This is a genomic window from Burkholderia sp. JKS000303, assembly GCF_002563755.1.
GTDB classification, from domain to species: Bacteria; Pseudomonadota; Gammaproteobacteria; order Burkholderiales; family Burkholderiaceae; genus Burkholderia; species Burkholderia anthina_B.
Map to the genome: position 1 here is coordinate 3,763,261 of NZ_PDBZ01000001.1, position 56,519 is coordinate 3,819,779.

Annotated in this window: 57 protein-coding genes and 1 pseudogene (2 of these 58 only partly in view); 46 read left to right on the plus strand and 12 right to left on the minus strand. The window is 68.1% G+C overall.

Features of this window, described 5'->3' with window-relative positions; genetic code table 11:
* From BX604_RS17775 to BX604_RS17790, 4 genes are all read left to right on the plus strand, one after another.
* On the plus strand, positions 1-347 hold the end of the coding sequence (locus BX604_RS17775; protein ID WP_098551939.1) for a DUF1800 domain-containing protein. It extends 1,048 nt beyond the left edge of the window; 347 of the gene's 1,395 nt are visible here — the last part of the coding sequence; its start codon lies off the left edge, out of view; the stop codon is at positions 345-347.
* 2 nt (positions 348-349) lie between these two features.
* Entirely contained in the window at positions 350-1,513 is a 1,164-nt protein-coding gene (locus tag BX604_RS17780) for a DUF1501 domain-containing protein (protein WP_098551940.1), read from the plus strand.
* Between the two features lie 65 nt (positions 1,514-1,578).
* Positions 1,579-1,797, plus strand: a complete 219-nt coding sequence (locus tag BX604_RS17785; RefSeq protein ID WP_098551941.1) for a YXWGXW repeat-containing protein — start codon at positions 1,579-1,581, stop codon at positions 1,795-1,797.
* Positions 1,798-1,992: 195 nt separating this feature from the next.
* Complete coding sequence (locus tag BX604_RS17790) at positions 1,993-2,391, plus strand: lysozyme inhibitor LprI family protein (protein WP_098551942.1); 399 nt, start codon at positions 1,993-1,995, stop codon at positions 2,389-2,391.
* Between the two features lie 48 nt (positions 2,392-2,439).
* On the opposite strand, the gene BX604_RS17795 is transcribed toward BX604_RS17790, so the two are convergent.
* Positions 2,440-3,633: a tyrosine-type recombinase/integrase gene (locus tag BX604_RS17795; protein WP_098551943.1), complete on the minus strand. Its 1,194-nt coding sequence runs from the start codon at positions 3,631-3,633 to the stop codon at positions 2,440-2,442.
* Between the two features lie 156 nt (positions 3,634-3,789).
* On the opposite strand from BX604_RS17795, the gene BX604_RS38440 reads away from it, so the two are divergent.
* Positions 3,790-4,008, plus strand: a complete 219-nt coding sequence (locus tag BX604_RS38440) for a hypothetical protein (RefSeq protein ID WP_143748058.1) — start codon at positions 3,790-3,792, stop codon at positions 4,006-4,008.
* A gap of 21 nt (positions 4,009-4,029) precedes the next feature.
* Here BX604_RS38440 and BX604_RS17805 read toward each other — a convergent pair whose 3' ends face one another.
* Positions 4,030-5,205 (minus strand): helix-turn-helix transcriptional regulator, encoded by a 1,176-nt coding sequence (locus BX604_RS17805; RefSeq protein WP_098551945.1) that lies wholly within the window; start codon positions 5,203-5,205, stop codon positions 4,030-4,032.
* Between the two features lie 245 nt (positions 5,206-5,450).
* Between BX604_RS17805 and BX604_RS17810 the strand changes: the two genes are divergently transcribed.
* Positions 5,451-5,831: a DUF4377 domain-containing protein gene (locus BX604_RS17810; RefSeq protein ID WP_098551946.1), complete on the plus strand. Its 381-nt coding sequence runs from the start codon at positions 5,451-5,453 to the stop codon at positions 5,829-5,831.
* Positions 5,832-5,864: 33 nt separating this feature from the next.
* Here BX604_RS17810 and BX604_RS17815 read toward each other — a convergent pair whose 3' ends face one another.
* Positions 5,865-7,253 (minus strand): DHA2 family efflux MFS transporter permease subunit, encoded by a 1,389-nt coding sequence (locus tag BX604_RS17815; protein ID WP_098551947.1) that lies wholly within the window; start codon positions 7,251-7,253, stop codon positions 5,865-5,867.
* 202 nt (positions 7,254-7,455) lie between these two features.
* Here BX604_RS17815 and BX604_RS17820 point away from each other — a divergent pair, with 202 nt between their 5' ends.
* Positions 7,456-8,316 (plus strand): LysR family transcriptional regulator, encoded by an 861-nt coding sequence (locus BX604_RS17820; protein WP_014899165.1) that lies wholly within the window; start codon positions 7,456-7,458, stop codon positions 8,314-8,316.
* A gap of 117 nt (positions 8,317-8,433) precedes the next feature.
* Here BX604_RS17820 and BX604_RS17825 read toward each other — a convergent pair whose 3' ends face one another.
* Positions 8,434-8,784, minus strand: coding sequence for a VOC family protein (locus tag BX604_RS17825; protein WP_011355015.1), 351 nt, complete (start codon positions 8,782-8,784; stop codon positions 8,434-8,436).
* A gap of 259 nt (positions 8,785-9,043) precedes the next feature.
* Here BX604_RS17825 and BX604_RS17830 point away from each other — a divergent pair, with 259 nt between their 5' ends.
* The 11 genes from BX604_RS17830 (at position 9,044) to BX604_RS17880 (ending at position 19,551) form a co-directional block, all read left to right on the plus strand.
* Positions 9,044-10,183 carry an LLM class flavin-dependent oxidoreductase gene (locus BX604_RS17830; RefSeq protein WP_098551948.1) on the plus strand — a complete coding sequence of 380 codons (1,140 nt, stop codon included), beginning with the start codon at positions 9,044-9,046 and terminating at the stop codon, positions 10,181-10,183.
* A gap of 162 nt (positions 10,184-10,345) precedes the next feature.
* Positions 10,346-11,539 carry an acyl-CoA dehydrogenase family protein gene (locus tag BX604_RS17835; protein WP_098551949.1) on the plus strand — a complete coding sequence of 398 codons (1,194 nt, stop codon included), beginning with the start codon at positions 10,346-10,348 and terminating at the stop codon, positions 11,537-11,539.
* Positions 11,540-11,549: 10 nt separating this feature from the next.
* Positions 11,550-13,307: an FAD-dependent oxidoreductase gene (locus BX604_RS17840; RefSeq protein WP_098551950.1), complete on the plus strand. Its 1,758-nt coding sequence runs from the start codon at positions 11,550-11,552 to the stop codon at positions 13,305-13,307.
* Positions 13,307-13,825 carry a flavin reductase family protein gene (locus tag BX604_RS17845; RefSeq protein WP_098551951.1) on the plus strand — a complete coding sequence of 173 codons (519 nt, stop codon included), beginning with the start codon at positions 13,307-13,309 and terminating at the stop codon, positions 13,823-13,825. Before BX604_RS17840 ends, BX604_RS17845 begins: the two co-directional genes overlap by 1 nt.
* Before the next feature lie 51 nt (positions 13,826-13,876).
* A complete protein-coding gene (locus BX604_RS17850) occupies positions 13,877-14,056 on the plus strand; it encodes a hypothetical protein (protein ID WP_098551952.1) in 180 nt (59 codons plus the stop codon).
* Positions 14,057-14,066: 10 nt separating this feature from the next.
* The gene (locus tag BX604_RS17855) at positions 14,067-15,122 is read left to right on the plus strand and encodes a ferredoxin--NADP reductase (protein WP_098552947.1); all 1,056 of its coding nucleotides are present in this window, start codon (positions 14,067-14,069) and stop codon (positions 15,120-15,122) included.
* Between the two features lie 44 nt (positions 15,123-15,166).
* Positions 15,167-16,753, plus strand: coding sequence for a FadD3 family acyl-CoA ligase (locus BX604_RS17860; protein ID WP_098551953.1), 1,587 nt, complete (start codon positions 15,167-15,169; stop codon positions 16,751-16,753).
* A 32-nt stretch (positions 16,754-16,785) separates the two neighbouring features.
* Complete coding sequence (locus BX604_RS17865; protein WP_098551954.1) at positions 16,786-17,559, plus strand: SDR family NAD(P)-dependent oxidoreductase; 774 nt, start codon at positions 16,786-16,788, stop codon at positions 17,557-17,559.
* 63 nt (positions 17,560-17,622) lie between these two features.
* A complete protein-coding gene (locus BX604_RS17870; RefSeq protein WP_098551955.1) occupies positions 17,623-18,366 on the plus strand; it encodes a GntR family transcriptional regulator in 744 nt (247 codons plus the stop codon).
* A gap of 13 nt (positions 18,367-18,379) precedes the next feature.
* A complete protein-coding gene (locus BX604_RS17875; protein WP_098551956.1) occupies positions 18,380-19,231 on the plus strand; it encodes a sulfite exporter TauE/SafE family protein in 852 nt (283 codons plus the stop codon).
* On the plus strand, positions 19,228-19,551 hold the full coding sequence (locus tag BX604_RS17880) for a DUF1634 domain-containing protein (protein WP_098551957.1): 324 nt from the start codon (positions 19,228-19,230) through the stop codon (positions 19,549-19,551). Before BX604_RS17875 ends, BX604_RS17880 begins: the two co-directional genes overlap by 4 nt.
* A 181-nt stretch (positions 19,552-19,732) precedes the next feature.
* On the opposite strand, the gene BX604_RS17885 is transcribed toward BX604_RS17880, so the two are convergent.
* The gene (locus tag BX604_RS17885) at positions 19,733-20,455 is read right to left on the minus strand and encodes a lysozyme inhibitor LprI family protein (RefSeq protein ID WP_179894823.1); all 723 of its coding nucleotides are present in this window, start codon (positions 20,453-20,455) and stop codon (positions 19,733-19,735) included.
* A 1,116-nt stretch (positions 20,456-21,571) separates the two neighbouring features.
* On the opposite strand from BX604_RS17885, the gene BX604_RS17890 reads away from it, so the two are divergent.
* Complete coding sequence (locus BX604_RS17890) at positions 21,572-22,225, plus strand: hypothetical protein (RefSeq protein ID WP_098552948.1); 654 nt, start codon at positions 21,572-21,574, stop codon at positions 22,223-22,225.
* Between the two features lie 13 nt (positions 22,226-22,238).
* On the opposite strand, the pseudogene BX604_RS39900 reads toward BX604_RS17890, so the two are convergent.
* Positions 22,239-23,490, minus strand: a pseudogene (locus BX604_RS39900) (acyltransferase family protein).
* Positions 23,491-23,642: 152 nt separating this feature from the next.
* On the opposite strand from BX604_RS39900, the gene BX604_RS17900 reads away from it, so the two are divergent.
* The 23 genes from BX604_RS17900 (at position 23,643) to infA (ending at position 47,192) form a co-directional block, all read left to right on the plus strand.
* Complete coding sequence (locus BX604_RS17900) at positions 23,643-24,932, plus strand: glycosyltransferase family 87 protein (protein WP_257146352.1); 1,290 nt, start codon at positions 23,643-23,645, stop codon at positions 24,930-24,932.
* A 323-nt stretch (positions 24,933-25,255) separates the two neighbouring features.
* Positions 25,256-25,492 (plus strand): FitA-like ribbon-helix-helix domain-containing protein, encoded by a 237-nt coding sequence (locus tag BX604_RS17905; RefSeq protein WP_014899176.1) that lies wholly within the window; start codon positions 25,256-25,258, stop codon positions 25,490-25,492.
* Positions 25,479-25,895, plus strand: coding sequence for a type II toxin-antitoxin system VapC family toxin (locus tag BX604_RS17910; protein ID WP_257146353.1), 417 nt, complete (start codon positions 25,479-25,481; stop codon positions 25,893-25,895). Before BX604_RS17905 ends, BX604_RS17910 begins: the two co-directional genes overlap by 14 nt.
* A gap of 199 nt (positions 25,896-26,094) precedes the next feature.
* Positions 26,095-26,991: a VOC family protein gene (locus tag BX604_RS17915; protein ID WP_098551961.1), complete on the plus strand. Its 897-nt coding sequence runs from the start codon at positions 26,095-26,097 to the stop codon at positions 26,989-26,991.
* A gap of 9 nt (positions 26,992-27,000) precedes the next feature.
* A complete protein-coding gene (locus tag BX604_RS17920; protein ID WP_098551962.1) occupies positions 27,001-27,894 on the plus strand; it encodes a CoA transferase subunit A in 894 nt (297 codons plus the stop codon).
* A 10-nt stretch (positions 27,895-27,904) separates the two neighbouring features.
* Positions 27,905-28,702 carry a CoA-transferase subunit beta gene (locus tag BX604_RS17925; protein WP_098551963.1) on the plus strand — a complete coding sequence of 266 codons (798 nt, stop codon included), beginning with the start codon at positions 27,905-27,907 and terminating at the stop codon, positions 28,700-28,702.
* 8 nt (positions 28,703-28,710) lie between these two features.
* Positions 28,711-29,628 (plus strand): enoyl-CoA hydratase, encoded by a 918-nt coding sequence (locus tag BX604_RS17930; RefSeq protein WP_098551964.1) that lies wholly within the window; start codon positions 28,711-28,713, stop codon positions 29,626-29,628.
* A complete protein-coding gene (locus BX604_RS17935; protein WP_098551965.1) occupies positions 29,625-30,725 on the plus strand; it encodes an NAD(P)H-dependent flavin oxidoreductase in 1,101 nt (366 codons plus the stop codon). Before BX604_RS17930 ends, BX604_RS17935 begins: the two co-directional genes overlap by 4 nt.
* Before the next feature lie 25 nt (positions 30,726-30,750).
* Positions 30,751-31,554, plus strand: coding sequence for an enoyl-CoA hydratase family protein (locus BX604_RS17940; protein ID WP_098551966.1), 804 nt, complete (start codon positions 30,751-30,753; stop codon positions 31,552-31,554).
* Positions 31,551-32,720: an acyl-CoA dehydrogenase family protein gene (locus tag BX604_RS17945; protein ID WP_098551967.1), complete on the plus strand. Its 1,170-nt coding sequence runs from the start codon at positions 31,551-31,553 to the stop codon at positions 32,718-32,720. The genes BX604_RS17940 and BX604_RS17945 overlap by 4 nt, the downstream gene beginning before the upstream one ends.
* A gap of 33 nt (positions 32,721-32,753) precedes the next feature.
* Positions 32,754-33,821: an acyl-CoA dehydrogenase family protein gene (locus tag BX604_RS17950; protein ID WP_098551968.1), complete on the plus strand. Its 1,068-nt coding sequence runs from the start codon at positions 32,754-32,756 to the stop codon at positions 33,819-33,821.
* Positions 33,821-34,972 (plus strand): acetyl-CoA C-acetyltransferase, encoded by a 1,152-nt coding sequence (locus tag BX604_RS17955; RefSeq protein WP_098551969.1) that lies wholly within the window; start codon positions 33,821-33,823, stop codon positions 34,970-34,972. Before BX604_RS17950 ends, BX604_RS17955 begins: the two co-directional genes overlap by 1 nt.
* Before the next feature lie 33 nt (positions 34,973-35,005).
* On the plus strand, positions 35,006-35,884 hold the full coding sequence (locus BX604_RS17960) for an SDR family oxidoreductase (RefSeq protein WP_098552949.1): 879 nt from the start codon (positions 35,006-35,008) through the stop codon (positions 35,882-35,884).
* A 3-nt stretch (positions 35,885-35,887) separates the two neighbouring features.
* The gene (locus BX604_RS17965) at positions 35,888-37,129 is read left to right on the plus strand and encodes an acyl-CoA dehydrogenase family protein (protein ID WP_098551970.1); all 1,242 of its coding nucleotides are present in this window, start codon (positions 35,888-35,890) and stop codon (positions 37,127-37,129) included.
* Positions 37,126-38,331: an acyl-CoA dehydrogenase family protein gene (locus BX604_RS17970; protein ID WP_098551971.1), complete on the plus strand. Its 1,206-nt coding sequence runs from the start codon at positions 37,126-37,128 to the stop codon at positions 38,329-38,331. Before BX604_RS17965 ends, BX604_RS17970 begins: the two co-directional genes overlap by 4 nt.
* A gap of 282 nt (positions 38,332-38,613) precedes the next feature.
* Complete coding sequence (locus BX604_RS17975) at positions 38,614-39,414, plus strand: SDR family oxidoreductase (protein WP_098551972.1); 801 nt, start codon at positions 38,614-38,616, stop codon at positions 39,412-39,414.
* Positions 39,414-39,899, plus strand: coding sequence for a MaoC family dehydratase (locus tag BX604_RS17980; RefSeq protein WP_098551973.1), 486 nt, complete (start codon positions 39,414-39,416; stop codon positions 39,897-39,899). Before BX604_RS17975 ends, BX604_RS17980 begins: the two co-directional genes overlap by 1 nt.
* Positions 39,900-39,922: 23 nt before the next feature.
* Positions 39,923-41,134, plus strand: a complete 1,212-nt coding sequence (locus BX604_RS17985) for an acetyl-CoA C-acyltransferase (RefSeq protein WP_098551974.1) — start codon at positions 39,923-39,925, stop codon at positions 41,132-41,134.
* A gap of 152 nt (positions 41,135-41,286) precedes the next feature.
* A complete protein-coding gene (locus BX604_RS17990) occupies positions 41,287-42,246 on the plus strand; it encodes a WD40/YVTN/BNR-like repeat-containing protein (RefSeq protein ID WP_098551975.1) in 960 nt (319 codons plus the stop codon).
* Positions 42,247-42,342: 96 nt separating this feature from the next.
* On the plus strand, positions 42,343-44,826 hold the full coding sequence (locus BX604_RS17995) for an efflux RND transporter permease subunit (protein WP_098551976.1): 2,484 nt from the start codon (positions 42,343-42,345) through the stop codon (positions 44,824-44,826).
* 69 nt (positions 44,827-44,895) lie between these two features.
* Positions 44,896-45,975, plus strand: coding sequence for a Rieske 2Fe-2S domain-containing protein (locus BX604_RS18000; RefSeq protein WP_098551977.1), 1,080 nt, complete (start codon positions 44,896-44,898; stop codon positions 45,973-45,975).
* Positions 45,976-46,259: 284 nt separating this feature from the next.
* Positions 46,260-46,463 (plus strand): cold-shock protein, encoded by a 204-nt coding sequence (locus BX604_RS18005; protein ID WP_006751843.1) that lies wholly within the window; start codon positions 46,260-46,262, stop codon positions 46,461-46,463.
* A gap of 465 nt (positions 46,464-46,928) precedes the next feature.
* Positions 46,929-47,192 carry a translation initiation factor IF-1 gene (gene infA, locus BX604_RS18010; RefSeq protein ID WP_011355053.1) on the plus strand — a complete coding sequence of 88 codons (264 nt, stop codon included), beginning with the start codon at positions 46,929-46,931 and terminating at the stop codon, positions 47,190-47,192.
* Positions 47,193-47,364: 172 nt separating this feature from the next.
* On the opposite strand, the gene BX604_RS18015 is transcribed toward infA, so the two are convergent.
* On the minus strand, positions 47,365-48,156 hold the full coding sequence (locus tag BX604_RS18015) for an alpha/beta fold hydrolase (RefSeq protein WP_098551978.1): 792 nt from the start codon (positions 48,154-48,156) through the stop codon (positions 47,365-47,367).
* Between the two features lie 287 nt (positions 48,157-48,443).
* Between BX604_RS18015 and BX604_RS18020 the strand changes: the two genes are divergently transcribed.
* The gene (locus tag BX604_RS18020) at positions 48,444-49,709 is read left to right on the plus strand and encodes an alkaline phosphatase family protein (RefSeq protein WP_098551979.1); all 1,266 of its coding nucleotides are present in this window, start codon (positions 48,444-48,446) and stop codon (positions 49,707-49,709) included.
* Positions 49,706-49,954: a hypothetical protein gene (locus tag BX604_RS18025; protein WP_098551980.1), complete on the plus strand. Its 249-nt coding sequence runs from the start codon at positions 49,706-49,708 to the stop codon at positions 49,952-49,954. Before BX604_RS18020 ends, BX604_RS18025 begins: the two co-directional genes overlap by 4 nt.
* A gap of 121 nt (positions 49,955-50,075) precedes the next feature.
* On the opposite strand, the gene BX604_RS18030 is transcribed toward BX604_RS18025, so the two are convergent.
* The gene (locus BX604_RS18030) at positions 50,076-51,464 is read right to left on the minus strand and encodes an MFS transporter (RefSeq protein WP_098551981.1); all 1,389 of its coding nucleotides are present in this window, start codon (positions 51,462-51,464) and stop codon (positions 50,076-50,078) included.
* Positions 51,465-51,912: 448 nt separating this feature from the next.
* On the opposite strand from BX604_RS18030, the gene BX604_RS18035 reads away from it, so the two are divergent.
* Positions 51,913-52,077 (plus strand): hypothetical protein, encoded by a 165-nt coding sequence (locus BX604_RS18035; protein WP_257146354.1) that lies wholly within the window; start codon positions 51,913-51,915, stop codon positions 52,075-52,077.
* A gap of 110 nt (positions 52,078-52,187) precedes the next feature.
* On the opposite strand, the gene BX604_RS18040 is transcribed toward BX604_RS18035, so the two are convergent.
* Complete coding sequence (locus BX604_RS18040) at positions 52,188-53,264, minus strand: porin (protein WP_098551982.1); 1,077 nt, start codon at positions 53,262-53,264, stop codon at positions 52,188-52,190.
* A gap of 535 nt (positions 53,265-53,799) precedes the next feature.
* Here BX604_RS18040 and BX604_RS18045 point away from each other — a divergent pair.
* The gene (locus tag BX604_RS18045) at positions 53,800-54,084 is read left to right on the plus strand and encodes an HU family DNA-binding protein (RefSeq protein WP_098551983.1); all 285 of its coding nucleotides are present in this window, start codon (positions 53,800-53,802) and stop codon (positions 54,082-54,084) included.
* Positions 54,085-54,223: 139 nt separating this feature from the next.
* Here the strand turns inward: BX604_RS18045 and dmpG are convergent, their stop codons facing one another.
* The 3 genes in view from dmpG to dmpE are tightly spaced (at most 16 nt apart) and all read right to left on the minus strand, a layout consistent with a single transcriptional unit that may run on beyond the window.
* Positions 54,224-55,255: a 4-hydroxy-2-oxovalerate aldolase gene (dmpG, locus tag BX604_RS18050; protein ID WP_098551984.1), complete on the minus strand. Its 1,032-nt coding sequence runs from the start codon at positions 55,253-55,255 to the stop codon at positions 54,224-54,226.
* A gap of 16 nt (positions 55,256-55,271) precedes the next feature.
* Positions 55,272-56,171, minus strand: coding sequence for an acetaldehyde dehydrogenase (acetylating) (locus BX604_RS18055; RefSeq protein WP_044845651.1), 900 nt, complete (start codon positions 56,169-56,171; stop codon positions 55,272-55,274).
* 13 nt (positions 56,172-56,184) lie between these two features.
* Positions 56,185-56,519, minus strand: partial view of a 2-oxopent-4-enoate hydratase gene (gene dmpE, locus BX604_RS18060; RefSeq protein WP_098551985.1) — the 3' end only. 448 nt of this gene lie beyond the right edge of the window; only the last 335 of its 783 coding nucleotides appear in the window; the start codon falls outside the window, past its right edge — the gene reads right to left on this strand; it ends in the stop codon at positions 56,185-56,187.

Here is a 56,519-nt window from a genome sequence, read left to right on the forward strand (position 1 = left end):
AGTGGGCCGTGTCGTCGCTGCGCGGGCTCGGCTGGCGCGATACGGGCGACCTGAAGGCCGCGCCGCTGCTCGCGCAACTCGGCCAGCCCGTGTGGCGGCCCGGGTCGCCGGCCGGCTACGACGACGTGGCCGCGAGCTGGGCCGCGCCCGATTCGCTGGTGCGCCGCGTCGAAATTGCGCAGCGGCTCGCCGCGCGCACCGGCGACCGGCTCGATCCGCGCACGCTCGGCAATACGTTGCTGGCGGGCTCGCTGAGCGCGCCGACGGCGACCGCGCTGTCGCGTGCCGAAAGCGCGACCACGTCGCTCGCGCTTCTGCTGGTGTCGCCCGATTTTCAACGGAGATGAACATGGCCCGATCCTTTACCCGTCGTCATTTTCTGAGCGTTGCGGCCGCCGGCACCGGCGCGTTCCTCGTCGCGCCGCGCATCGTGTTCGCGAACGTCGAAACCGACCGGCGCTTCGTGTTCGTGATCCAGCGCGGCGCGGCCGACGGGCTGAACATCGTCGTGCCGTATGCGGAACCCGCGTATGCGTCGCTGCGCGGCCCGCTCGCGATCGACACGTCGGCTGCGATACGTGTCGACGGCACCTTCGCGCTGCATCCGTCGCTGGTCCGGACCGCGCAGATGATGCGCGACAGGCAGGCGCTGTTCGTCCACGCGATCGCATCGCCGTATCGCGACCGCTCGCACTTCGACGGACAGAACGTGCTCGAGACGGGCGGGCGCGCGCCGTACCAGGTGAAAGACGGCTGGTTGAACCGGCTGGCCGCGCTGTTGCCGAGGACGCGCGACAGCGCGATCGCGTTCGCGCCGACCGTGCCGCTCGCGTTGCGCGGCAGCGTGCAGGCCGCGTCGTATGCGGCGTCCGGGCTGCCGGCCGCGCCGGACGATCTGCTCGCGCGCGTGTCGGCGCTCTACGCGGCCGACGCGCAGCTCGGCCCGCTGTGGCAATCGGCGATGGCCGCGCGCGGCCTCGCGGGGGATGCGCACGCGCGTCAGGACCCGGCCGGCGTCGGCAAGCTCGCCGCGACGTTCCTCGCGCGCGACGACGGCCCGCGGATCGCGATGATCGAGACGGGCGGGTGGGACACGCACAGCGCGCAGAACCCGCGGCTCGCGAATCAGCTGAAGGCGCTCGACACGATGCTCGCCGCGTTGCGCGACGGCCTCGGCCCGGCGTGGCAGCAGACGACGGTGCTGGTGGCGACCGAGTTCGGCCGCACGGCCGCCGTGAACGGCACGGGCGGCACCGATCACGGGCAGGCGTCTGTCGCGATGCTGGCGGGCGGCGCGGTCGCGGGCGGCCGCGTGATCGCCGACTGGCCCGGCTTGCGGCCGGCCGACCTGTACGAAGGGCGCGACCTGAAGCCGACCGCGTCGCTCGACGCGCTGATCGCGGGCGCGGCCGCCGAAAGCCTGCGGCTCGACCCCGACCGTACCGCCGCTGCGTTGTTCGCCGAAAGCGGCACGACGCGGCCGATGACGGGCCTCGTTCACGCCGCGGCGTGACGCGCGGCATCCGGGAGGCCGGTGTTTGCCTCCCCCCACCGATGACACGACAGGGAGAATCGAAGATGAAGATCCGATCCATATCGCTTGCCGTCCTGGTGACCACGAGCGCGGCGCTGATGTCCGCATGCGTGGTCGAACCGGTGCGGCCGCCGCAACCCGCGCCGGTCGCCGAGGTGGCGCCGCCGCCGCCGGCGCCCGGCTATCGCTGGGCGAAGGGGCATTACCGCTGGGCCGGCAATCGCTGGGCGTGGGTGCCCGGGCATTGGGTGGCCGTGTATTGAGCGCATGCAACATGCCGTGCGCGTGACGGCACGGAAGAACGGAAGCGGGCCCGCGTATTGAACTGCGCCGCGCGTTGCCCTAAGCTGCGCGATCCGGCGGCGGGCATTCCCGTTCGCCCGTCACGGCGAGCCGTCGCCCGATGCGCGATCGCGTTCGGGTGGTGCGGCCGCCGTTTTCTTCCGGACGATACTTCCATGAAGGCATGGCTTCTTGCGCTGGCCCTCGCGGCCGGCATGACCGGCGCACGGGCCGCGTCGTTCGATTGCGCGAAAGCGACCACGTTCGTCGAACGTGAAATCTGCGGCAATCCGGCGTTGTCGCGGCTCGACGATGCGCTCGCCAAGGATTATCAGGACGTCGTGTACGACTTCGGCAACTGGCCGACCGAGGATCCGCCCGAGTATCGCCAGTTCATCGCGAGCCAGAAGGCATGGCTGAAAGCGCGCAACCGCTGCACGACCACGCAGTGTCTGGTCGACAGCTACCGGAAACGCATCGACGTGCTGTGCGGGACGATCGACGTGCCGACGGAACGCGATCGCGCGACGTGCCGCAGCAACGGCGGGCTGGGCGGGCTCGAACTGCAGCACTGAGCGCCGCCGGGCCGCACCGTGCACGGCCAATGATCGGGCGCCGATCGGCTACCAGTCGATCCGGTGCTTCTCCTCGGTTTCGCTGTGCCGCCAGTCGTCGTCCGCATGCAGATACTGGCTGGTCGTCGTCAGCGACACGTGCCCGAGGTTGTCGCGCACGAGCCGCAGGTCGACGCGGCCGTCGGCCATGTGCGAGCCCGCGTTGTGGCGCAGCCAGTGCGCGGACGCCTGTTCGAGCACGCGCGCCTGTTCTTCGCCGGTTTCGCCCTGCGCGCGCAGCCGGTCGGCGGCGAAGCGGAATACCTGCTTCACGATCCGGTGCAGCGCTGCGCGCGTGAGCGGCTTGCGCGTGTGACCGACCGGCAGCACGAGCGGCGTGAGTTCGCCGTCGGCGGGCTGTGCCGGCAGGCCGTGTGCGCGCCGGTAGCGCGCGAGCTCGGCCATCATCTCGGCCGTGGCCGGCACGAGCCGCTGCCGGCCGCCTTTGCCGGTCACGTCGAGCCACCAGCGCTCGCGTCCGTTTGCGTCGCGGCGCGCGAAGAAATGCCCCATCGTCGTGTCGGCCGCTTCGGTGATGCGCAGCCCGCCGAGATACAGCAGCGTGAACACCCAGCGCGCGCGATCCGCATGAAACGATGCGCGCGCATCGTCGCGTGGCATCGCGGCGATCGCATCCTTGACCGCCTGCCACAGCGGCGCACCGAGATGACGCGTGACGCGCGGCGCGGGCCGTCGTTGCCGCTGCCGCGACAGCGCGAGCGGATTGCCGGCCAGGTAGCCGGCCTGCACGAGCCACGAGAACATGACGTTCAGGATCACCATCGCCTGCCGCTGGCTGGCCGCCGACAGCGGCCCGTAGAACGGCCGCCAGCGCGGGTCGCCGCGCGGATGCTTGCGGCCGCCGTTCGCGCACCACACGTCGGCGGGCGCCGGCGCGAGCAGGAACTGCCGGTACACGACGAGATCCTCGTGCGTGAGCGACGACAGCGGTTTGCCGCACGCGATCACGGCCCACAGCAGCAGGCGCTCGGCTTCCTTGCGATAGTTCTGGAACGTGGTGGGCGTATCGACGAAGCGCGCGAGCCACGCGCGCACCGCGTCGAGATCGTGGGTCGCCGCGATCTGCGGATGGGCGCTCGTCGAGCGGTTCGTGCCCGCGCGTCCGTCGAGCGCGGCCGGCACGGTCAGCGTATCGATGGGCAGCGGCCGCAGCGCGGCGTCGGACGGAACGGGTGAGGTCATGCGAAGCGAGGCGTGGCGTGTTGCTCGCCCGCCAGTGGCCGGGCGGGCGCGGGCGGTGCAAGGAAGCGGTCGAGAAAGCGCCGATGGTAATACACGATCCCCACACGGTGAAGCCGCCGTCGATCCGGGTGGTGAGCGACGTAAATGAGGACGCCGATGACTGTCTGGCACGACGAGCAGAACACGACAAACAGTGCCAGCCATGCGCCGAGTGTCGAATTGGGAATCTTGTCGGAAAACGCAGGGATTCTCATTTTCCAATCGCTCGTCTTCGTCACCCGGGCAGGTTCGTCTGCGGAGTCAGCTGCCCTCGCGATTATCGCGCCGGCGAGAAACGGAACGCAGCGCATGCCGCTGCATGACAAACCCGGGTGAGTGCCCCGCGTTTCGCGCGCGTTACCCGAGCGACAACACACTGTTCAGCAACGTCCGCACGAGCGTCGCCTGTCGCGTGACGCCCGTCTTCGAAAAGATCGCCCGCAGGTGCGAGCGCGCGGTGTTCTTGCTGATGGCGAGCTCGTCGGCGGCTTCCTCGAGCGTCGAGCCGTTGACGAGCGCGAGCGCCAGCGTGGTCTCGGCCGGCGTCAGGTCGAACAGCTTGCGCACGATGTCGTGCGACGCCTGCGACTTGCGCTCCGCATCGCGGATGAAGATCGCGCACGCGGGCCGGCGCGGATTGTCCTCCGACCATTCGCTGAGCGGCACCGTGCGGATCAGCACGCCGAGCGGCGGCTTGCCGGACGGGCGCGGCACCGCGATCGCCTGCGCGACCGTCGGCACGCCGCCCGCGCGCTCGGCGAGCACTTGCCGGATCAGCTTCTGCAGCTTGCGGTCTTCCAGCGGATACGACGCTTCGAGCACACCGGCGCGCACGCGCAGGCCGTCGCATTCGGCGAAGATCTCGTCCGCGACGCAATTGGTCTTCATGATCGCGCCGCGCTCGTCGAGGATCGCGGTCGCGACGAGCATCCGGTCGATCGTGCTCGCATACAGCGTGCGCTCCGATTCGACCATCCCGAACTTCGCGTGCAGCCGCACCGCGCGCTTCAGGTGCGGCAGCAGCGCATTGCAGACGGCCTTGTCGGTCGTCGAGAACGCATGGCCGTGATGCGAGCGGCACACGCGGAACCGGCATTCGATCCCGTCGGGCGTGCGCAGGTCGGCGCCCATCAGGTAGCCCACGTCGAACGGCTCGAGAAACTCGCGATACATCGCGCTGCTGCGCCACACGCCGACACCGAGCAGTTCATCGACGGTGACGACGCGATCGCTCGGCAGGTTGACGAACGGATCGAGCGCGTAATAGTAGTTGTTGTACGACGCGACGCCCGGCAGCGGCGCGCTGTGCCCGGACGCATTGATCATCAGCCCCGCGTGACCGCTCGCGGGCCAGCGCAGGATCATCGTCACGTAGTTCGCGTCGAGGTGCACGCGGATCCGTTCCAGTGCGCCGCCCCACGGTACGTCTTCCAGCGGGCCTTCGTAGATTGTCGCGAGCAGTGCGTCGAATTGCTCGAGCGTCAGCGTCGATTGGGCAAGGCTCGGGGGAAGGGCCGGGGGCGCCGTGGTCATTCAGGTTGTCTCCTGTTGCAGCCGCCCGGTTGCGGTGCGCCGGGCGTGCGGGTGCGTATGCGGACGCGCGGTGCGGTACGACCGCCAGCGGCGGCACGCACCTGCGCCCGGATACGGTAGCGCGTCGGTGCACGCGCGACATCCTGCGAATGAGGGTGGCGGCGCACTGTTTGTAAGCTATTTGTGAACTTTCGCGGTGCGGCGCTCGTCTAACCGCCCCGCCCACGCTTCCAGAGGAACATCCGATGAATCGCAACACCAGAACGCTGCTCGGCGCGGCCGTGATTGCGGGCAGCACGCTGCTCGCCGGCTGCCAGACCGACGCAGTCGCGACGGACGCGCGCGCGGCCCGCCCGGCCGATGGTCGCCCGGTGACGAAAACCGTCTATGTCGCACCGCAGCCGGCGCGCTGCACGGGCGTCGCGCCGATGGACTGCCTGCAGGTGCGCAGCAGCCCGGCCGAGCCGTGGAGCCTGTGGTACGCGGGTATCGAGGGCTTTGCGTACCAGCCCGGCTATCAATATGTGCTGGAAGTCGACGAATACCGCGTGGCGCAGCCGCCGGCCGACGGCTCGTCGATTCGCTGGGTGCTCAAGCGGGTCGTCGAGCGCCGTCAGGTGAACTGACGGCGCGGCGCGCCCGCTTGCTCGCGGCGCCGCTTACGCGGAAGGCCGTGGTGCGATCGGGCGCGGCGGCGCGGCCGTATCGATGCGCCGGAACACGAGCGACGACAGCAGCGTGACCGAGCCCATGCACGCGAACGACAGCATGAAGCCGTTCGCCATCGAACCCCAATGCGCGGCGAACAGGTTCACGAGCCCGCCGCCGATCGACACGCCGAGCCCCATCGCGAGCATCTGCATCATCGTGAACAGGCTGTTGCCGCTGCCGGCGTCGGCGTGGGACAGCCCCTTGAGCGTCACGGCGTTCATCGCGGCGAACTGCATCGAGTTCGCGGCGCCGAACACGATCAGCAGCACGATCTCCAGCACCGGCGCCGGCCGCGTCGAAATCAGCGCGAACCCGGCGATCGCGCAGCCGACGATCCCCGTATTCACCACCAGAAACGTCGCATAGCCGAAGCGTTTGGCAAGCGGCGCGATCCAGCGCTTCGCGAGCACGCCGGCGATCGCGGCCGGCAGCATCATCATCCCGGACTGCAGCGGCGTGTAGCCGAGCTGCACCTGCATCAGCAGCGGCAGCATGAACGGCACCGCGCTTGTGCCGATCCGGCACAGCAGGTTGCCGAGCAATCCCGAACCGAAGTTCGGCTCGCGGAACAGCCCGAGCCGGAACAACGGCTGCGCGCGGCGGCGCGCATGGGGCAGGTAGGCGAGCGCGCTCGCGACGCCGAGCACGGCCAGCGCGATCGCCCAGCCGGTGCGATGCGTGGGCATCGGCGGATCGGTCGCGAGCGACAGCGCGATCATCGCGACGGACAGCAGTGCACAGCCGACGAAGTCGAACGGTGGCGGCTGCGTCGCCTGGTCGTGCGGCAGGTAGCGCTGCACCGCGATGAACCCGACCACGCCGACCGGCACGTTGACGATGAACACCCAGTGCCAGGAAATCGCCTGCGTGAGCCAGCCGCCGAGCGTCGGCCCGACGATCGGTCCGAGCTGGCCGGCGATCGACACGAACGCGATCGCCGCGACGTACTGTTCGCCCGGCACGCGGCGCAACACGGCGAGCCGGCCGATCGGCAGCAGCATCGAGCCGCCGATGCCCTGCAGGGCGCGCGCGACGACGAGCTGGCCGAGCGTGTGCGAGGCGGCACAGCCGATCGAAGCGAGCGAAAACACGAGGATCGCCAGCGAAAACACGCGACGCGTGCCGAACCGGTCGGCGAGCCAGCCGGACGCCGGCGTGAGCATCGCCATCGTCAGTGTGTAGACGACCACGATCGGCTGCATCGCGAGCGGCGACGCGTGCAGGCTTTGCGCGATCGACGGCAGCGCGGTATTGACGATCGTCGTGTCGAGCGACTGCATGAAGAATGCGGCGGCGACGATCCACAGCAGCGCGGAGTGTGAGGGTTCCCGGGACATGACGTAATTCGAAGTGCGGCGACCGTGGCCGGTGGTGGCGCGGCGGGCCCGCGCCAGCGCATGACCTGTCTACGCCAGCGCATGACCTGTCCACGTCGGCGCACGGCCGGTCTACAAGCGTCCGATGGTACCGATTCCGGTGGTTATCGGGAAGCCGCCTCAAGGCATTGACTGTCATCGGAATTGGCGATGACAATGCGGGATGCTCAATCCCGTCTGGCTCAAGACGTTCGCCACCGTCACGAACTGCCGCAGCTTCACCGAAGCGGGGCGGCAGCTCGGGCTCAACCAGTCGAGCGTCAGCGAACACATCCGCCGTCTCGAAGAGAGCGTCGGGCGGCGGCTGTTCGTGCGCGACACCCATTCGATCGCGATGACGGCCGACGGCGAGGCGCTGCTCGTGCATGCGAACGTGATCCTGCAGGCGCTGAACCGCGCGGAATCGCAGTTCCGCAAACCGCGGCTGCAAGGGCGCGTGCGGCTCGGCGCGTCGGACGATCTCGCGCTGGTCGCGCTGCCGGACGTGCTCGCGGCGTTTCGCGCGGCGCATCCGGACGTCGCGCTGGAGATCACGACCGGGATGACGAGCCGGCTCTACGAACTGATGGACGCGGGCGCGCTCGACCTGATGGTCGGCAAGCGGCGGCTCGGCGAGCGGCGCGGCACGCCGTTGTTGCGCGCACGGCTCGAATGGGTCGCACGGCCGGGCACCGTGGTCGACCTCGAGCGGCCGCTGCCGCTCGTGCTGGTGGCCGAGCCGAGCGTCACGCGTGCGGTCGTGTTGAACGCGCTCGCGGAGAAGGGGATCGGCTGGGAAGTCGTGTGTTCGAGCAGCAGCCAGCCGGGCTGCATCGCGGCCGCGCGGGCCGGGCTTGGGCTCACCGCGACGTCGCAGTACCTGTCGGCGCGCGGGCTGGCGCCGCCCGTCAACGGCGACGGATTGCCCGCGCTGCCCGACGTCGAATTCATCGCGCTCGCCGCGAAGCGGCTCAGCCAGCCGGCCGGCACGCTGCTCGAGCTGCTGGAAACCAGCGACCTGCGCGCGCCGGGCGCGGCTGCGTAATGCGGGGATGCGTCATGCCGGTCATGAACGCGATGCCCGTCGATACCTGATGCACGGCACCCGCGCGGCGTGCGGCCAGCGTTTCACCGGCCGTGCCGTGCGCCATGCGCTGCCGCCTCACGCGGCGCGTTTCTGCGAAATCACCAGCAACGCGCCGTTCTTGTCCTCCAGCACCGCGCGGTATTCGTGCGGCCCCGCCTGCACCGGCACGCGCACCGACGCGCCAGCCTTCACGACCCGCGCCATCGCCGCATAGAGGTCGTCGTCTTCGTCCACCCGCAGCGTGAGCGCCGCGCGCTCGACGATCTGCTCGTCGCCGGCCACCAGCGCGATCGTCAGCGGGCCGCCGTCGAGCGCGCAATAGCGGTCGCCGTCGCGGAACTTCACGTTCAGGCCCAGTCCGTCGACGAACAGCGGCAAGGCCGTGTCGATGTCGTCGACCGGATACAGCAGCATCGATACCTTCATTTCCTCTCTCCCTTGTCGTGATATGTGCGGCGCGTACTGCACCGTCGTTCGATCCTAGCGCGCGGTGCCGGCCGCGACGCAGTCTGTTCGGATGACGGTGAAACCCCTCTGTCCCCGCAAGCGTGCCGATACTCCGAACAGACGATGCCCGCGTGCGCCGGCGCGCCGACACTCCCATTCGTGGACCGTCGCTATTCGTCCGTATCGTGCGGGCGGCTGCACGACCCCGACTCGTCCAACATACATGGAGACGCACGCAATGAAGTTTTCCCTCATCTACGAAGCCCAGACCACCGACGCATCGCGCGAGGGCGACCACCGGGTGTTCAAGGAGACGGTCGAACAGGCGCTGCTGGCCGAGCAGGTCGGCTTCGACACGATCTGGTGCGTGGAGCACACGTCGCTGACCAACTATGCGCACATGAGCGCGCCGGAAACCTTCCTTGCGTACCTGGCGGGCCGCACGACGCGCATCGGGCTCGGTCACGGCGTCGTGTGCCTGCCGCCGGCGATGAACCATCCGATCAAGGTGGCCGAGCGTGTCGCGCTGCTCGACATCCTGTCGGGCGGCCGCGTGCATTTCGGCGTCGGCAAGGGCGGCAGCCAGCAGGAAGCGGGCGCGTTCGGCTACGACCTCAACGAACTGCAGCCGATGATCGACGAATCGATGTACCTCGTGCCGAAGATGTTCGTGCAGGACGAGATCGAGCACGATGGCAAATACATCAAGATTCCGAAGCGTCCGATCCACCCGAAGCCGATGCAGGATCCGCATCCGCCGATGTACCTCGCGTGCACCAACACCGACGCGCTGCTGCGCGCCGGCCAGCGCGGGATGGGCGCACTGGTGCTCGGCTTCGGCGGCCCCGACGAAGTCGCGAAGAAGAACGCGGTGTATCGCGAAGCGTGGGCGAACCGCAAGCCGGAAGACCAGGTCGGCTTCCGCCCGACCCAGCACCTCGCCGCGCTGTGCCCGACGGTCGTGATGGCCGACGGCCAGCAGGCCCGCAAGATCGGCATCCGCGGCCAGCGCTACTTCATGGAGTCGCTCGCGTACTGGTACACGGGCGGCGAGCGTCCGGACCCGGCGAAGTGGGGCGACGACCTCGTGCAGGCCGATACCGGCGAGATGGTGATCCGGTCGCGCTTCGCGTCCGAGGAAGTCGTCGTGAACTTCGCCGATCCGGCGCTCGCGATGATGAACCCGAACCATGCGTACGGCACGGTCGACGACTGCATCGGCTACGTCGGCCGTCTGCAGGAAGCGGGCGTCGACGAAGTGCTGTTCCTGTGCCAGATGGGTACGGTACCGCACGACGCGCAGATGGAAACCATCCGCAATATCGGCGAGCACGTGATCCCGTTCTTCAACAAGGAGAAGGAGCGCGCCTGCGCGTAAGGCGGGCCGGACCGCGCTCGTCGTCCCTTCGGACGATGCGGCGCGGCCGCGCGAGGCCGACCATCGGCAGCAGGAACCCACGCTCGCGGCGCCCGCCGCGGCGAACCAAGTGAAAAAGACCGGGGTGGCGCGTCAGCGCGCTCCGCATCACAGGAGACATTCGTGCATCGCGACAACGATTCGAACGCACTGGCCGCCACGCTGATCGCCCGGGCCGAGGCGCTTGCGCCGACGCTCGCCGGCCGCGCCGCGCAAGCCGAAGCGCAGGGCCGCATCCCGGCCGAGACGATCGCCGACATGCAGGCCGCCGGCTTCTTCAAGGTGCTGCAGCCGAAGCGCTACGGCGGCCACGAGCTCGATCCGCAGACCTTCTTCGACATCCAGATGGCGCTCGCGCGCGGCTGCATGTCGACGGCATGGGTGTACGGCGTCGTCGGCGTGCACAACTGGCAGCTCGCGCTGTTCGACGAGCGTGCGCAGCAGGACGTGTGGGGCAAGGATCCGGCGACGCTGATCGCGTCGACCTACATGCCGGTCGGCCGCGTGACGCCGGTCGAAGGCGGCTTCCGCCTGTCCGGCCACTGGAAGTTCTCGAGCGGCAGCGAACTGTGCGAATGGGTGTTCCTCGGCGCGCTGGTGCCGCCGGCCGTTGCCGGCCAGCCGCCGGAGTACCGCACGTTCCTGCTGCCGAAATCCGACTACCGGATCCAGCAGGACTGGGACGTGCTCGGCCTGCGGGCGACCGGCAGCCACGACATCGTCGTCGACGACGTGTTCGTGCCCGCCTACCGCACGCACAAGGCGATCGACGGGATGATGGGCACCAGCCCGGGCCTTGCCGTCAACGACGCGCCGCTGTTCAAGCTGCCGTTCGCGCAGATCTTTGTGCGGGCGGTGTGCACGTCGTGCATCGGCGCGCTGCAGGGCGCGCTCGACGATTTCACCGGCTATGCGGCTACGCGCGTGTCCGCCAACAGCGGCGCGAAGACGACCGACGATCCGGGCGCGCAGAACGCATGCGCGAACGCGGCCGTGGCGATCGACGAGATGAAGGTGCTGCTCAAGCGCAATTTCGCGGAACTGATGGCGTCGGTGACGGGCGGCCCGGCCGTGTCGATCGAGCGCCGCGTGCATTTCCGCTATCAGTCCGCGCAGGTCGCCGAGCGCTGCGCGCAGGCGGCGAACGCGCTGCTGCGTTATGCAGGCGGCAACGGCATCTATCACCGCAATCCGCTGGTGCGCCGTTTCCTCGACCTGCATGCGGCCCGTGCGCACTACGCGAACAACGTGGACCGGTTCGGCCAGAACCTCGGCGCCGTGATGCTCGGCCGCGAGAACACGGACTATTTCATCTGACGAGGCGGCGATGAACGACACGCAAGCGCAGCAATACGTGTTCGACGTCGTGGTCGTCGGCTCCGGCGCGGGCGCGCTGCTCGCGGCGTGCCGCGCGGCCGACCGCGGGCTGTCCGTCGTCGTGATCGAGAAGACGGCGCTGTACGGCGGCACGTCGGCGATCTCGGGCGGCGGCATCTGGATACCGTGCAACCACCATATCGCCGAACTCGGCGCGACCGATACGCGCGAGGCCGCGCGCCGCTATCTCGACGCATGCACGGCCGGCGCGTCGTCGCGTGACAGGCTCGATGCGTATCTCGACCAGGCGCCCGAGATGCTGCGCTACCTGGAAGCGAAGACGCCGGTGCGCTACCAGGCGCTGCCGAAGTACGCGGATTATTTCCAGAAGCTGCCGGGGGCCATGCCCGGCTATCGCGCGCTCGATCCGCTGCCGTTCGACGGTGCGCTGCTCGGCGACGAGCTCGATCGGCTGCGGCCGCCGTCGCCCGGCACGCTGATCGGCGGCCGCGTCGCGGTGACGTCGAAGGAGGCGCATACGCTGTTCTCGCGCGGGCCGGGTTTCATGAAGCTCGCGATCGCGCAGTTCGGCCGCTACTGGCTCGATGTCGGCGTGCGCCGCCGCACGCGGCGCGACCGGCGCCTGACGCTCGGCAACGCGCTGATCGGCGGGCTGCGCCGCGCGCTGCTCGAACGCAACGTGCCGGTGTGGCTCGACACGCCGATGCGCGACCTGCTCGACGTCGACGGCCGCGTGACGGGCGTGCGCGTACAGCGCTTCGGCCAGCCGGTGACGATCGCGGCGCGGCGCGGCGTGATCCTCGGCGCGGGCGGCTTCGAGCGCAACCAGCCGATGCGCGAACGCTACCTGCCGCAACCGACCCGGATGCAGTGGAGCGCGACGCCGCCGGCCAACACCGGCGACGCGATCGCCGAAGGCCACCGGCTCGGCGGCGCGCTCGCGCTGATGGAGCACGTGTGGGGCGCGCCGACGGTCGGCGTCGCCGGCGAGGAGAAACAGCGCGCGCTGTTCGTCGAACGCAACCTGCCGGGTTGCGTGATCGTCAACGGCCTTGGCAAGCGCTTCGTCAACGAAGCCGCGCCGTATTCGGAATTCGTGCCGGCGATGTATCGCGACCATGCGCGCACCGGCGCATGCGTGCCGGCGTGGATGGTGTTCGACGCGCGCTTTCGTCGCAAGTATCCGTGCGGGCCGATCATGCCGGCGTCGATGATGCCCGACGCGCGCATTCCGGACGCCTTCCGCGACGTGCTCGTGAAGGCCGACACGATCGACGCGCTCGCCGCGCGGATCGGCGTCGATGCGGCGGGGCTGCACGACACGCTGCGCGACATGGCGCGCTATGCGGCCACCGGCATCGACGAAGCGTTCGGCAAGGGCGACAACCTGTTCGACACGTATTACGGCGATCCGAAAAACCAGCCGAATCCGTGCCTCGGGCCGGTCGACGCCGCGCCGTTCTACGCGGTGCGGATCGACGCGGGCGACATCGGCACGAAAGGCGGGCTCGTCACCGACGCCCATGCGCGCGTGCTGCGCGCCGACGGTGCGCCGATCGACGGCCTCTACGCGATCGGCAACACCAGTGCATCGGTCATGGGCGCGAGCTACCCCGGCGCGGGCTCGACGCTCGGTCCGGCGATGACTTTCGGGTTCATCGCCGCCGACCACCTGGCCGCGCAAGCGGCCGACGCCGGCGGCCGGGCAGCCCGGCCGTCCACGACTGAACTTGACGGAGTCCAATGATGAGCGATCTCACTACCCATCCGCTGCGCACCGACATGCTGCTCGCGATGCGCCGCCTCGCGCGCTCCGTCACGGTCATCAGCAGCGCGCACGCCGGCCGGCGCTACTCGATGTCCGCGACGGCGGTCGATTCGCTGTCGACCGATCCGCCGTCGTTGCTGATCTGCATCAACCGCAACGCATCGCTGTATCCGCCGCTCGATGCGGGCGCGCCGTTCTGCGTGAACGTGCTGTCCGCGCGTCATGAAGGCATCGCGATCGACTGCAGCGGTCGCCTGAAGGGCGAGGCGCGCTTCACGACCGGCGATTGGCATACGTCGCCGCTCGGCGTCCCGTATCTGCACGACTCGCAGGCGAGCCTCGTGTGCGAGCAGGACGGCCGCTTCGAATACGGCACGCATACGGTGTTCATCGGCCAGATTCGCGAGGTGCTGATGACCGGCGACGTCGATCCGCTCGTCTATCTCGACGGCGCGTATACGACGCCCGGCGCGCCCGTGAGCCGCGTGGCCGCGTGACGGTGGCGCGTGTTTTACCGCATCGGAAAGAGACCACCCATGACATGCACCATGAACCGCAGCATCGAAAACGATGCGGACACCACGATCGTGCGCGAGCTCGTGCAGCGGATCGGCGGCGCGGCAGCGCATGTGCTGAACGCATTCGCGTGCATCGCGCCGGCGCTCGCGTCGAACCCGGTACAGGTCGCCATGTGCGAAGCGGGCCGGCACGATGCCGGCGTGGCATGAGGAACCGGCGATGAGCGCTACCCAGAGCGATTCCCGTTTCCACCGGCTGACCGTTGCCGACGTGATTGCCGAAAGCGACGACGCGTGCTCGTTCGTGTTCGATGTGCCTGCCGCGTTGCGCGACGCGTTCGCGTACCGGCCCGGCCAGTTCCTGACGCTGAACGTGCCGTGCGCGGAGGCAACCGTCGCGCGCTGTTACTCGCTGTCGAGCGCGCCGGGTATTGATGCCGCGCCGAAGATCACCGTCAAGCGCGTGCGCGACGGCCGGGTGTCGAACTGGCTGTGCGACCGCATCCGTGCGGGCGATGTGCTCGACGTGCTGCCGCCGGCGGGCGTTTTCACGCCGCGCACGCTCGACGGCGACCTGCTGCTGTTCGCGGGTGGCAGTGGCATCACGCCGGTGCTGTCGATCCTGAAATCGGCGCTCGTGCACGGGCGCGGGATGCTGACGCTGATCTATGCGAACCGCGACGAGCGCTCGGTGATCTTCCGCGACGAGCTGCAGCAGCTCGCACATCGCCATCCGGGCCGGCTGCGCGTGATCCATTGGCTCGACAGCGTGCAAGGCGTGCCGCAGCAGCGGCATCTCGAAGAACTTGCACGGCCGTTCAGTCAGCAGGAGACGTTCATCTGCGGGCCCGCGCTGTTCATGGAGAACGCGCTTGCCGCGATGCTCGGCCTCGGGCTGCCGCGGGCACGCGTGCATGTCGAGCGCTTCGCGTCGCTGCCCGATGCGCCGGCGCAGGCCGATGCAGCGGCGTCGACCGCGACGGCCGCCGAGGCCGCCGACGGCGCGGCGATCGAGACGGTGCTCGACGGCGACGCGTTCACGTTCGACAGCGCGCCCGGAGAAACGCTGCTCGACGCGATGTTGCGCGCCGGCGTGCCCGCGCCGAATTCCTGCCGGATGGGGCAGTGCGGCGCGTGCATGTGCCGGATCGAGCGCGGCGAGGTGGCGCTCGACAGCAACCACGTGCTCGACGACGACGAGATCGCGGCCGGCTGGACGCTTGCCTGCTGCGCACGGCCCGCGAGCGATGCGCTGCGCGTGGTGTTCCCCGATTGAGCCGCGGCGCGCCGACGGCGCGCCCGGCAACCCTGTTGCGACCTATGACGATGGACAACGAAATCCTGACGACGCCCGCGCTGATCGCGCGGGCTGCCGCGCGCCACGGCGCGCATCCCGCGATCGAATCGGCACACGGCCGGCTCACCTATGCGGAGCTCGATGCCGCCCGCCTCGAAGCGGCGCGCGCGCTGCTCGCGAGCGGCATTGATACCGGCGACCGGGTCGCGGTGTGGGCGCCGAACCTGCCGCAGTGGATCGTCGCGGCGCTGGCGATCCATACCGTCGGCGCGATCCTCGTGCCGGTCAATACGCGGATGAAGGGCATGGAGGTGGGCGGCATCCTGCACGACGGCGGCGCACGGCTGCTGTTCTGCTGCGGCACGTTTCTCGGCGAATCCTATCCGGAGATGCTTGTGCCGCACCGGCCCGCGACGCTCGAGCGCGTCGTCGTGTTCGACGGCGAGCCGCCGTCCGGCGCGTATGACGAAACCTGGAACGCATTCCTCGCGCGCGGCGCGGCGGTGTCGATCGCCGCGGTGCGCGAGCGCGAGGCGCAGGTGATGCCCGACACCGTGATGGACCTGATGTTCACGTCCGGCACCACCGGCCGCCCGAAAGGCGTGATGACCGCGCACGGGCAGAACCTGCGCGCGGCACAGGCGTGGGCGAAGATCGCCGGCGTGCGCCAGGACGACCGCTACCTGATCGTCAATCCGTTCTTCCATACGTTCGGCTACAAGGCCGGCTGGCTCGCCGCGCTGTCGAGCGGCGCGACCGTGCTGCCGCATCTGGTGTTCGAGCCGGCCGACGTGTTGCGGCGCGTCGCCGACGAGCGCGTGTCCGTGCTGCCCGGGCCGCCGACGCTGTACTACGCGCTGCTCGATGCGCCCGATCGTGCGACGCGCGACCTGTCGTCGCTGCGCATCGCGGTGACCGGCGCGGCCGCGATCGCGCCGAGCCTGATCGAGCGGATGCGCGCGGAGCTTGGCTTCGAGACGGTGCTGACCGGCTACGGGCTCACCGAATCGTGCGGCTTCGCGACGCTGTGCCGTCACGGCGACGATGCGCAGACGGTTGCCTATACGTCGGGCCGGCCGATGCCCGACGTCGAGCTGCGCATCGCGGGGCCCGGCGGCGTCGCGCTCGCGCCGGACGAGACCGGCGAGATCTGGGTGCGCGGCTACAACGTGATGCGCGGCTACTTCAACCAGCCCGATGCGACGCGCGAAACCGTCGACGCGGACGGCTGGCTGCACACCGGCGACCTCGGCTGCGTGGACGCGCACGGCAACCTGAAGATCACCGACCGGATCAAGGACATGTTCATCGTCGGCGGCTTCAACTGCTATCCGGCCGAGATCGAGCGGTTGCTTGCCGCGCATCCGGCGATCGCGCAGGTCGCGCTGGTCGGCGTGCCCGACACGCGGCTCGGCGAGGTCGGCCATGCGTACGTCGTGCTGCGTCCCGGCGCGCATGCCGATGCGGAGCAACTGAACGACTGGGCGCGCCGCAACATGGCGAACTACAAGGTGCCGCGGCACTTCACGTTCGTCGATCAACTGCCGACGAGCGCGGCTGGGAAAGTGCTGAAGTACCGGCTGCGTGCGACCACCGAAGCGGCGGCCTGAACGGCGCCGCGACACATCAACGGGAGAAGCGCATGAACGACAACGGATTTCCGCAGGGCGCGGTGCTCGTGTTCGGCGGCAGCGGCGGGATCGGGCAGGGCGTCGCGCTCGAGTTCGCGCGCGCCGGCGTGCCGGTCGCGCTCGGTTATCGCAGCAAGGGCGACGTCGCCGAGCGCGTCGCGCACGACATTCGGGGTGAAGGCGTCGCGGTCAGCATGCATCGCGCGGACGTGACCGATCCCGCGCAAGTCGAGGCGGCGCTTGCCGCTGCGATCGACGTGCACCGACGTGTGCACACGATCGTGTGGGCGGCCGGCCCGTTCGTGAACCAGCGCCACATCGGCGACATGACGCACGACGACTGGCGCCGTGCGATCGAGGTCGAGACGGTCGGCTTCTTCAATGCGGCGAAGGCGGCGCTGCCGCATCTGCGCGCGTCGGGCGGCGGGTCGTTCGTCACGCTCGGCTCGGCCGGCCATCTGCGCTGGCCCGATCGCGACGGGCTGTCGGTCGCGCCGAAGGCCGCGAACGAGGCGCTCGTGAGAGGGCTCGCGCGCGAGGAGGGCCGTTACGAGATTCGCGCGAATTCGATCCTGGTCGGCGTGATCGAGGCCGGGATGTTTCCGGTGCTGCTGGAACAGGGGCAGTTCGACCAGACGTGGATCGACGAGACGCAGAAGATGCTCGCGCTCAAGCGCTGGGGGAAGGCGCACGACATCGGGCGCGCGGCGGTGTTTCTCGCGTCGGACCGCGCGAATTACGTCACCGGGCAGCAGTTGAATGTCTCCGGCGGCTACGGGTTATAGCCGGCTGATCAGGGGCTCGATCAGAGGTTGACATCATGACGTCGTGACGTCATGATGTCTTCCATGAACTCCGATTTCGGCAATGCGCCGCTTTATACGCAGGTCGAGGCCGCACTGGCCTCGGAAATCTCGGCCGGCACGCTGGCGCCGGGCAGCCAGCTTCCGCCCGAGGAGCGGTTGATCGAGCGGTTCGGCTTCAGCCGCACGACCGTGCGCAAGGCGATCGAAAACCTCGTCGCGCGCGGTCTCGTCGAAATCCGGCGCGGCAAGGGCACGTTCGTCGCCGAGCCGAAGATCACGCAGGAGTTGACCGAGCTGACCGGCTTCGTCGAGGACATGCACGCGCTCGGCCGCACGCCGAGCGCGCGGCTCGTCGACAGGCACATCGTCGAAGCCGATGCCGCCGTCGCGCGGCAGCTCGCGTTGCCGCCCGGCACCGAGGTGATGCGGATCCGGCGCGTGCGCCTGGCCGACGGCGTCGCCGTCTCGTTCGACGAAACCTACCTGCCGCGCGAGCTCGGCGAGAAGATCGTCGCGCACGATCTGGAGGCCGAGCCGATTTTCTCGTTGCTCGAGGAGCGCTACGACGTGCCGCTCGTCGACGCCGAATACCGGCTCGAAGCCGTCGCCGCACCGGCGGACGTTGCGCACGCGTTGTCGATCGCGCCTGGCAGTCCCGTCTTCCTGATCGAGCGGACATCGCATACGCATGCGCACCGGCCGGTCGACTTCGAGAAGCTTTATTACCGCGGCGACCTCATCCGTTTCGTCACGCGGCTGAGCCGCCGCGCGGGCGAGCGGTCGTAACGGGCGCGCCGTCATGCAAGCGTGGTGGTTGTTCGTTGCCGCGTTCGGCGCCAGTGCGCTCGGCGGCGTGCTCGGGATGGCGAGCGGCATCTTCGTCGTGCCGTTGCTCACGCTGCTGTTCGGCGTCGACATCCAGACCGCGATCGGCGCGAGCATCGTGTCGGTGATCGCGTGCTCGTGCAGCGGCGCCGCGTCGTTCCTGTCGGGGCGGCTGATCAACGTCCGGCTCGCGGTCGTGCTCGAAACCGCGACGACGCTCGGCGCGCTCACCGGCGTGCTGCTGATCGGCCGTGTGCCGGCTTCGTTCCTGTATGCGTTGTTCGCGATCATTCTCGTGGTGTCCGCGAAGCAGATGCTGGCGCGTCGGCACGATGCGGTCGTCGACGGGCCGCCTGACGCCGCGAGCTGGGCCAGCACGTTGCGCCTGCATGCGAGCTTTCCCGATCCGGTGTCCGGCCGCGATATCGGCTACCAGGTCGGACGCGTGCCGTTCGGCATGGCGCTGATGTACGGCGCGGGGCTGGTTTCCGCGCTGCTCGGGATCGGCTCCGGCGTGCTGAAGATTCCCGCGATGGACACGGCGCTGCGGCTGCCGATCAAGGTGTCGTCGGCCACGTCGAATTTCATGATCGGCGTGACGGCCGCCGCGAGCGCGGGCGCCTATTTCACGCGCGGCGACATTGATATCCGTCTTGCCGGGCCGATTGCGCTCGGTTCGGTGATCGGCGCGATCGTCGGTGCGCGGATGCTGATCCGTTTGCCGGCCGACAAGCTGCGCGTCTTTTTCGTCGTCGTGCTGTTGCTGCTCGCGGTCGAGATGTTCCTGAGCGCGCTCGGTGTTCATGTATCGGGCGGTGCGGCATGACGCGCATGGTCAATGACGTCGAGCGTCGCGACCGGGCCGTTGCGATGCTGCTCCGGTATGGCACGGTGTGCGCGTGCGTGCTGATTGCGACCGGGATGCTGCTCGGTGCGGGGTGGCCGGTTGCGAATGCAGGCGTGCTCGGCCGGGACGGTTATGCGCTGGCGAAGGCCGGCGTCGCGTTGTTCATCCTGCTGCCGGTGATGCGCGTTGCGTTGTTGACGGGGATTTTCCTGCGCGAGCGCGACTGGATTTATGCGGTGCTGTCGATGCTCGTGCTGGCGATCATCGCGGCCGGGGTGGTGGTTGGGGTGCGGGGGTGAGTGGCCCCGGCGCGAGGAATCAAATCGTCGGCCCGCATTGCCGCGCCGGTCTGCCTGGAATCGACGCGGCGATCTGCGACAGCTTTCCCGCATTTGATCGAGCTACGGTGAAGCGCGTCGGGCAGACACTCCTCGTGGCGGGCTTGCAGCGCTCGCGCGAGCGGGCGCTGCAACCGGTGCATCAGTTGTCTTGCGCGCTGACATCCCCGGTTTCTGCGATCTTCGTCAGTACGCGTTTCTGGTATGCATACCATGACACCAGGCATGCCTTGTCTCGACAATTCTTCTCACGGAAATTCCATTGCTTGCGGGTTCGATCTGCAAATGCTGCTTTGTCGACGACAGCGTTTTTCGCTTGTTGATACGTCGAGGCAAGATCCCGGTCGTCGGCCGCCAGATCCGGATCGTGGCAAATCAGGAATTCCGGAATGGACTTCGCTTTGCCGCAGTCGAAGCTCGTTTGTTGTAGCGGCGAAGCGGCCACATCGCTCGCGGGCTGGTTTGCAACCGGTTCTGCACCCGGCAAGCTTGCCTGTGTCGTGGCCGGGGTGACTACCGCCGGCGATTGATTCAACGTGGCGATGTGTTGCCCATAGGGTGTCAACTGCCCCGACATCGCGTCTTCGATCATTGCGCCGATCAAGGAGTTGGGAACGACCCGAACGGTTTCTGTTTTCAGCACAGAGTCGCCAGCCATCGTTTGCGACTTCGCGAAGTTGCACGGGGCCTCGCACGTGATCCGATTCGATATGTTCGGATTGTCCTCATCGACCAGAAGCAAAATATAACTGCCGTCCCTAAGACCAACGTAGCGCATCATGACAAGCGCTTTGGTGGCTTTCCCTGCGCGTACATCATCTTCGCTGAGCGCCGGCTCGTATCCATACGTACCGTCCTGGCTCATTGCGTAGTTGTGTGACGGAGGCGGCGGGGTAGGCGCCGGCGGCGGGAGTGATGCGGCGGTATCGCTTGCAGTAGTCGGACTTGCCGGCGACGGTTGCGCGCTGCTGTTGGACTGTTTCGAGTCGCAGCCGGCTATCACAGCTGCGGTCACTAAAAGAAGTGCGATGCGCTTCACGATATCCCCGCGAGTCGATTGGTCTTATTCACTCGTTCTCGATGGTCTACCCGGATCTCAAACGCTAGCTGTTTCGACTGCGATTGAGCGGCAAACCAGCCTGTTTTCGGAATCAGCTTTATCTCGGCCGAGGCGTTGTATCTACTTGGCTCCGCATGCATACGCTCAGGTAAGGCGCAAAAACCAGCGTGCCGCAACTGTGCTCGCTCCACGGAGATGATCGCCGATGAACTGCCGCTTGCGAGCATACGCCGTCTCAAGTGCATCGTGTACTCGGGATCACTCCGGTTGGCGTCGAGATCTGATGACGGCTTGCCCTCAGTATTCCCCCTGATCCGCCCGGAGCAATCGCACATCCCGCTCGCACGCGACCCGGCGCAACGTCACGTCGATGAAACCTTTCTCCCGATGCATGCCATCTCGCTCGCCCGCACCCCGCCGCGACGCAGGCACGCTTGCGACCTCGCATGCTTGCCTGGCGTGCTTTGCGGCGTCTGTTGCGGGATGTCCCCAATCACGTGCGCGGCTACGAAGCGCCGAAAAAACGATGCGTGCCTGAAACATTTCCTCCAATGCGATTACGCATAAGAACAGACGTTAGACGCAGAGGTCTGCCCCGCATGGGTTTGCGCCGCATGGCACAGGCATTGCGGTGAGGTCGGTGCCGCTCGTACCACCCGCGACTGGCCAGAAGAACGTATCGCGGGAGCGGCGCGCAACGACATCGAAACTACGGGGATCGGATCGGGCCGCGGGTTGACGCCCGTCGTGTCGGACGTGTGATGCGTCGTATCGGCGACACGAAGGGCAGTGCGTGTTTGATCCGTCAAACAGCAAGCTTGCTTGCGAGGTGTCGTGCCGGGGAACGCGTCACGCGTGGCGGTCGGGGACCGCACGCGGCGGGGCGACGCGCCCGGCGCGAGTCGGGAGACGCTCGTGAAAATGACAGTGAACCAATGGGCAGCGCTGGGGGTATTGTTCGCGGCCAGCGCACACGCGCAGGAAATCTACCTGCAGGGCGGTACGCAAGGGGTTGGGGTCGGCGCGGCCGTGAGCTTCAATTCGATACTGGGGGCACACGCGGATTTCAATGCGATCAACCTGTCGCGTGATTTTTCGGTGGCCGGCAATCGCTATCAGGACGACCTCAAGCTGCGGCAAGGCGGACTGTACGCGGATATCTTCCCGTGGCGCGGCAGCGGCTTTCGGGCGACGCTCGGATTGCGCTTCAACAACGACGAAATCACTGGCGTATCGGTGCCGACCAACGGCACTTACGTGTTCGCCGGCAAGACGTATCCGGCACTCCCGGGCATGTACGCCGTCGCGCAGGCGCGCTATCCGGACGTGATGCCGTACTTCGGAGTCGGCTACGGGCACCGGCCGGCATCGAAAGGGTTGGGGTTCGTCGCCGACCTGGGCGTCGCATACGGGATCCCGCGATGTTCGTACACGCTGTCGCCGGCGCTTGCTGCCGCGGCCGGCCCGCAGAAGAGCCAGATCCTGGTCGCCAGCGGTCTCGACGACCTGAACCAGATGATGTCGCGCTACCGCTGGTATCCGGTGCTGCAGATCGGGATCTCGTACCGGTTCTGAACCGCGCGTGCTGTTACAGCGTAGCCGTGCGACGGTCAGCCGCGGGCTCGGCCGTCGGACGTGCTGCGCGGGTGGGGTTGCGCTTCGCGATGAACGGATGCTCGATGTAGCGGTAGGTCAGCAGCGAGCAGAGGACGGCGATCAGCGCGCACGCCAGCGCAAGCGCCAGCGCAAGCGCAAGCGCAAGCGCCCAGATGCTCGCGTCGTTGGCGGATTCGATCTGGAATACGAACTTGTTGAACGCGTGAACGATCATGTAGACGATCGCCATGTGGAGCATGTAGATGCTGAAACTGGCGGTGCCGAGCAGCGCGAGCGGGCGGGTCTTGAGCACGCCGTAGAACGTGTTTCCGCACGCGACGCACAGGAACACCGGCAGCAGCGGCAGCGCGCCCTCGATCGAATAGCGCTCGGCCGGGTACGGGGACACGGCGAGAATCAGCAGCGCGACGGTGGCCGCCGATTTCGTGCCGAGCGGCGCGCGGATCGCGGGGTGCCGTGCGACCTCGTAGGCCACTGCGCCGAGCGCGAACAGCAGTGCCATGCTGCCCGGCTTGCCGAACAGTGCGGCACAGGCCGTGACGATCGCGAGCGCGAGCAGCTTGCGCCACGCGCGCGTGGCGACGAACCAGGCCAGAAACGGCACGGCGACGTAGAACCGCCATTCGTACGCGAGCGTCCACCAGACGCCGCTCACATAGCTGGTTTGGTTCGCGCCGTTGATCGGGAACGGTGCCGAACCAGCCGAGCGAAACGGCTTTGAGCAGGTCGGCCAGCAACTGCATGGGCGCGCCGACGACGTTGCCGGGAATCCAGTACAGCGAGCAGGCGACGATGACGGCTGCGTAAAACAGGTAGAGCGGCGCGACTCGCCGCACACGCCCGACGAAGAAGGTCCGCACATCGAGCGCGCCCCTGCATGCACGGTCCCAGAACAGGAAGCCGGTGACCATGGAGAACATCGCGACGGGGATCGTCCCGAGATTGGACAGGAAGCCGGGGACGGCCCCCCAATTGCCGGTCGACAGCAAATCCTGGTTGCACGCGAAGTGGTGGAACACGACGGAGGTGGCCAGGATGCCGCGGAAGCCGTCCAGGTTGTGGTAGCGCATCGACAGCGACTTGTCGACGGCAGACCGGTAGAACGGCACCTGCCGTGCGACGAGCCACGCGATGATCGCGACGGCCGCGACGCATGCGGGAAAGTAGAGTTTGTCAGGGGGCGGGGAGAACAGGTTGTCCAGAGAACGGGTAATCGGGTCCACTGAAGGGCGTCTCGTGTCTTGGATCGCTTGGATCGGGATTTCAGGCACGGATGGTCCGCGTCGATACAAGGTCTCGGTGCGCTTCGCGCGGCGTTCGATCGCCGGTCTTGTGTTCCGATGGTATCAAACGGTCGCCACAGCTGCGAACCGATGTGCAACATGATGTTTCAGCGAGAAAAGCGTCACCTATACTTCACCGGAACAAGACCACGGGGTGGCGGATGGAGACGACGCATGGATCGGGCGATCGTGCAGTCGACGCGCGACGCGTCGGCACGTATGCGACCGCGGCGCTGGCGCTGCAGATCATTGCCGTCGTCGTGTGGGTCTTCCGCTATTACCGGCTGCACGACCGATCCGCTCCGATGGTCGGATCGGACTTCGCGGTTTTCTGGGCCGCAGCGCGCGTCGCGCTCGAACACGGCCCGACGGCGATCTTCTCGCCGCAATGGATTCAGCCGATCGAGGCAGCGCTGCGGCCGTCCGGCGAGTTCGCACCGTGGCCGTATCCGCCGACCTTCCTGCTCGTCGTGATCCCGTTCGGTCTTGTATCGTTCGCGCGCGCGATCGTGGCGTTCGGCGTGCTGTCGATCGCCTGCTACGCGGCCGTCGTCGTGAGGCTGGCGCGTCCGCTCGACGCGCAGCGGCAGTTGGCTATCGCCGCGTTCCCGGGCCTGATCGGTGCTGTCCTCACGATGCAGAACGCGTTCCTGACCGTCGCGGCGGCCGGCGCGGCGCTGCTGCTGCTCCGTTCGCGGCCGATCGCGGCAGGCGCGTGCATTGCGTTGCTGATGATGAAGCCGCAATACGGCGTGCTGTTCCCGCTCGCGCTGATCTGCGGCCGGCACTGGAAAGCACTGGTGTCGGCGGGCATGTTCAGCGTCGCGTTCGTCGCCGCTTCCGTGGCGGCATTCGGGGCGGATGCGTGGCGCGCGTTCATCTCGTTCCTGCCGACCTTCAATCGCGGCGTGGTCGAATATGGCGAGACGTTCTGGCGTGGCATGCCGTCGCTGTTCGCGATGGTGCGGGCTGCGGGGGCGCCGCTTCCGCTTGCATATGGCGTGCACGCGAGCGTTGCCGTGATGGCGGTTGCAGCCTTCGCGTACGTCTGGATTCGCGGCGCGCGCTTCGAACTGCGCGCGGCGGCGCTCGCCGCGGCGACGTTGCTCGTGCAGCCGTACTACATGTACTACGACCTGTTGTGGCTGGTGTTGCCGGTCATCTTCCTGCTGCTCGACTGCCGGAACATCCGGCCGGACCGGCTCGACATCGCCGTCATCGCACTCGCGTGGATCGCGCCGGCACAGGCGTTCATCGCGGTGATCACCGGCACGATGTGGCCGGTTTCATCCGTGATTCTGGTCGCGGTGCTGGCGGTGATCGTGCGGCGGACGGCGGATTCGATGCCCGCCGGCGCGATGCGTGCCGCGGCAAGCCGTTGATTTCCTGGAGCCGGTAGCGGGCGGGCCTCGATGAGCCGAACCGGGGCGGCTCTCCGCGTCGGGCGTTGCGCGTGTGTCTCTGCCGCCTGCCACCTGCCAGTGAATAGCCATTCGGCTGTCTTTTTTACCGCGTCGATCCCGCTTACCTTGTGTCACAGCAGTTCGACGCGTCGGGCCGGTGGCGGAGGGCGGGTAGATTCATGCCGCCCGCTGCCGCCGGCCAACGCCGACCACCGTCTTCCTTCCGGTCGCGACGATGATAGCAATGCTTGCAATTCACCGTCAGCACGCTATCATTGATAGCAATCTGGATGGAGGGACCCATGGCAAATCTTCTGGTGCGTAACGTGGATGACAGTATCGTTCAGAGCCTGCGCGAGCAGGCTGCGGCCAACGGCAGAAGCGCCGAGGCCGAACATCGGGCCATTCTGGCCGATGCGCTCGGCCGGCCGAAGCGACGGACATTCGCGCAGGTGCTGATGAGCATGCCGGACGTCGGCGAAGACGCGGATTTCCAACGTGTTCAGGATTCCGGCGAGGTCAGGCGTGTTTTTGATTGATACGAACGTCATCAGCGAGATCAGAAAGGGCAAGCGAACCAACCGCGGCGTGCGCGCATTCTTCAGGCAGGCCGAGGCCGACGCGAGCCCGCTTTACCTGTCGGTCGTCACGGTGGCGGAACTTCGGCGCGGCGTCGATCTGATTCGTCACCGCGGCGATCACCAGCAGGCGTCGGCGCTCGAGGCCTGGATGGCGATGATCCTGTCCGGCTATGCGTCGAGCATCCTGCCGGTCGATATCGAGACCAGTCAGATGTGGGGCCATCTGCGCGTGCCCGACCCGACCCACGAACTCGACAAACTGATCGCGGCCACCGCGCTGATCAACGATCTCACGGTCGTCACGCGCAATGTCGACGATTTCTCCCGCACCGGCGTCCGGCTGCTGAACCCGTTCGACTGATCCGGGTTGCCGCAGCGCGGCAAGCTCCCGCCGTTTTCCGCCTTCCTCGTCGCGCATAGCCCGTTCTGCCGGGTTTTTGCGCGCGCCGGCGCCGCGCCGATTCCCCTCCGCCTCTCGTCCCAACAGACGATGTGACGCCATCCCCGAGCGGCCAGAATCCTTACACGAACAACGGATTCTGAACCTGGAGGAGGCCGACATGATCGATGTCCGTGCACTCGGCTACGTCGTCGTCGAGGCGACCCGCGTCGATGCGTGGCGCCGCTACGCTGAAGACGTGCTGGGCATGCAGGCGCTCGACGCGCCCGACGGCGCGCTGTACCTGAAGATGGACGAGCGCGATTTTCGCTACTTGATCGTCCCCGGCGCGACCGACCGCTATTTTGCGTCGGGCTGGGAATTGCCCGACGGCGCCGCGTTCGACGCCGCGCTGGCTGCGTTGCAGCAGGCGGGCGTCGAAGCGGTGCGCGCCACGCGCGACGAAGCCGCGCTGCGCCGCGTGCAGGCGATGGCGTGGTGTACCGACCCGTCGGGCAACCGGCACGAGCTGTACTGGGGCGCGCGCTGCGACTTCCGACGCTTCGTGTCGCCGCTGGGCGTCGCGCGTTTCGTCACCGGCGACATGGGGCTCGGCCACGCCGTGCTGCCCGCGCCGCAGTTCGACGCGACCGACGCCTTCGTGCGCGGCGTGCTGGGCTTCGAGCTGTCCGACATCTACCGCGTGAAGTTCACGCCCGATCCCGCCGAACCCGAAAAGCGCATCCACTTCATGCACTGCCGCAACGCGCGCCATCACAGCCTCGCGCTGTTCGAGATGGCCGTGCCGTCGGGCTGCGTGCATGTGATGACCGAAGTCGACTCGATGGACGAAGTCGGTCGCGCGCTCGACCGGGTCGCCGCACACGACGTGAAGCTGTCGGCGACGCTCGGCCGGCACTGCAACGACCAGATGATCTCGTTCTACATGAAGACCCCCGGCGGCTTCGATCTCGAATACGGCTTCGGCGGCCTCACGGTCGACTGGTCGAAGCACGCCGTGTTCGAGGCCACCCAGGTGAGCCAGTGGGGCCACGACTTCAGCATCGGATACCGGTAAGCCAGCACGATGACGATGAAACCTCTCGACAAGACGATGTCCGCGCGCGACGTGGTCGCGCAACTCGCCGACGGCATGACGATCGGCATCGGCGGATGGGGGCCGCGGCGCAAGCCGATGGCATTGGTGCGCGAGATCGCACGCTCGAACCTGAAGGACCTGACGATCGTCGCGTACGGCGGCGCCGACATCGGTCTGCTGTGCGCTGCGGCCAAGGTGCGCAAGGCGGTGTTCGGCTTCGTGTCGCTCGACGTGATCCCGCTCGAACCGCATTTCCGCCGGGCTCGCGAACAGGGCCGCGTCGACGTGCTGGAACTCGACGAAGGGATGCTGCAGCTCGGCCTGCGCGCGGCCGCCGCACGCCTGCCGTTCCTGCCGACGCGCGCCGGGCTCGGCACCGCGCTGCTCGATCACGCGCCGCAGTTGCGCACGGTGCAATCGCCGTATGACGACGGCGAGACGCTGCTCGCGATGCCGGCGATCGAACTCGACGTCGCGCTGCTGCACGCGAACGCGGCCGACCGGATGGGCAACACGCGCATCGACGGCCCTGATCCGTTCTTCGACGCGTGGATGGCACGCGCGGCGAAGCGCTGCTACGTGTCCGCGGAAACGGTCGACGCGTCGCTCGCGAGCGACGACCTCGACGCCGCGCGCCGCAACCCGTTCGAGCGCTCGCTCGTCACGGGTGTGGTGCATGCGCCGGGCGGCGCCCATCCGACCTCGTGCGGGCCGGCTTACGGCTGGGACCTGCCGCACCTGCGCGCGTACTGCGCCAGCGCGGAAGACGATGCGAAGACGGCGGCGTACCTGCGCGACGTGGTCGGCCAGGACGAACGTCAGTACCTCGAAGGCGTCGGCGGGCTGTCGCACGTGACGACGCTGCCGTTGCCGATTCTGTAAAGGAGCGCCTGTGAGCGAATCTCTCGACCATTCCCTCGCGGAACTGATGATCGTCGCGTCCGCGCGACTCTGGCGCGACGACGGCGAAGTGCTGGCGACCGGCATCGGCACGGGCCCGCGGCTCGCGGCCGGCCTCGCGCGGCTCGCGTACAACAACGGGCTGATGCTGACCGACGGCGAAGCGTATCTCGTGGAGGAGCCGATCCCGCTTGGGTCCCGCCCTGACGGCTATCGCGTGAAGGCGAGCGGCTGGATGACCTACGAGCGTGTGTTCGACTGCCTGTGGCACGGCCGCCGCCATGCGCTGGTGATGCCGACGCAGATCGACCGCTTCGGCCAGGCGAACATCTCGTGGCTCGGCGACGACTACGCCCGCCCGAAGACGCAATTGCTCGGTGCACGCGGCTTTCCCGGCAACTCGACGAACCACGCGAACTCGTTCTTCGTCAGCGGTCATGGCAAGCGCACGTTCGTCGCGGGCGAAGTCGACATGGTGTGCACGGTGGGCTACAACCCGGCGCGCCGGCTGCCGGGGATGAAGACCTTCGTCGACCTGCGCAGCATCGTCACCGACCTGTGCGTGATGGATTTCGGCGGGCCGGACCACGCGATCCGCGTGCGCTCGCTGCATCCGGGCGTGAGCTTCGACGAGGTGCAGGACGCGACCGGCTTCCCGCTGCTCGCGCATCCGGAACTCGGCACGACGGCCGCGCCGAGTGCGGAAGACCTGCGCATCGTGCGCTCGCTCGACCCTCACAACCTGCGCGCGACGATCGTGCGCAACAATCCGGCGCCGCGCCGCGGATGAGGTCCGATATGGAAGCGACCCAGATGACGTTCGGCGACGGTGTCGTCGACTACGCGGTCGAGGACGGCATCGCGACGATCACGATGAACCGTCCCGAGTATCACAACGCGCAGAACTCGAAGATGACGTATGCGCTCGACGCGGCGTTCCGGCGCGCGGCGCACGACGACGCGGTGAAGGCGATCGTGCTCGCGGGCGCCGGCAAGCATTTCTCGGCGGGCCACGACATCGGCACGCCGGGCCGCGATATCCACGAGTCGTTCGACCGCGCGTCGCTGTGGTACGACCACGTCGACAAGGAAGGCGGCGAATTCCTCTATGCACGCGAGCAGGAGGTCTATCTCGGGATGTGCCGGCGCTGGCGCGATCTGCCGAAGCCGACCATCGCGATGGTGCATGGCGCGTGCATCGCGGGCGGGTTGATGCTCGCGTGGGTGTGCGACCTGATCGTCGCGTCGGAGGATGCGTTCTTCGCGGATCCGGTCGTGCGGATGGGGATTCCGGGCGTCGAGTATTTCGCGCATGCGTACGAGCTGAACCCGCGCATCGCGAAGGAATTCCTGTTCCTCGGCGAACGGATGCCGGCCGAGCGCGCGTACCAGATGGGGATGGTCAACCGTGTGGTGCCGCGCGAACGGCTGCGCGACGCGACCTACGCGATCGCCGCGAAGATCGCGACGATGCCGCGCCTCGGCCTCACGCTGACCAAGCAGGCGCTGAACCACGTCGAGGAGCTGCAGGGCAAGCGCGCGGCGATGGATGCGGCGTTCGCCTGGCATCACTTCGCGCATGCGCACAACGAACTGGTGAGCGGCGACCGCCTCGGCGGATATGACGCCCGCAAGATGGCCAGCTCGCAGCGCAAGACGGGTGACGAGGATCAGGGCGAAGCCGCGCCGGCCGCCGTCAACGGAGCCGCAGCATGAGCACGACGCTTCACGGTCCGCTGCATACGCCGCTGTGCGACCTGCTCGGCTGCCGCTACCCGATCGTGCAGACCGCGATGGGCTGGGTGGCCGACGCGCGGCTCGTCGCGGCGACCGCGAACGCGGGCGGCTTCGGCTTCCTCGCGGGCGCGACGCTCGAACCCGAGCAGGTCGAGGCCGAGATCCTGAAGGTGAAGTCGCTGACGGACCAGCCGTTCGGCATCAATTTCCACATGTTCCAGAAGAACGCCGCGCAGGTGGTCGATCTCGCGATCAAGCACCGGCTGCGCGCGGTCAGCTACGGCCGCGGGCCGGACGCGAAGACGATCCGCCGCTTCAAGGACGCGGGCATCGTCTGCATGCCGACCGTCGGCGCGCCGAAGCACGCGGCGAAGGCGGTCGAGCTCGGCGCGGACATCGTGACGGTGCAGGGCGCGGAAGGCGGCGGCCATACGGGCTCGGTGCCGACCACGCTGCTGCTGCCGAAGGTACTCGACGCGGTGCAGGTGCCGGTGGTCGCGGCGGGCGGCTTCTTCGACGGGCGCGGGCTGGCTGCTGCGCTGGCCTACGGCGCGGCCGGCATCGCGATGGGTACGCGGTTCCTGATGAGCGCCGAGTCGCCGGTGCCGCGCGCGACGCTCGAGCAGTACGTCGCGGTCGGCGACCCGGCACGCATCCGCGTGTCGGACGCGCTCGACGGGCTGCCGCAACGGATGATCGACAACCCGTATCTGCTGAAGCTCGAGCGCTTCGGCCCGCTGCGTCGCACGTGGTTCGCGCTGAAGACGGCCGAAGCGTGGCGCCGCCAGAACGGGCTGAGCACGACGGACATGCTCGGCCTCGCGATCAAGGCGCTGCGCTCGCACGACTACACGGCGAGCCAGACGCTGATGGCCGCGAACGCGCCGTTCCTGATCCAGCGCGCGATCGTCGAGGGGCGTCCGGACGAAGGCGTGCTGCCGAGCGGCCAGGCGGCCGCGATGATCGGTGCGATCGAATCGTGCGACGCGCTGATCGCGCGGATCGTCGCGGAAGCCGGCGAGCGGCTCGATGCGCTGGCCGCATTGCGCGGCACGGCAGCGGCGCAGGCTGCGTAAAAAACATCACAGGGAGGCTTTGGATATGACTGCATCCAATCAACCGGGCGGCGCGATGCCGTTCCGGATCGAGCGCGCCGACGGCATCGCCGAACTGGTGATCGCCCAACCGCCCGTGAACGCGCTCGACGCGCAGGGCTGGCATGCACTCGCGCGTGTGCTCGACGCGCTCGGCGCCGATGACGACGTGCGCGTGATCGTCGTGCGCGGAGAAGGCCGCGGTTTCTGCGCGGGCGTGGACATCAAGGAACTGGCCGCGCATCCGGAGCGGATCGTGTCGGTCAACGCCGGCAACTACGAGACGTTCCGCGCGGTGCACCGCAACCCGAAGCCGGTGATCGCGGCCGTGCACGGATTCGTGCTCGGCGGCGGGATCGGCATCTGCGGCGCGGCGGACATCGTGGTCGCGGCCGATTGCGCACGCTTCGGCGTGCCCGAGATCGATCGCGGCGCGATGGGCGGCGGCGCACACCTGCAGCGGCTGTTCGGCGTACAGAAGGTGCGCGCGATGTACTTCACCGGCGAGATGATCGACGCGGCCGAAGCGTACCGGCTCGGCGCGGTCGAGCAGGTCGTCGCGCGCGATGCGCTGCGCGACGCGGCGCTCGCGATCGCCCGCAAGATCGCGGCGAAAAGCCCGGCGATGGTGCGGCTCGCGAAGGAGGCGCTCAACGGCGTCGAGGACGGCGATCTCGAGGACAAGTACCGCTGGGAGCAGGGCTTCACGCTGCAGGCGTACATGACGAACGACTCGACGGAAGCGCGTGCCGCGTTCGTCGAGAAGCGCGACGCGCAGTTCGACGCGCAGGCCGAGGAGGCACGCGCATGAAACTCGCCTATACGCCGCAACAACAGGCGTTCCGCGCGGAAATCCGCGAATGGCTCGCCGCGCACGTGCCGCGCGAGCGGCTGCCGAGCTTCGACACCGAGGAAGGCTTCGCCGCGCACCGCGAATGGGAGCGCACGCTGCACTCGGGCCGCTGGAGCATGGTCACGTGGCCGCGCGAGCTGGGCGGGCGCGGCTGCGACCTGATCGAGTGGCTGATCTTCGAGGAAGAGTACTGGCGCGCGGACGCGCCGATGCGCGTGAACCAGAACGGCATCTTCCTGCTCGGGCCGACGCTGATGGATTTCGGCACCGATGCGCAGAAGGCGCGCTTCCTGCCCGCGATGGCGGCGGGCGAGCATGTGTGGGCGCAGGGCTGGTCAGAGCCGAACGCGGGCTCGGACATGGCCGCGATCCGCACCACCGCGATCCGCATCGGCGACGAATACGTGCTCAACGGCCAGAAGATCTGGTCGACCCGCGCGGTATGGGCCGACTGGCTGTTCGGGCTGTTCCGCAGCGATCCCGAATCGTCGCGTCACCACGGGCTCACGTTCCTGATGGTGCCGCTGTCGACGCCGGGCATCACGGTGCGGCCGATCCGCCAGTTGAACGGGCAGACGGGTTTCGCGGAAATCTTCTTCGACGACGTGCGCGTGCCGGTCGAGAACCGCCTCGCGGCCGAAGGCGCGGGCTGGCAGGTCGCGATGGCGACGGCCGGCTTCGAGCGCGGGCTGATGCTGCGTTCGCCCGCGCGCTTCCAGCGCACCGCGCAGGCGCTGCGCGACCTGTATCTCGCGCACCGCGACAGCGCGGATCGCGACCCGACGCTGCGCGAACGCGTGGTGTCCGCATGGATGGACGCACAGGCGTACGCGCTGTCGACCTACGCGACCGCGAGCCGGCTGCTCAAGGGCGGCCATATCGGCGCGGAGTCGAGCACCAACAAGGTGTTCTGGTCGGAGCTCGATTTGCGGATGCACCAGACCGCGCTCGACATCCTCGGCGCGCACGGCGAGGTCGTCCCGCAGACGGCCGCGCAGCACGCCACGCTCGGCCACTGGCTCGACGGTTTCCTGTTCGCGCAGGCTGGCCCGATCTACGCGGGCACCAACGAGATCCAGCGCAACATCGTCGCCGAACGGATGCTCGGCATGCCGCGCGCGTAAGCGCGCCGGCGACACTCACTGAACGGACATCGTATGGATTTCGTATTCGATGAAGACCAGGAAGCGCTCGCGGACAGCGTGAAGCGCCTGCTGATGACCGAGATGACCCCGGAGCTGATCCGCGAGCTGTGGGCCACGCCGACAGGCCGCTCCGACGCGCTGTGGTCGCTGTTCGCGTCGCAGGGGCTGACCGCCGTGTCGGTGCCCGAAGCGCACGGCGGCCTCGGCCTGACCGAAGTCGAATGGGCGCTGCTCGCGCAGACCTACGGCTACTTCGGCAGCCCCGAGCCGCTGCTCGATACGGCGCTCGTGTCGGCCGGCGTGCTCGCGCGGTTGCCCGCGAGCGACTGGCGCGACGCGCTGCTGCGCGACATCGCCGAAGGGCGCGCGCGCGTCGCGCTCGTGCATCCGGTGAACCCGTATGCGGCCGACGTGCACGTCGCGCAAGCGCTGCTGTGCGAGCACCGCGGCGAGCTGCACCGGGTCGATCCCGCGCAGTGCGCATGGCGTGCGGTCGACAGCGTCGACCCGTCGCGGCGCCTGTTCACGCTCGACTGGGAACCGTCGGCAAGCACCCGCATCGCGGGTGCCGATGAAGCCGCGCCGCTGCTCGATCGCGCGCTCGACCACGGCGCGTTCGCGGTGGCCGCGCAGCTGCTCGGCCTCACGCAGCGCGTGCTCGACGTCGCGATCGACTACAGCGCGCAGCGCAAGCAGTTCGGCAAGGCGATCGGCTCGTACCAGGCGCTCAAGCACCTGCTCGCCGACGTCGCGATCCGCTACGAGTTCGCGCGTCCGGTGGTAGCACGCGCCGCGCAGGCGATCGCCGACGATCACCCGCAGCGTGCCGTGCTGGTGTCGCACGCGAAGCTCGCGGCGACCTCGGCCGCGCAACTGGCCGCGCGTCACACGATGCAGGTGCACGGCGCGATCGGCTACACGTGGGAGCTCGATCTGCAGATCTTCATGAAGCGGATCTGGGCGCTGTCCGGCAGCTGGGGCGACACCGCATTCCACAAGGCCCGCGTGACCGACGCGATCCTCGGCGACGCATTGCCGATCGGCCCCGCGCAGACCTTCGATTTCGAGGAAACCAACTGATGAAACAAGCCTATATCGTCGACGCGCTGCGCACGCCGACCGGCCGCCGCAAGGGCGGGCTCGCGCACGTGCATGCGGCGGACCTCGGCGGCTTCGTGCTGAAGACGCTCGTCGAACGCAACGCGATCCCGGCCGATGACTACGACGACGTGGTGTTCGGCTGCGTCGACACGATCGGCCCGCTCGCGGGCAACATCGCGCGCACCTGCTGGCTTGCCGCGGGGCTGCCGCTGCAGGTGCCGGGCGTGACGGTCGACCGCCAGTGCGGCTCGTCGCAGCAGGCGGTGCACTTCGCCGCGCAGGCCGTGATGAGCGGCGTGCAGGACGTCGTCGTCGCGGGCGGCGTGCAGACGATGACGCAGATCCCGATCTCGTCGGCGATGACCTGCGCGGCGCCGCTCGGCTTCACCGACCCGTTCTCGGGCAGCGTCGGCTGGCGCGCGCGCTTCGGCGATGCGTCGGTGTCGCAGTTCGTCGCCGCGCAGCGTATCGCCGATCACTGGAACCTGTCGCGCGACGCGATGGAGCGCTATGCGCTGGAGAGCCACCGCCGCGCGATCGCGGCGATCGAGGCCGGCCATTTCAAGCGGGAAATCGTGCCGCTCGAAGGCGTGTTCCACGACGAGACGCCGCGCCCCGACACGTCGCTGGAAAGGATGGCCACGCTGGAGCCGCTCGCACCGGGCGGCTCGCTGACGGCCGCCGTCGCGAGCCAGACCTGCGATGCGGCCGCCGCGCTCCTGATCGTGTCGGAAGACGCGCTCAAGCGCTACGGCCTCACGCCGCGCGCCCGGATCCATCACCTGAGCGTGCTCGGCGACGATCCGCTGTGGATGCTCACCGCGCCGATCCCGGCCACCAAGGCCGCGCTGAAGAAGAGCGGGCTCGACTGGTCGCAGATCGACGTCGTCGAGTTGAACGAGGCATTTGCGTCGGTCGCACAGGCGTGGCTCGCCGACACGCGCTTCCCGCATGAAAAGACCAACCCGAACGGCGGCGCGATTGCGCTCGGCCATCCGCTCGGCGCGACCGGCGCGCGGCTGATGACGACGCTGCTGCACGAGCTGGAGCGCACGGGCGGCCGCTACGGGCTGCAGACGATGTGCGAAGGCGGCGGTCTCGCGAACGTCACGATCATCGAGCGCCTGTGAGCGCGTCACCTTCACGATCCACGAGGCATGAGCATGGGAATCTGTAACGGACGCACCGTCATCATCACCGGCGCGGGCGGCGGGCTCGGGCGCGAATACGCGCTGGCGTTCGCGGCCGAAGGCGCGGCGGTCGTCGTCAACGACATCCGGCACGACGCCGCGCAAGCGGTCGTCGACGAGATCGCGCAACGCGGCGGCCGCGCGCTCGCGAGCGCGGACGACATCACGAAGCTCGACACCGCGCAGCGGATCGTCGATGCCGCACGCGAAGCATTCGGCGACGTGCACGTGCTCGTGAACAACGCCGGCATCTGCCGCGACAAGATGTTCACCAGCATGAACGAGGCCGACTGGGACGACGTGATGCGCGTGCACCTGCGCGGTCACTTTTGTCTGTCGAACGTGCTGGCGCGCGTGTGGCGCGACGCCGCGAAGGCCGGCAAGCCGGTCGACGCGCGCATCGTCAACACGAGTTCCGGCGCCGGGCTGCAAGGCTCGATCGGCCAGTCGAACTACGGCGCGGCGAAGGCCGGCATCGCCGCGCTCACGCTGATGCAGGCGGTCGAGCTGCAGCGCTACGGCGTGCGCGTGAACGCACTCGCGCCGGCCGCACGCACGTCGATGACCGAAGGCGTGTTCGCCGACATGATGAAGAAACCCTCGGACGGCGGCTTCGACTATTTCGATCCGGCCAACGTCGCGCCGCTCGTCGTGTGGCTCGGCAGCGCAGCGTCGGCCGACGTGACGGGCCAGGTGTTCGAGGTGGCGGGCGGGATGATCGCGGTCGCCGAAGGCTGGCGCACCGGCCCGAGCGTCGATCGCGGCGCGCGCTGGGCGCCGGCCGAGGTCGGCCCGGCGGTCACGCAGTTGCTCGCCGACGCGCGGCCCGCGCAGCGCGTGTACGGGAGCTGACAGATGGATCTGGCGCTCACCGACGAACAGGCGATGATCCGCGACGCGGCGGCCGACGTGCTCGCGGAACGCAGCGCGTCCGCCGACGTGCGCCGCGCAATCGAGCAATCGGCCGGTCGCGACGACGCGCTGTGGCGCGCACTGGCCGGCGAGCTCGGCTGGAATGCGCTGTCGCTGCCCGAAGCGGCGGGCGGGATGGGGCTCGGCGCGCTCGAACAGACGCTGCTGATGGAGCAGCTCGGCCGGCGCGTCGCGTGCGTGCCGTACTTTTCGACCGCGTGCCTGGCCGCGACCGCGCTGGCCGGCTGCGCCGATACGGCCGCTGTCACCGGCTGGCTCGCGAAGATTGCCGAAGGCGCATGCAGCGCGACGCTGGCATTGCCATTCGCGTTGCCGACCGATTCATGGCAGTTGCCGGTGGTCGCGGATGAAGCGGCGGGCGGTTACACGCTGTCCGGCACGATCGAACAGGTGATCGACGGCGCGCGCGCCGACCTGCTGCTGATTCCGGCACGGATTGCGAATGAAGGGCAGGCGATGGGGCTGTTTGCGATCGACGTTGCAAGCGCGGCCGGCCTGAGCGTCACGCCGCTCGACACGCTCGACGCGACGCGGCCGATCGCGCGCATCGTCCTCGACGAGGCCCGCGTGAGCCGCGATGCGCTGTTCGCGAGCGGGGCCGCTGCCGCGAAGTTGCTCGAACGCACCGCATGGTTCGCAGCGCTCGCGCTGGCTGCCGAACAACTCGGCGGCGCACAGCAATGCCTCGATTTGACGCTTGACTACACGGGCCAGCGCGTGCAGTTCGGCCGCGCGATCGCGTCGTTCCAGGCGGTCAAGCATCGCTGCGCACAGATGATGGTGCTGATCGAATCCGCGCGCTCGGCCGTGTTCGGCGCGGCGCATGCGTGGGACGCGGAAGCCGGCAGCGGCGTGCCCGGTGCGGCGCTGCGCGCCGACGTCGCGGCCGCGAAGGCCGCCGCCAACGACGCGTATGCATTCTGCGCACAGGAGGCGATCCAGCTGCACGGCGGCGTCGGCTTCACATGGGAATACGACCCGCATCTCTATTTCAAGCGCGCGCAGGCGTCGGGCGCGCAGTTCGGCAGCACGCCGCAACTGCTCGAATGGATCGCACGCCATGCGATCGACGGCGGCACGTCGCAGCATGACGCGGTGCTCGCATCGCCGTCGGCTGCGATCGCCACGCATCCGTCCGCCGCGCGCACCGGAGCCCTCCAATGAACAGCGAAACGCGCGAACAGCAATTGCGGCACGAAGTCGCCGACTGGGTGCAATCGCACCTGTCCGGCGAATTCGCGTGCCTGAAATATCGTGGCGGCCCCGGCGACGAGGAAGCCTTTCCCGAGCTGCGCAAGGCGTGGGAGCGGGAACTCGCCGAAGGCGGCTGGACCGGCCTCGGCTGGCCGACCGATGCGGGCGGCCGCGGCTTCACGGTCGCCGAGCAGGTGATCTTCCACGAGGAATACGCACGCGCCGGCGGCCCCGGCCGGATGGGGCATATCGGCGAAGGGCTGCTCGGGCCGACGCTCGTCGCGTGCGGCACCGACGACCAGCGGGCGCGCTTCCTGCCGGGGATTCTCGCGGGCACGCAGTTCTGGTGCCAGGGCTATTCGGAACCGGGCGCGGGCTCGGATCTCGCGAACGTGCGCACGCGCGCCGAACAGGACGCGGACGGCACGTGGCGCGTATACGGCCAGAAGGTATGGACGTCGCTCGCACACGACTCCGACTGGATCTTCGTGCTCGCGCGCACCGATCCTGCTTCGAAGGGCAACAAGGGGCTGTCGTTCCTGCTGATGCCGCTTGACCAGCCGGGCATCGAGATCCGCCCGATCAAGCAGCTCAACGGCGGCACCGAATTCAACGAAGTGTTCTTCGACGGTGCGCGTGCGGAAGCACGTGACCTCGTCGGCGCACCCGGCGACGGCTGGCGAATCGCGATGACGCTGCTCGGCTTCGAGCGCGGCATGTCGACGCTCGGCCAGCAGATGCAGTTCGTGCGCGAACTCGAATGGGTGATCGACGCCGCGCGCGAATCCGGCGCCGATCGCGACCCGGTGCTGCGCCAGCGGATCGGCCGTGCGTGGGCCGGGCTGCGCGTGATGCGCTACAACGCGCTGCGGATGCTGTCGGGCGCGGACGACGCGAACGGCGGCGCCACCGCACCGCTGCGCCGCGAGGCGCTGATCTACAAGTACTTCTGGTCGAACTGGCACCGCGACCTCGGCCAGCTTGCGATGGATGCGCTCGGGCCCCGCGCGAACGTGATCGACCCGGTCGACGAGAAGCTCGCCCATCTGCAGCGCGTATTCCTGTTCTCCCGTGCGGACACGATCTACGCCGGCACCAACGAAATCCAGCTGAACATCATGGCCGAGCGCGGGCTCGGCATGCCCAGAGAACCAAGGGGCTGTTCCAGCTAATAACGGGCTTGCGCTGGCCGCCAGAAGGGCCGAGCGCAAGGATTGCGGCGAAGCGAGTACTCGACGTATTCGCGAGGAGCATGACGCGGCGATCGGCCCTTCTGGCGGCCAGCCCCACAAAGGAATTTTTTTAATCACGGGAACGTGCCTTGCCGGCCGCTTTGCGGCGTCGCGCGTCGCTTGTTTGGCACGGCAAAACGGCGCTCCTTGCTTCTTGCAATGCAGCCGGCAAGGCACGTTCGCAAGCCCGTTATTAGCGGGAACAGCACCTAGAGGACAAGCATGACCGAACCCCAGATCCAGAAAGCGCCGGCCTACGTGCCGGGCCATCAGTTGCTCGCCGGCAAATCGGTGCTGATCACGGCCGCCGCCGGCGCCGGCATCGGCTTCGCGGCCGCGCGCCGTTGCGCGGAGGAAGGCTGCCGCGCGCTGTTCATCTCCGACATCCACGAGAAGCGTCTCGAACAAGCCGTGGAGACGCTGCGGGCCGAAACGGGGCTGCAGCAGATCTACGGCCGCCTGTGCAACGTCGCGGTGGAAGACGACGTGCAGGCGCTCGTCGCCGACGCGCAGGACAAGCTCGACGGCGTCGACGTATTGATCAACAACGCCGGGCTCGGCGGGGCGAAACGCATCATCGAAATGGACGATGCCGAATGGTCGCGGGTGATCGACATTAGCCTGACCGGGACGTTCCGGATGACGCGCGCGATGCTGCCGCACATGCAGGCCCGTGGCCGCGGCGCGATCGTCAACAACGCATCGGTGCTCGGCTGGCGCGCGCAGGCGGAACAGGCGCACTACGCGGCGGCGAAGGCGGGCGTGATGGCGCTCACGCGTTGCGCGGCGCTCGAAGCGTCGCCGTACGGGGTGCGCATCAACGCAGTCGCGCCGAGCATCGCGATGCACGATTTTCTGAAGAAGTCGGCTCCGGCCGACCTGCTGAATCAACTGGCGTCGCGCGAAGCCTTCGGGCGCGCCGCCGAAGTCTGGGAGGTCGCGAACGTGATGGTGTTCCTAGCAAGCGATTACGCGTCGTACATGACCGGCGAAGTGCTGTCGGTCAGCAGCCAGCACGCATGATGGATACGTCCCTCGACCCCGTGCGCGCGACGCCCCGCGTGTTCGCGCATCCCGGCGAACTCGCGGCGGCCGTCGGCGACACGCTCGGCGCGAGCGCGTGGCTCGCGATCGACCAGATCCGCATCGACGGCTTCGCCGACGCGACGGGCGATCACCAGTGGGTGCACGTCGACCCGGTGCGCGCGAAGGACGGCCCGTTCGGCGCATGCATCGCGCACGGCTACCTGACGCTGTCGCTCGTCAACTATTTCCTGCCGCAGATCGTGCGCATCGACGGCGCGCGGCTCGGCGTGAACTATGGCTGCGACAGGATCCGCTTCCCGGCGCCGGTGAAGGTCGGCGCACGCGTGCGCGGCGTCGGCGAGCTGCTGCGCGTCGAGCCGCTCGACGGCGGCGTGCAGGCGTGGGTCCGCGTGACCGTCGAGATCGAAGGCGAGGCCAAACCCGGCTGCGTCGCCGACACGATCAGCCGCTATTACTTCTAGATCCAGATTCAGAGAGCCAGCTCATGGAAGACGCAGTCATCGTTTCCGTCGCACGCACGCCGATCGGCAAGGCGTTTCGCGGCATGTTCAACGACACCGAGGCGCCCGCGCTGGGCGGCCACGTCGTGCGCACCGCGCTCGAGCGTGCGGGCGTCGCACCGGCCGACGTCGACGACGTGCTGATCGGCTGCGCCGCGCAGCAAGGCACGCAGGGCTACAACATCGGCCGCCTGTCGGCGGCGGCGGCGGGGCTGCCGGCATCGGTGCCCGGCATGGCGATCGACCGGATGTGCTCGTCGGGCCTGATGTCGATCGCGAGCGCCGCACGCAGCATCGGCGCGGGCGACGCGCGGATCGTCGTCGCGGGCGGCGTCGAGTCGATCTCGCTCACGCAGAACAAGCACAAGAACGGCTACCGCGCACGTTCGCAGGCGGTGCTCGATCACCAGCCCGCAGCGTACATGGCGATGATGGAAACCGCCGAGATCGTGTCGCGCCGCTACGGCATCTCGCGCGCCGCGCAGGACGAATTCGCGCTGCAGAGCCACCAGCGCACGGCCGACGCACAGGCGGCCGGCCGCTTCGACGCGGAAATCGCACCGCTCGACGTGCGCCGCGCGCTGTTCGACAAGGAAGGCAACCCGACCGGCCACGAAGACGTGCACGCGGCCCGCGACGAAGGCGTGCGAGCCGATACGACGGCCGAACGGCTCGCGGGGCTCAAGCCGTCGTGGAGCGGCGGCAAGGTCGTCGAGCAGGGCGAGTTCGTGACGGCCGGCAACGCGTCGCAACTGTCGGACGGTGCGGCGGCCGTGGTCGTGATGTCGCGTACCGAGGCGGTGCGCCGCGGGCTCACGCCGCTCGGCACGTTCCGCGGCCTGGCCGTGGCCGGCTGCGAGCCGGACGAGATGGGCATCGGCCCGGTGTTCGCGATCCCGAAGCTGCTGGAGCGTTTCGGGATGACCGTGCGCGACGTCGGGCTGTGGGAGCTGAACGAGGCGTTCGCGTGCCAGGCGCTCTATTGCCGCGACACGCTCGGCATCCCCGACGCGCGGCTGAACGTCGACGGCGGCGCGATCGCGCTCGGCCATCCGTTCGGCATGTCCGGCACGCGGATGACGATGCATGCGCTGCTCGAAGGCGCGCGCCGCGGCGTGCGGCATGCGGTCGTGACGATGTGCATCGGCGGCGGGATGGGCGCGGCCGCGCTGTTCGAGATCGGCGAATCACGATAGTCGTCGCGGCGGCGAATCGAACAACCGGTTCGGCCGCCATCCATTCGGGACCCTTCGAGGCCGCGGCAACGACCGACGGCCCGGAGACTTGCAGCGGCAGGGCGAGCGCGTCGGCGCGGACCCGGGCCGGTCGCAGAGACAGGAGACAACCGATGAAACGTACTTTGCCAGGACTCGCGATGTCGGCGCTGGTGCTCGGCGCCGCGGTGTTCGCGTTTTCGCCGCGGCCGCTGCCGGCGTTCCCGGTCACCGCGATCCACGCGGACCGGCTGCAGATCAACGGGCTCGCGCGGGCCGGCACACGCATCGTCGCGGTCGGCGAGCGCGGCGTGATCCTGTTGAGCGACGATGCGGGCCGCCAGTGGCGGCCGGCGTCGGTCACGCCCGACCAGGGCTCGACGCTCACGCAGGTGAGCTTCATCACGCCGACGCTCGGGATCGCGGTCGGCCATGACGGCCGGATCGTGCGCAGCGACGATGCGGGCCTGCACTGGCGCGAAGTCCACATGGACCACGCGCATTCCGATCCGCTGCTGTCCGTATGGGGCACCGCCGCCGGCCCGCTGTTCGTGGCCGGCAGCTTCGGCCAGCTGCTGCGCTCGGACGATGCCGGGCTCACGTGGCAGACGGTGAAGACGCCGGCGGGCGACCGCCACTTGAACGCGATCGTCGGCGACGGCCACGGCAACCTGCTGATCGCCGGCGAGAGCGGCACGCTGCTGCGCTCGACCGACAACGGCGCCACCTGGGACAAGCTGCCGTCGCCGTACGCCGGTTCGCTGTTCGGCGCGCTGATGCTCGCGAACGGCGACTGGGTCGCGTACGGGATGCGCGGCAACGTGCTGCGCAGCACCGATCGCGGCACGACCTGGACGCACGTCGACAGCCATATCCCGGTGTCGTACTTCGGCGCGACCCAGCTTTCCGACGGCGAACTCGTGCTGGTCGGGCAGGGCGGCGCGATCGTCGCGTCGCGCGACGGCGGCCTGACCTTCGACGTGCGCAAGCTCGGCGGCGTGCAGAGCCTCGCGGCCGTGCTCGACATGGGCCACGGCGCGCTGCTGCTCGGCGGCGAGGCCGGCGTCGCGCCGCTCGCCGCATCGCCGTCCTGATGCCGGGACGCGGCGGCGCTTGCGGTCGCCCGTTTCCGTTCGCATCACTTCGCCGGTCCGCATCGACCGCATCGTCAGCCCAGATTCGAGAAATCCATGAACGACCTGTCACGTCCCACTGAAGCCGCGCCTGCCTCGCGCCTTGCCGCGTTCGTCGAACGCTGCGCCGACACGATCATCCGGCAGCGCCGGCTGCTGATGCTGCTGTGCGTCGCGGTGACGCTCGCGCTCGGCCTGTCCGCGACGCGCCTGAAGCTCGATCCGGGCTTCAACAAGATGATCCCGATGCAGCACCCGTACATGCAGGTGTTCGAGCGCTACGCGGGCGCGTTCCCGGGCGCCAACACGATCCTCGTCAGCCTGCGCTGGAAAGGCGACGGCGACATCTACAACCAGCGGTTCATGGATGCGCTGCGCCACGCGACCGACGACGTGTTCTTCATCCCCGGCGTGAACCGCTCGCGCGTGTTCTCGCTGTTCACGCCGAACGTCCACTACACCGAGGTGACGGAGGCCGGCTTTCGCGGCGACGTGGTCGTGCCCGGCCAGTTCTCGAGCGCGAACCCGGACGATCTCGCGAAGGTGCGCCGCAACGTCGCGCGTTCGGGCCAGATCGGCCGCCTCGTCGGCAACGACCTGAAGTCGGCACTGATTCGCGCGGAGCTGCGCGAGACCGATCCCGCCACCGGCAAGCGGCTCGACTACAGCGCGGTCGCGCGCCAGCTCGAGGACATCCGCGCGAAGTACGCGAAGCAGGGCATCGACGTGAACATCATCGGCTTCGCGAAGCTGGTCGGCGACGTGGAGGCGGGTATCGCCGGCGTGATGGCGTTCTTCGCGCTCGCGTTCCTCGTGACGGCCGCGCTGCTGTTCGCCTATACGCGCTCGATCAAGACCACCGTGCTGGCGCTCGTCGTCGCGCTGCTGCCGGTCGTCTGGCTGCTCGGCGCGCTGCCGCTGCTCGGGCTCGGCATCGACCCGATGTCGATCCTGGTGCCGTTCCTGATCTTCTCGATCGGCGTGTCGCACGCGGTGCAGATGACCAATGCGTGGAAGCAGGCGCTGGTGCGCGGCGCCACGTCGGTCGAAGCCGCGCGCGACGCGTTCCGCAAGCTGTTCGTGCCGGGCACGGTCGCGCTGCTGACCAATGCGCTCGGCTTCATGGTGATCATGCGGATCAGGATCGACATCGTGCGCGAGCTCGGCATCACCGCGTGCCTCGGCGTGCTGCTGATGATCGTCACCAACAAGGTGTTCCTGCCGATCCTGCTGTCGTACACGCGCCTCGAACGCGGCACGCTGGCCCGCGCGCAGCGCACGGCGGCGGCCGGCGGCAGCCCGATGTGGTCGCGTTTCGCGCTGTTCGCGCGGCCGGGGCCGGCGCTCGGCGTGTTCGCGGTGGCGCTCGCGCTGCTCGCCTGCGGCACGCTCGAATCGCGCAAGCTGGCGATCGGCGACATCGGCACCGGCGCGCCGGAGCTGCGCGCGAACTCGCGCTACAACGTCGACAACGCGGCGATCACGCACCAGTACAACATCGGCGTCGACGTGCTGTCGGTGATCGTCGAGACGACCGGCTTCGACGATGCGTGCCTGCATTACCCGGTGATGAGCGCGATCGAGAAGTTCGAGATGAACATGCGCGGCGTGGCCGGCGTGCAGTCGGTGACGAGCGTCGCGTCGCAGGGCAAGGTGTTCATCGCCGCGTTCAACGAAGGCAATCCGCGCTGGGCCGCACTGCCGCGCTCCAGCGACGGGCTCACGCAGGGCGCCAACGCGTTCGACCCCGACAACGGGATGAACACCGCGAACTGCAAGGCGATCCAGGTGCTGATCTACACGAAGAACCACGAAGGCACGACCATCGCGCACATCGTCGACGAGATCAAGCGCTACGCGGCCGAGAACCCGACGCCGAACGTCGCGTTCCGGCTCGCCGGCGGCAACGTCGGCGTGATGGCCGCGACCAACGAGGCGGTCGGCGACGCGGAGATCGCGATGCTGATGTCGATCTTCGGTGCGATCGCGCTGCTCTGCGCGCTCACGTTCCGCTCGTGGCGCGCGGTGCTGTGCATCATCGTGCCGCTCACGCTGGTGTCGATTCTCTGTAACGCGGTGATGGCGCGGCTCGGCATCGGGCTGAAGGTCGCGACGCTGCCGGTGATCACGCTCGGCGTCGGGGTCGGCGTCGACTACGGGATCTACCTGTACGAGCGTCTGCAGCACGACATCCGCCACGGCGCGACGCTGCCCGACGCGTTCGCCGATGCGATGCGCCAGCGCGGCACCGCGGCGCTGTTCACGGCCGTCACGATGTTCATCGGCGTCGGCACGTGGGCGTTCTCCGCGCTGAAGTTCCAGGTCGACATGGGCGTGCTGCTCGCGTTCATGTTCCTCGTGAACCTGTTCGGCGCGGTGTTCCTGCTGCCGGCACTTGCCGCATGGCTCGGCGTCGAGCGGGCCGAGCGCCGCGTGGTGTCACAGCCGCAGCCTCAGCCTCAGTCGACGCCGCAGCAGGCCGCGCCGACGTCCGCGCTCAAGCCGACGCGCGCGCTCGAATCCGGCAATCCGGCGCGCTGAGCGACGCCATCCTCGTTACCCCGGTGCGCGGCGGGCCGCCGCGCGTCCCCCCCAAAGGAGTCAACCGAAATGTCCGCACGCCCTTACAAGATCGAAGCCCAGCCGCTCGCGCAGCGCTATGCGCGCGGCTGGCACTGCCTCGGCCTCGCCCGCGACTACAAGGACGGCAAGCCGCATACGCTGAACGTCTTCGGCCGCAAGCTCGCCGCGTTCGCGGATTCGACCGGCAAGGTCAACGTCGTCGACGCGTACTGCCCGCACATGGGTGCCGACCTGAGCCTTGGCACGGTGCAGGGCGACAACCTGGTTTGCCCGTTCCACGGCTGGGCATGGAGCGGCGAAGGGCAGTGCGCGTCGATCCCGTACTGCAAGCGGATCCCGCCGAAGGCGCGCATCGGCGCATGGCCGACCTGCGAGGAGAACAACCTGCTGTTCGTGTGGAACGACCCCGAAGGCAATGCGCCGCCGCCGGAAGTCGCGATTCCGCGCCTGGACGTGTGCTTCTCGGACGAATGGTCGGATTGGGTCGTCGACAAGATGGTGATTCAGGCCAACTGCCGCGAACTGGTCGACAACATCTCGGATGTTGCTCACTTCGCGACCGTGCACCATGCGCCGATCGACTATTTCGCGAACCTGTTCGAGGATCACAAGGCGACGCAGCTGATGGTCGGCCGCAGCGAGAAGCTCGGCGGCGACAGCCTGACCGCGCTGTCGACGTATTTCGGGCCGGCCGTGCACATCACGCAGATGACCGGGCAGAGCAACGGGCAGCCGATCCATTCGGTGCTGCTGAACTGCCACGTGCCGATCGACATGAACAGCTTCGAGCTGCGCTACGGCGTGATCGTGAAGAAGGTCGCCGGGCTCGACGACGCGCAGAACATGGAGATCGCGAACGCGTACGTGAAGGAGGCGCAGCGCGCGTTCTACGAGGACGTCGACATCTGGCACAGCAAGACGCGCATCGACAACCCGCTGCTGTGCGAAGGCGACGGGCCGTTGTACCAGATGCGCGACTGGTATTCGCAGTTCTATCTCGACGCGGCCGACGTGCGATCGTCGAGCGTCGCGCGCAAGGCGTTCGAGATGACGATTCGCGACGGCGAGACGCCGCCGCCGCTGCATCACGTGTTCGAGCCGCAATAACGGCGGCGGGGCAAAAAGGGGGGCGCAACGTTGCGCCCCCCCCCCGGATTGCCGCTAACGCCCGCCAGGCAAGGCGCGGCGCGATACCGTTCGGGAACGCCGCACCGAAAGGGCTTGACGAGTCGGTCGGGACCGCGTAGTGTCCTAGACCGAAGTCTTCAAGAAGCTCGATTGCTCATCATTGGCCGCACGGTGTTGTGCGGCAGTCGTTGGTCTCTCCCTCTTTGATTCTTTCTGTGCCCGTCATGGGCGCAAGTTCATTCATTCGTATTAAGGAAGTATTTGTGGATACCGGTACCGTCAAGTGGTTCAACGAAACCAAAGGCTTTGGTTTCATCTCCCCGGACAACGGCGGCGACGATCTGTTCGCCCATTTCTCTGAAATCCGTGGCACGGGTTTCAAGACCCTGGCCGAAGGCCAGAAGGTCAGCTACGAAGTGAAGCGTGGCCCGAAGGGTCTGCAAGCGTCGAACATCACGCCGCAGTAAGCCGCGTCGGCATCGGTCGCCAATCGGCGGCCGCTGCCGGACGGATGTCGCGCGGGCACCGGCCCTGGCCAGTGTCCTGCGCGTTCCGACGCACACGACCGATGCATCGCGGTACTCACGATGCATCGGTCGTGTGCTTCTCTCATCCATCGCAGGTCCGTACGACATGCGATTCAACGCCCTCGCGACGCGCACTCCGCATCGCCAGCGGCCCATGCTGCAACCCGAGTAGACCGTCGCCATGTCGTACGCGGCGCGGTCCCGATCTATGCGCGGTGCTCATCGCGCCGCCGCCACTGACCGCCCGAACGCCGCAACGCGCCGGGCTCCGATTGCAAGACAGGCCTGTCGCCCGTCTGAACGAATTGATACCCGGCATCCTGCCGGCCGCCGACCCCGTTGCGGGACACGGCGCCGGTGAGTTCGCCGCGGCCGCGGTCATTCACCTTGTCTGGAGGAATTGGTTTGGCAAAAGAAGAACTGCTGGAACTGGACGGAATCGTCGACGAAGTGCTGCCGGACAGCAAATACCGTGTCACGCTGGAAAACGGCGTCGTGGTCGGCGCGTATGCGTCGGGCCGCATGCGCAAGAACCACATCCGCATTCTCGCGGGTGACCGTGTGACGCTGGAACTGTCGGTGTACGACCTGACGAAGGGCCGCATCAACTTCCGTCACAAGGACGCGAACTCGCCGCGTCCGCCGCGCACCGGGCAACCGCGTCGCTAAGCAGTAACGATCGGGCGCGCAACGCGACTCCGATCGCCACTCGTCCGGCCCCGTCATGCGGCCGGACACACCGGATGGACGGCGCGATTCGCACCGTTCGTCGGTCGCCGGCGGCGTCGTTACGCCGCGGCGGCCAAGGTCATCTTCTTCGGTCGCGATGCGTGTGCAACGCTCAAGCGGCCGCGTCCCGCAGGAAATCTTCCACGATCGTCGCGAAATACGGCGGACATTCCTGCATCGGGTAGTGCCCGCAATTCGGAATGTTCAGCAGCCGTGCGTTCGGGTGCCAGGCGAGAAACGTCGCGTGCATCGCCGCTTCGTCGAGCCCCGGATCCTTGTCGCCGACGATCACCAGATAGCGTGTGTCGAGGCCGCGGATGTCGTCGACGAAATTCGTCCCGGTCAGCATGTCGAGATACGCAAGCCGGCAGGCGGGCGCCACGCGTTCGCGATTCTGTCGCAGCTTCAGCTCGGCCCAGCGCGCCGACAAGCCACCCGTGACGAACCGCACGAGCCGGCGCAATGCGTCGTCGTCGACGGTCGTGCTCGCGAAGAACGCACGCGCGTCGTCACTCAGGCGATTGCCGGCCGCCGACACCGGGCACACGGCGATCGCGCTCTTGATGCGTGATGGCGCGTCGGCGGCGATGCGTTGCGTCGCCATGCCCGTCATCGAATGGCCGACGATGTGAAAGCGTGGCCAGCCGAGCTGGTCGGCGAGCGCAAGGCAGTCGGCCGTGATCTCGTCGACGGTGTACGCGCCGCTCAGATGGAGCGATCGTCCGTAGCCGCGCAGGTCGGCGAACACGTACGTGAAGGCCGTGTCGTCCAGATAGGGCAGCAGCGCCGCGTAGTTCGTATGGTCGCCGAGCCAGTCGTGCAGGACCATCACGCATTCGGGGCCGGTGCCGTGTTGCAGGTAGCCGAGGCCGGGGCGGGAGACGACGGGCGTGATCAGGTTCATTTCAAGGGGTTTCCTTTTGGTTGGCGGAACCAAAACGAAACGCCCTCCCGGCGGACCGGGAGGGCGTCTTGAAAGTGGATTGATCGTATCGGGCCGTCCGGCGAAAGTCAACGGTTGGCGTGCTGCGTGGGTGATGCATCTCATGCGTCTTTACGCGCGAGCCGGCGCGGTCGTACACTCGTCGGCAATTCGCGGCCCGCGCGCCAGGCTTTCGAGCGGTTCAGTTGCTTTCAGCGGGCCGACGATCGTGCCAGCCGGACATTCGTCGCGCGACGCCAGGAGGCGCCATGAGTGCAGACGCAGCCCCCGCATCTTCTTCCGCTCCCGCAGCCCCGGCGGTTCAGGATCGCATTCAGCACGTGTTCGTGCTGATGCTCGAGAACCGCTCGTTCGACCATCTGTTCGCGCTGTCGGGCATCGCCGGCATCACGGCCGCGTCGCCGGCCGACAACAATGCGTACGGCGGCACCGTCTATCCGTTCGGCGGCGGCGCGCCGGACCAGATGCCGACCGACCCGTGCCATGAATTCACCGACGTGCTCGAGCAGCTCTGCGGCGCAGGCGTGCCGTTCGTGAAAGGGCAGCCGTATCCGAACGTCGACAATTCGGGCTTCGTGTCGAACTACGCGACGTCGCATTCCGAAGGCACGCCGCCGCAAGCCGGCAATGCGGGCCTGATCATGCAGGGCGCCGATATCCGCACGCACGCGCCGTCGCTGTATGCGCTCGCGAACGCGTTCGTGCTGTGCGACCGCTGGCACGCGTCGATGCCGGGGCCGACCTGGCCAAACCGCTTCTTCCTGCATGGCGCGTCGTCGGCCGGGCTCGACCATTCGCCGACCAAGGAAGAAATGGCCGGATGGGATACGTTCGACGGCTTCCACTATCCGAAGGGCTCGATCTTCGATGCGCTCGGCGACGACAACTGGCGCATCTACCAGGACCAGTCGGGCGACCCGCTCGGCCACGTGCCGCAGGTCGCATCGCTGAAGGGCGTGAGCTTCTTCGACGTCGACGATCTCGCGCACTTCGAAGCCGATCTCGCGGCCGGCTATACCGCGCGCTACACGCTCATCGAACCGGGCTACGGCGACATCGTGCACGGCACCTATGAGAACGGCAGTTCGCATCATCCGATGGACGGCTTGCCCGGCGGGGACCAGCTCGCCGCGCGCGTGTACGACGCGATCCGCAATTCACCGGTCTGGAACAGCAGCCTGCTCGTGATCGTCTACGACGAGCACGGCGGCTTCTACGATTCGGTCAGGCCCGGTGCGGCGGCGCCGCCGAACGACGGGGCGGCCGCAACGCTGAACGCGAGCGGCTTCGGGTTCGACGTGTACGGCGTACGCGTGCCGGCGATCATCGTGTCGCCGTGGGTCGCGGCCGGGCAGGTCGATCACACGCCGTACGATCACAGCTCGGTGGTCGCGACGCTAGGAAGGCTGTTCGGCCTGTCGCCGCTGACCGATCGCGATCGCCTTGCGAACGATCTGCTGCCGCTCGTCACCGCCACCTGCCGGACCGACTGCCCGGCGAGGATCGGATCATGAACACGACTCCGGCGATGGATCCGCGCGATGCGCTGCCTGTGCGCGACGGCACGAGCCTGATCGCGTACCTGCATATCCTGAAGAAGGCACATGCGGCGCTGGTCGGCCACGACAAGGCCCACCAACGTTTCAGCGAGGTCGTCACGCGCGGGCAGGCACGGCAGTACATCGAGGAATTGATGCCGGCGCTGTTGCAGGCGCGTGAAGCGCATCGGCGGCGCAGACATCACGGGAAGCATCGCTGACGCGGCGGGTGGATGGCGGTTCGCGTGTGATGCTTGGCGGTTGATGATTACCGGCTACGGCAAACGGCCGCCACCCGCGCATGCGGTTCGCACTGACACCTGCATGGCGACCAACGCATCCTCACACCGACTGCCGCACGTGCTGCGCGCTGACCGCCGCTCCAACTGCCCCCGCCAGCTGCACCACCGCACCGGCGAACATCGCCGCGCGCAACCCCGCCATACCGCCATGCAGGGCCGCGAACAGCGTGCCGAGCACTGCGATCCCGAGCGTCGCACCGGTCATCCGCGCGACGTTGACCAGCGCACTCGCGGTGCCCGAGCGCGCGACATCGACCGCGCCGACGGCCACCGTCATCAGCGGCCCCGTCGCGACGCCCATTCCGAGCCCCGTCAACGCAAGCCCGATCTCCATGCCGAGCAGGTCCGGCGACGCGGCCCACGCGCCGATCACCGCGAGCCCGCTCGCGATCACGGCGACACCGCCGGCCGTCGTCACGCGCGTGCCGACCCGTTCGGACAATCGCCCCGACCACGGCGACACGACGACGAACACGAGCGCCATCGGCAGCAGCGCGAGGCCCGCGCCGGCCGAATCGAGTCGGCCGCTGCTCTGCCACGTCAGCGGCACCAGGAACAGCACACCGTACATCCCGAACGTCATCCCGGCGGTCGCCGCGATCGCGCCGCGAAACGCGCTGAGCCGGAAGATGTCGAGCGGCACGAGCGCGGCGTCGCCGTGGCGCCGTTCGATCGCGATGAAGGCGACGAACGACGCGATCGCGATGCAGGTGGCGATTGCACTGGCAACCGGCGAATCGCGGAACACGATCGCCGCATACGCGAGCGTGCCGAGCGCGAGTGCGCCCGTGACCTGCGCGCCGCCGTCGAAGTGCCGGCCGCGCGGATCGGACGACTCGGGCACGGCAGGCACCGCGAGCAGCATCGCCGCGATGCTCAGCGGCACGACCACGAAGAAGATGCTGCGCCAGCCGAAGTGCCGGATCAGCACGCCGCCGAGGGTCGGCCCGATCGCCATCGCGACGCCGTTGCACGCGGCCCAGATGCCGAGCGCGCGGCCGCGCTCGACCGGATCGCGCCATACGACCCGGACGATCGCGAGCGACGCCGGCAACAGCAGCGCCGCGCCGACGCCGGCCAGCGCGCGGGCGCCGATCAGCACCGACACCGACGGCGCGAGCGCGCACAGCAGCGACGCAACGGTGAACACGGCCGTGCCGCCGATGAAGATGCGGCGCCGGCCCAGCAGATCGGCGAGCAGGCCGCCGGTGAGCAGCAGCACCGCGTAGGTGAGGTTGTAGCTGTCGACGACCCATTGCAGCGCACCGACGCCCGCATGGAAGTACGCGCCGATCGCGCGCGTCGCGAGATTGACGACGGCCGTGTCGACCTGCGCGACGAGCACGGCCATGCACAGCGTCAGCAGCGTGATGCTGCGCCGTTTGACGACGCGGCCGGCGAGTGCGGAAAGTGCTCCGGTATGGGCCATGGACGGCATTCCTGAACGGGCGATCCTGCGAGCATAAGCGCCGCCTGCTGCCAGCGTGGTGTCAGCAGGGCGAGGGCAGCAGGCGCGCAAGCGGCATGCCTGTATGCGTCGGGGCTCTTTTCAGATCGGCGTCGACCAGCCGGCCCAGAAGTTGCTGAAGGCTTGCCGCAAGGTGTGGCCTGGGGTGCCCCGATCATGGCGAAGCCCGATTCAGTAGTCGGATGGGAAGATGCCGCCGTGGAGCCGCGCCATCTGGGCGCGTATCTTCGCGACGAGGGGCGGCAGCGCCGCGTAGCGGCGGCGTTACTGCTGCGGCATACGGTCGTGCTGCGCGATCCGCAGGCCGGCGCGGCAGGCTCGACGCATTCGTCGCGCTCGCCGACGCAACGCGCGCCGCGTTGCCGACCGGACCGGCATCGACGCGCTGACCGAAGCACGCCGGGACGCCGTGCCCGACGCGAACCTGCGCGCAGGCGATGCCGGGCCGGCGCTGCTTGGCGACCCGGTGGAAATCGGCCGCGTGGCGCGGTTGCTGATGTCCGAGGAGGCGAGCTATGTGACGGGCGCCGAATGGGTCGCGGACGGCGGCAACATTCCGTCGCACCGGTTCTGAGCACGGCGCGGCGTCGCGGCGCGTCGGAAAGACAAAACGCGGAGCGGGAGGCTCCGCGTTTTGTCATCCGGTCGCCGCAACCGCGATGCCGGCGCACGGCATTTCCACGATCAGAACTTCGCGCGGATGCCTGCGCCGAACGTGTTGCCGTTCGACAGGCCGCTGATGTGGTCGTTCATGTACGCCGCGTAGACGTCCGTGCGCTTGGACAGCGGATAGTCGTAACCGACGGCCCAGGTCTGGCGCGTCTGGTCGAGGCCGCCGGCGTCGCGCGAATACGCGTACGACGCCATCGCGCTGCCGACGCCGAGCGGCACCGACACGCCGCCCTGCGCGGTGTTCACGTGCCAACTGCCCGCGACTTGGTCGTTCTTCGTGTACATGTACTGGCCGAACAGCTTCACGACCTTCAGGTCGTAGGTTGCACCGACCAGCGCGATACCCTGGCTCTTCATGCCGGCCACGAGCGCGCTCAGATCCTGCGGGCCGTTGTTGAAGTTCACGTACTGATACGTGGCCGTTGCCGCGAACGGGCCGTTCGCGTAGTTGAACTGCGCGCTCCATTTCTTCGAGCGGTTGTCGCCGGCCGTGTTGCCGAGCGCGTACATCGCGCCGAAGTTCAGGCCACCGAATGAAGGCGACGCATACGCGATCGCGTTGTTCCAGCCCGAATCGCCCACCGCGCCCTGATCGCTCGGGTAGGTCGGGTACGTGCCGAGGCCGAGGAACACGTGGTACACCATCGGCGAGAAGGTGTACGAGTCGTAGAACGGGTTGAACAGGATCGTCGACAGGAACAGGTGCGTCGTCAGACGGCCTGCCGTCACCGTGCCGTACGGCGAATCGATGCCGACGTACGCGTTGCGCGCGAAGAACGTGTCGCCCTGGAAGCGGCCGTACTGGCCGTTCTGTGCGCGGAAGAAGCTCTCCAGCGTGAAGATCGCCTTGTAGCCGCCGCCCAGATCCTCGGCACCGTGCATGCCCCAGTACGACGTCGACATCCCGCCGCCGCCCACGTTCCATGCACGATCGCTGCCGGGGAACTTGGTCGCGCCGACCCATTCGTCGACCTGACCGTAGAGCGACACGCTCGACTGCGCGTAGACGGGTGCGGTGGCCGCGACGCAGGCGGCTGCGGCGATCAGCTTGACGGACGTGCGCGATGCACGGCGAGCGAATGACTTCATGAGGTCTCCTGTATTGATTGATGGCGGGCCGACTGGCGTCGCGCGATGCATGGCCCGAGGGTAAGAAGGGGGACTCGACTGGGCGGGGGTGCCGCGTGCGATTGCGGTCGAATCGCTCCCCGCGGCTTCATCGTTCGAATGGTTTCATGACAACGAGGGTGGATCGTAAATAGGTTGTCTTCGATGAGCCATTGGACGAAATGCATCATGCGTATACGCAAAGTTGTATAACTTCGAATTGGGCGTCGTGATGCTGGACCATCTCCGCGTATACGCTCATACAACGTCGTTTATGCGATGGATTTCTTGCGCGCGCGGTCTGGACGAAGAATTACCATTTTCCGGATTGGAAGCGCGCGTGCAATACGTGAGAGCCCCATCCCGATCGAGGCGACATGGTCCGGTTGGACGATGCGCGCCGCGCCATTGCGCTGCAGCCTTGCGGGGTTGCGCCGTGCGAGGCGCGGCAAGACATCGCGAATACAACAAGTCCGGTAATGCGAATACCGGTTTTTCTTCGACGCAGGAGCCACTGATGAATAAGCAGGAATTGGTCAACGCCGTGGTTTTCTCTACCGGTTTAAACCGGTCCGCGGCCACAGAAGCAGTGGATGCGGTCATCAATACGATCGTCAGCACGGTTGCCACCGGCGGCGCCGTTCAATTGGTCGGCTTCGGATCGTTCAGGCAGGGGAAACGCGCGGCCCGAATCGGCAGAAATCCGGCGACCGGCGAGGAAATCAGGATTGCGGCGGTGAAGACCGTCAAGTTCACCGTGGGTACCGCATTCAAGAGTGCCGTGAATGCGAACGGGAAGTAAGCGGCCGACTGCTGGCGGCGGGGTGTGTCGCCAGTCGCCAGTCAGGGGCGACGCCATTGCAATACGGTGCGATTGCCGTTCTACGAAAAAAAGACGGAGCCTAAGCCCCGTCCCGCATGACCGACGCTTGACCGGACGATCAGGCCGCTACCGCCCGCGCCCGTGACATCGTCAGCGCCGCATCCTCGATCATGTCCTCCTGCCCACCGACGAGGCGCTGCCGGCCCAGTTCGACGAGGATGTCGCGCGCCGGAATCCCGTACTTCGCTTCCGCCCGCTTCGCGAACAGCAGGAACGACGAGTAGACGCCCGCATAGCCGAGCGTCAACGCATCGCGGTCGAGGCGGATCGGCGCGTCCATGATCGGCACGACGAGATCCTCGGCGACATCGGAGATCGCGAACACGTCGACACCCGTCTCGATCCCCATCCGGTCGCACACCGCGACGAACACTTCCATCGGCGTATTGCCCGCGCCCGCACCGAGGCCGGCCGCGGCCGCATCGATCCGGTTCGCACCGGCCGCGACCGCCGCGACCGAGTTGGCCACGCCCATCGCGAGGTTGTGGTGGCCGTGGAAGCCGAGTTCCGTCTCCGGCTTCAGCGCGGCACGCACCTGGCCGATTCGGGCGGTCACGTCGTCGGGCAGCATGTGGCCGGCCGAATCGGTGATGTAGATGCAGTTCGCGCCGTACGACTCCATCAGCTTCGCCTGCACGACGAGCTGCTCGGGCGACGACATGTGCGCCATCATCAGGAAGCCGACCGTATCGAGCCCGAGCGTGCGCGCGAGGCCGATATGCTGTTCCGACACGTCCGCTTCGGTGCAGTGCGTCGCGACGCGGATCGTGCCGACGCCGAGTTCGTGCGCCATGCGCAAGTGCTCGACGGTGCCGATGCCGGGCAGCAGCAGCGCCGATACCTTCGCCTGCTTCAGTTCCGGAATCACGGCGCTCAGGTACGCCTCGTCCGTATGCGCCGGAAAGCCGTAGTTGACCGACGCGCCGCCGAGCCCGTCGCCGTGCGTGACCTCGATCAGCGGCACGCCGGCCGCATCGAGCCCGCGCGCGATGTTGCGCATCTGGTCGAGTGTGATCTGGTGACGCTTCGGGTGCATGCCGTCGCGCAACGACATGTCGTGGACGGTGATCTTCTTGCCTGCAAGTGACATCGTGTGACTCCTCGACTCAAGCGGTGGCGGCCGTGGCGGCCAGCATCTGTTCGGCGAAACGCTCGGCCGTGGCGGCCGCGGCGGCGGTCATGATGTCGAGGTTGCCCGCGTATTTCGGCAGGTAATCGCCGAGTCCTTCGACTTCCATGAACACCGATACGCGATTGCCGTCGAACACCGGGCCGTTCTTCAGCGTGTAGCCGGGCACGTAGCGCTGCACTTCCTTGACCATCGCATGCACCGACGCGGTGATCGCGTCGACGTCCGGCGGGCCGTCGGTCAGGCAGTGGATCGTGTCGCGCATGATCAGCGGCGGTTCGGCCGGGTTGATCACGATGATCGCCTTGCCCTTGCGTGCGCCGCCGACCTGTTCGATCGCGCCGGACGTCGTGCGCGTGAATTCGTCGATGTTCTTGCGCGTGCCGGGGCCGACCGAGCGCGACGACACGGTCGCAACGATCTCGCCGTATGCGACCGGCTGCACGCGCGACACCGCGTACACCATCGGGATCGTCGCCTGGCCGCCGCAGGTCACCATGTTCACGTTCATCTGCGCGCTGCCGAGGTGCGCGTCGAGGTTCACCGGCGGCACGCAATACGGCCCGATCGCCGCGGGCGTCAGGTCGATCATCTTCACGCCGAGCGCGGTGAGCTTGTCGGAGTTGTCGCGATGCACATAGGCCGACGTCGCATCGAAGGCGATGCGGATCTCGTCGTCGGCCACGTGCGGCAGCAGCCCGTCGACACCCTTGTCGGTGGTCTTCAGGCCGAATTCGCGGGCGCGCGCGAGGCCGTCGGACGCCGGATCGACGCCGACCATCCACACGGGTTCGAGCACGGGCGAGCGGCGCAGCTTGTACAGCAGGTCGGTGCCGATGTTGCCCGGCCCGATCAATGCGCATTTGATTTTCTTCATTAGCGTGGTTCCTTTAGATAAAGCGGACGTCGCAGCCGCCGATGCCGGCGATGTGCATCGACAGCGCGTCGCCGGCGGTGACCGGAATCAGTTTCGCGAGCGAGCCGGACAGCACGATCTCGCCCGCGAGCAGCGGCACGTCGTATTCGGCGAGCGTGTTCGCGAGCCACGCGACCGCGTCGGCGGGATGGCCGAGCGCGGCATCGCCGCGGCCTTGCGCGACGCGCTCGCCGTTCTTGTCGATCGTCATCTCGCACGCGGCGAGGTCGAGCGTGCGCGGGTCGACACGCGCGTCGCCGAGCACGTACACGCCGCACGACGCGTTGTCGGCGACGGTGTCCTCGATGC

Coding starts and splice junctions, on each gene's coding strand:
- BX604_RS17780 (WP_098551940.1), top strand. CDS start 350: ATGGCCCGATCCTTTACCCGTCGTCATTTTCTGAGCGTTGCGGCCGCC.
- BX604_RS17785 (WP_098551941.1), top strand. CDS start 1,579: ATGAAGATCCGATCCATATCGCTTGCCGTCCTGGTGACCACGAGCGCG.
- BX604_RS17790 (WP_098551942.1), top strand. CDS start 1,993: ATGAAGGCATGGCTTCTTGCGCTGGCCCTCGCGGCCGGCATGACCGGC.
- BX604_RS17795 (WP_098551943.1), bottom strand. CDS start 3,633: ATGACCTCACCCGTTCCGTCCGACGCCGCGCTGCGGCCGCTGCCCATC.
- BX604_RS38440 (WP_143748058.1), top strand. CDS start 3,790: ATGACTGTCTGGCACGACGAGCAGAACACGACAAACAGTGCCAGCCAT.
- BX604_RS17805 (WP_098551945.1), bottom strand. CDS start 5,205: ATGACCACGGCGCCCCCGGCCCTTCCCCCGAGCCTTGCCCAATCGACG.
- BX604_RS17810 (WP_098551946.1), top strand. CDS start 5,451: ATGAATCGCAACACCAGAACGCTGCTCGGCGCGGCCGTGATTGCGGGC.
- BX604_RS17815 (WP_098551947.1), bottom strand. CDS start 7,253: ATGTCCCGGGAACCCTCACACTCCGCGCTGCTGTGGATCGTCGCCGCC.
- BX604_RS17820 (WP_014899165.1), top strand. CDS start 7,456: ATGCTCAATCCCGTCTGGCTCAAGACGTTCGCCACCGTCACGAACTGC.
- BX604_RS17825 (WP_011355015.1), bottom strand. CDS start 8,784: ATGAAGGTATCGATGCTGCTGTATCCGGTCGACGACATCGACACGGCC.
- BX604_RS17830 (WP_098551948.1), top strand. CDS start 9,044: ATGAAGTTTTCCCTCATCTACGAAGCCCAGACCACCGACGCATCGCGC.
- BX604_RS17840 (WP_098551950.1), top strand. CDS start 11,550: ATGAACGACACGCAAGCGCAGCAATACGTGTTCGACGTCGTGGTCGTC.
- BX604_RS17845 (WP_098551951.1), top strand. CDS start 13,307: ATGAGCGATCTCACTACCCATCCGCTGCGCACCGACATGCTGCTCGCG.
- BX604_RS17850 (WP_098551952.1), top strand. CDS start 13,877: ATGAACCGCAGCATCGAAAACGATGCGGACACCACGATCGTGCGCGAG.
- BX604_RS17855 (WP_098552947.1), top strand. CDS start 14,067: ATGAGCGCTACCCAGAGCGATTCCCGTTTCCACCGGCTGACCGTTGCC.
- BX604_RS17860 (WP_098551953.1), top strand. CDS start 15,167: ATGACGATGGACAACGAAATCCTGACGACGCCCGCGCTGATCGCGCGG.
- BX604_RS17865 (WP_098551954.1), top strand. CDS start 16,786: ATGAACGACAACGGATTTCCGCAGGGCGCGGTGCTCGTGTTCGGCGGC.
- BX604_RS17870 (WP_098551955.1), top strand. CDS start 17,623: ATGAACTCCGATTTCGGCAATGCGCCGCTTTATACGCAGGTCGAGGCC.
- BX604_RS17875 (WP_098551956.1), top strand. CDS start 18,380: ATGCAAGCGTGGTGGTTGTTCGTTGCCGCGTTCGGCGCCAGTGCGCTC.
- BX604_RS17880 (WP_098551957.1), top strand. CDS start 19,228: ATGACGCGCATGGTCAATGACGTCGAGCGTCGCGACCGGGCCGTTGCG.
- BX604_RS17885 (WP_179894823.1), bottom strand. CDS start 20,455: ATGAGCCAGGACGGTACGTATGGATACGAGCCGGCGCTCAGCGAAGAT.
- BX604_RS17890 (WP_098552948.1), top strand. CDS start 21,572: ATGACAGTGAACCAATGGGCAGCGCTGGGGGTATTGTTCGCGGCCAGC.
- BX604_RS17905 (WP_014899176.1), top strand. CDS start 25,256: ATGGCAAATCTTCTGGTGCGTAACGTGGATGACAGTATCGTTCAGAGC.
- BX604_RS17915 (WP_098551961.1), top strand. CDS start 26,095: ATGATCGATGTCCGTGCACTCGGCTACGTCGTCGTCGAGGCGACCCGC.
- BX604_RS17920 (WP_098551962.1), top strand. CDS start 27,001: ATGACGATGAAACCTCTCGACAAGACGATGTCCGCGCGCGACGTGGTC.
- BX604_RS17930 (WP_098551964.1), top strand. CDS start 28,711: ATGGAAGCGACCCAGATGACGTTCGGCGACGGTGTCGTCGACTACGCG.
- BX604_RS17935 (WP_098551965.1), top strand. CDS start 29,625: ATGAGCACGACGCTTCACGGTCCGCTGCATACGCCGCTGTGCGACCTG.
- BX604_RS17940 (WP_098551966.1), top strand. CDS start 30,751: ATGACTGCATCCAATCAACCGGGCGGCGCGATGCCGTTCCGGATCGAG.
- BX604_RS17945 (WP_098551967.1), top strand. CDS start 31,551: ATGAAACTCGCCTATACGCCGCAACAACAGGCGTTCCGCGCGGAAATC.
- BX604_RS17950 (WP_098551968.1), top strand. CDS start 32,754: ATGGATTTCGTATTCGATGAAGACCAGGAAGCGCTCGCGGACAGCGTG.
- BX604_RS17955 (WP_098551969.1), top strand. CDS start 33,821: ATGAAACAAGCCTATATCGTCGACGCGCTGCGCACGCCGACCGGCCGC.
- BX604_RS17960 (WP_098552949.1), top strand. CDS start 35,006: ATGGGAATCTGTAACGGACGCACCGTCATCATCACCGGCGCGGGCGGC.
- BX604_RS17965 (WP_098551970.1), top strand. CDS start 35,888: ATGGATCTGGCGCTCACCGACGAACAGGCGATGATCCGCGACGCGGCG.
- BX604_RS17970 (WP_098551971.1), top strand. CDS start 37,126: ATGAACAGCGAAACGCGCGAACAGCAATTGCGGCACGAAGTCGCCGAC.
- BX604_RS17975 (WP_098551972.1), top strand. CDS start 38,614: ATGACCGAACCCCAGATCCAGAAAGCGCCGGCCTACGTGCCGGGCCAT.
- BX604_RS17980 (WP_098551973.1), top strand. CDS start 39,414: ATGGATACGTCCCTCGACCCCGTGCGCGCGACGCCCCGCGTGTTCGCG.
- BX604_RS17985 (WP_098551974.1), top strand. CDS start 39,923: ATGGAAGACGCAGTCATCGTTTCCGTCGCACGCACGCCGATCGGCAAG.
- BX604_RS17990 (WP_098551975.1), top strand. CDS start 41,287: ATGAAACGTACTTTGCCAGGACTCGCGATGTCGGCGCTGGTGCTCGGC.
- BX604_RS17995 (WP_098551976.1), top strand. CDS start 42,343: ATGAACGACCTGTCACGTCCCACTGAAGCCGCGCCTGCCTCGCGCCTT.
- BX604_RS18000 (WP_098551977.1), top strand. CDS start 44,896: ATGTCCGCACGCCCTTACAAGATCGAAGCCCAGCCGCTCGCGCAGCGC.
- BX604_RS18015 (WP_098551978.1), bottom strand. CDS start 48,156: ATGAACCTGATCACGCCCGTCGTCTCCCGCCCCGGCCTCGGCTACCTG.
- BX604_RS18020 (WP_098551979.1), top strand. CDS start 48,444: ATGAGTGCAGACGCAGCCCCCGCATCTTCTTCCGCTCCCGCAGCCCCG.
- BX604_RS18025 (WP_098551980.1), top strand. CDS start 49,706: ATGAACACGACTCCGGCGATGGATCCGCGCGATGCGCTGCCTGTGCGC.
- BX604_RS18030 (WP_098551981.1), bottom strand. CDS start 51,464: ATGGCCCATACCGGAGCACTTTCCGCACTCGCCGGCCGCGTCGTCAAA.
- BX604_RS18040 (WP_098551982.1), bottom strand. CDS start 53,264: ATGAAGTCATTCGCTCGCCGTGCATCGCGCACGTCCGTCAAGCTGATC.
- BX604_RS18045 (WP_098551983.1), top strand. CDS start 53,800: ATGAATAAGCAGGAATTGGTCAACGCCGTGGTTTTCTCTACCGGTTTA.
- dmpG (WP_098551984.1), bottom strand. CDS start 55,255: ATGTCACTTGCAGGCAAGAAGATCACCGTCCACGACATGTCGTTGCGC.
- BX604_RS18055 (WP_044845651.1), bottom strand. CDS start 56,171: ATGAAGAAAATCAAATGCGCATTGATCGGGCCGGGCAACATCGGCACC.